Below are 54,339 nucleotides of genomic sequence, written 5' to 3'. Positions count from 1 at the left end.
CGGCCGCTGCCCGATCCATGTCGGGGGGCCGATGGAAGCTGCCCGCGGCTTTGTCCTCCATTCCCCTCAGGTCGAGGAGGAGGAGGAAGCCGGCACGATCGAGGTCGGTCCCGATTTCGCGATGACCACCACGCCGGATATCCTGCGGGAGATCGCGCGCGGCACCGGACCGGGGCGCGCCCTTCTGGCGCTGGGCTATGCGGGCTGGGGGCCCGGGCAGCTGGAGGGCGAGATTCTTCGTGATGACTGGCTGGTGTGCAACGCGCTGCCCGACCTCGTCTTCGCCGCCGACAATGGAACGAAGTGGCTGGCGGCGATCCGGTCCATGGGAGTGGATCCGATAAGCCTGTCAGCCTTCGGCGGCAGAGCCTGAACGGTCCGGTGGCCGATTATTGCCTCGCCCGCCCGCGTTGAGACCCTTCACGGAAGCGGCGCGGGCCGGGGGGCTGCGGCCCGGCGCAATCTGTCATTGATGGCGCGCCCCAGCCCCCGCTCCGGGATGGGGGAGACGGCAATGACCGTTCCCGGACCGGTGTCGATTTCCCGCATGTAGTGAAAGAGGTTGGCCGCGGCCTCCGTCAGATCCCCTGCGGGAGAGAGGTTCAGCGTCGCGCCAGTGTCCGCCGGCCCGAAGCCCAGCCATGCCTCTCCCGGCCGCGGCTGGGTGCCAAGCCGCATCTCCGCCCGCGGCGCGTAATGGGAGGAGAGCTGCCCCGGCGCAACGGGCCGTTCCAGGTCGGCGGCGGGCGAGGGGATCGCACGGCCCAACGCGGCTTCCAGATCCTCAAGCGCCAGCCCGCCGGGACGCAGCAGCAGCGGTGCGCCCAGCAGCCCGACAATGGTCGATTCCACCCCGACAGCCGCCTCTCCGCCGTCAATCACCGCTTCGATACGCCCGTCAAGGCCGTCGAGCACATGCGCCGCGCGGGTCGGGCTGACCCGGCCGGAAGGATTGGCGGAGGGCGCGGCCAGTGGCCCCCCGAACCGGCGGAGCAGCGCCTGTGCGACGGGATGCGCGGGCACCCGCACCGCAACGCTGTCATTGCCCGCCGTGACGAGCGGCGACAGCCCCGCGTCCGGCAGAAGCGGCAGGACGAGCGTCAGCGGTCCCGGCCAGAAGGCGCGGGCCAGCCTCTCCGCCTCCGGGGTCAGCCGGGCATAGCGGCCCGCGCTTGCCAGATCGGCCACGTGGATGATGAGCGGATTGAACCGGGGCCGCCCCTTCGCCTCGAAGATGCGCGCTACCGCGTGATCCTGCCGCGCGTCGGCGGCCAGCCCATAGACCGTTTCCGTCGGCAGCGCGACCAGCTCCCCCTCTGCGAGAAGGCGCGCCGCTGTCTCGATCCCCGCGCTGTCGGGGGCGAGACGGAGCGTGTTGCCAGTGACGCTGCGTTGGGGCTTGCCGGTCATCTTGCTTTGTTTAGCCTTCATGCCAATTGATGCCGAGATACGCGCCCGGGCCGTTGCCGCCAAGGTGTGAGGGAGGAATTCGATGGCTTTTCGCGCGCCGGTGAAGGATCAGACCTTCATTTTCGATCATATCGTTGGTTTTGAGGGCCTGTCTGCCACACAGCCCTATGCCGATGCGACCCGCGACGTTGCGCAGCAGATCCTTGATGAGGCGGCCAAGCTGGCGGGAGATGTTCTTGCGCCGCTGAACCGCTCGGGCGATCTGACGCCCGCCAAGCTGGAGAATGGCGTCGTGCGCACCTCTCCGGGCTTTGCCGAGGGGTATCGGGCCATCGCGGAGGGCGGCTGGGTCGGCATGTCGGCGGCACCGGAGTTCGGCGGAATGGGCCTGCCGATCACGCTGGCCACTGCGGTGAACGAGATGTTCTCCGGGGCCTGCCTGTCGCTGCATCTCAACCCGCTGCTCACCCAGGGCCAGATCGAAGCGCTGGAGCATCACGCCACGGATGAGCTGAAGCGCCTCTACCTGCCGAAACTGACCTCCGGGGAATGGAACGGCACGATGAACCTCACCGAACCGGGTGCCGGTTCGGATGTCGGGGCGCTGGTGACGAAGGCCGTGGACAACGGCGACGGAACCTTTGCGATTTCGGGGCAGAAGATCTTCATCACCTGGGGCGACGGGGATTTCCTGCCCAACGTGTGCCACCTCGTTCTGGCGCGGCTCCCCGACGGTGGTCCGGGCGTCAAGGGCATCAGCCTGTTCCTCGTGCCGAAGCTGCTGCTGGACGAAAACGGCGAACCCGGACAGCGGAACGGTGTGCGCGTCGTCTCGCTTGAGCACAAGATGGGCCTGCATGGCTCACCGACCTGCGTGATGGAATATGACAATGCGACCGGCTGGCTGATCGGCGAGCGCCACGGCGGCATCAAGGCCATGTTCACCATGATGAACAATGCCCGGCTCGGCGTGGCGACCCAGGGGGTCGGCGTGGCCGAAGCCGCCTGTCAGCAGGCGCTGGCCTATGCGCTGGACCGCAAGCAGGGCAAGACGCCCGTACCGGGCCGGGGCACGATCATCGACCATGCCGATGTGCGCCGGATGCTGGCCGGGATGAAGGCACAGACCTTCGCCGCCCGCTGCATCGTGCTGGACTGTGCGCTCGCCCTCGACATGGCCAAGGCCACGGGTGAGCCGGAGTGGGAAGCGCGCGGTGGCGTTCTGACCCCCATCGCCAAGGCCTTTGCCACCGATACCGGCAACGAGGTCACGCAGACCTCCATCCAGATCCATGGCGGCATGGGATTCATCGAGGAGACGGGCGCCGCGCAGCTTGCCCGCGACGTTCGGGTCTGCGCCATCTACGAGGGGACGAACGGCATTCAGGCCGCCGATCTCGTCGGACGCAAGATGATGGACGGGGGCGAGGCCATCAACCGCCTGATCGACGAGGTACAGTCCGGCGCTGAGGCGGCGAAACCCGACCACCCGCAACTGGCGGAAGAAGTCTGGAGCGCCGCCGAGTCGCTCCGCGAAGTAACGGACTGGCTCGTCGCCCAGCCCGTGAACGACCGGTTCGCCGGATCCGTGCCCTATCTGCGGGCCTTTGCGCTGGTGCTGGGTGGCTCCTACCACCTGCGAGCCGCCTGTTCCGACCCGGCAGAGCGCGCAGCGCTGGCCACGTTCTTCATTCGCCGGATGCTGCCCGACCATGTTTCCCTGCTGCGGCAGGCGCATGAGGGAGCGGCGGGGCTATATGCCGTCACGGCAGAGGAACTGGCGGTTTGAACGCGCTGCGTTATCCGCTGGACGCGCCGCCTGCGCCGGGTGACGTAGCGGAAATCGCTGACGGAGTGCTGTGGATCCGGGTGCCGCTGCCCCTGCGGCTCGATCATGTGAATGCCTATGCCTTCGACGATGGCGATGGCTGGACGCTGGTGGATACCGGTTTCGATACGCCGCCCACGCGCGAGATGTGGGAGGCCGTGCTGTCGGGCCCGCTGGCGGGCCGCCCCGTTCGGCGGGTGATCGGCACTCATCACCACCCGGACCATATCGGCCTTGCCGGATGGTTCGTGGAGAAGCACGGGGCGGAGCTGGTCACCACGCGAACGGCTTTCCTCTTTGCCCGGATGCTGCGGCTGGAGGCGCATGACCGCCCGCCGGAGACGCAGCTCTCCTATTGGCGGGCCTGCGGCATGGATGCCGCGATCTACGACAAGCGCGCGAACGAGCGGCCCTACAACAGTTCCGATGTCGTCCATGCCATTCCCGGAAGCTTCCGCCGCATCGCGGAGGGAGACGCCATCCGCATCGGCGGACGGGATTTCGAGGTGCATATCGGCAATGGCCATGCGCCGGAACATGCAACGCTGTGGAGCAGCGACGGCAGTCTCGTGATCGCGGGAGATCAGATTCTGTCCACCATTTCCCCCAACCTCGGCGTCTATGCGACGGAGCCGGAGGCCGATCCGGTGGGGGACTGGCTCGAGAGCTGCACGCGTCTTGGCCGTTATGCGCGTGAGGGGCAGTTGGCGCTTTCCGGGCACAAGCTGCCGTTCTCCGGGATCGGGCCGCGGCTCGCGCAGATGATCTCCGGCCATGTCGCGGCGCTTGACCGGCTGGAGGAAGCGCTCGCCACTCCCCGCCGTGCGGCGGAATGTTTCCCCTTCCTGTTCCGCCGTCCCATCGGCGAGAGCGAGTATACCCTCGCTCTGGGAGAGGCTGTCGCCCATCTCAACCACCTGACCCAGACGGGGCGCGCGCGGCGCTATCGCGAACCCGGCAACGAGGCGTGGTTCTGGAAGCGCACCTGAACCGCGGCCACAGGGCAGAACGGCAACGTTCTGTCCCCTTGGCATGGCTCGTCCCTCCGTCGGTGGTGACAGAGGCATCCCGATAAGCTATCGCTTTGGAAAGACGAACTGACAGGAAGGCGAGATGATGCAGGACCACGCCCAAGCCCCCGCCCATGAGCATGGCACGATGGATATCTCCGCTCAGGAGAAGACTTTCGAGGGCTTCATCCGCTTCATGACCTATGGGACGGTGGTTGTTCTGCTCGTCCTGATTTTTCTCGCACTGACCACTCTCTGATCATGCGGGCATTCCGCAGGGCGGGGCCTGCCGTCCGATGAACGCTGCTGGCTGGGTGCGGCTCTTGGCCGTGGTGTCGATGCCGCTCTGGCTTGCCGCCTGCGGCGCGGCGGAAAAGACATGGGCGCCGGATGCTGCCGTACAGGCCGCGACCTATCGATTCGACGGGCCGCCGTCCCTGACGCTCTATACCGCGATCAACAACAACACCGGGGCAGGCGAGCACTCCGGCCTGATGATCAACGCCGATCAGCGCGTCCTTTTTGACCCGGCGGGAAGCTGGACACATAGCAAGGTGCCCGAGCGGAACGATGTCCATTACGGTATCAGCGCGGGGGTGGAGCACTGGTATGTCAACTACCACGCCCGTCCCGCTTATCACGTGGTCCGTCAGGAAATCGTGGTCAGCCCCGCTGTCGCGGCGGAAGCCAGGCGGCTGGTGGAGGCCTATGGCGCGACGCCCAAGGCGATGTGTGCCCGGGCTGTCAGCAGTGTATTGTCCCAGCTTCCGGGGTTCGAGGATATCGGGCGGACCTACTTCCCCAAGACGCTGATGGAGGAATTCGGAGAGCGTCCGGGCGTGGTCACAACCTATTTCTACGATGACGATGAGGACAACGCGAACCCGTTGCGTCAGCAGGACCATCCCGATCCGATTCGCTGACCGATTCGCTGAGCGTCAGAAGAGATAGGGCAGGGCCAGCGCCACAGCCCCGCCCAGAATCGCGGCAAGGGTGCTGCGCGTGATCATTCCGACCACGATCGTTGCCCCTGCCGCCATGAGCCGCAGCGGATCCAGCCCGCCATCCGGCGTGTGCTGCAGGACGATGGGCATGGCGAGCCCCGGCAGCACCGCCGCCGCTGTGTAGCGCAGGTGGCGTTGCAGCCAGTGTGGGAAGGGCCGGTTTCCCATCAGCCCGAGAAAGGAGAAGCGGAGCAGGAATGTGCCCGCCCCGAGCGCAAGGATGATCGTCCAGATCTCCAGCTTGCCGTAGCTCATTCGCGCGCCCTCCGCCGCGCCAGAAGCTGCTCCACCGCCGCGCCCGCCATCATCGCGAAGACAGCCGCGACGAGCAGGCCGAGGTTGTAGGGGATGAAGGAAAACGCAAGCGTGAGGACCACTGACACGACCGCCGCCGCCAGATGGGCAGGGTTGCGCAGAAGCGGCGCGATCATGGCGAGGAAGGTGATCGGGATGGCGAGGTCCAGCGGCACGTCGGCTGGAATGAGGCTGCCCGCCGTCGCGCCGACCAGGGTGAAGACGGGCCATGGCACTGCGGTGAAAAGCACCGCGCCGAAGTAATAGGCCACCTTGTCGCGCAGCCGCATCGGAGGCCCGGTGTCGAAGCGCAACGCGCTGATCGCATAGGACTGGTCCGTCAGGCTATAGGCCGCGAGCGCCCTTTGCCACACCGGCATTCCGCCCAGATGCGGCGCGAGGGAGGCCGAATACATCGCCATCCGGATATTGACGGCCAGCCCCGTCGCGATGACGATGAGCACGGGAGCATTGTCATTCATCAGTTGCAGCGCGCTGAACTGCGAGGCGCCGGCGATTACCAGGATGGAAAACCCCATGATCTCGGCAAGGTTGAACCCTGCCGTTCGGGCCGTGATGCCGAACAACAGCCCAAAGGGCACGACGACGATGAGATAGGGCAGGCCCGCGACCACCCCCCGACGAAACCATGGATTGAGAAACATTGGCGCTGGTCGCCTCCGCCGACACCGCGTCACCATAAGGAGGCGAGGTCAGGGTTTGCAACCGCCCGCCGCGCGCCGGTGCGGCGATATTGCATCGCTGTGTCCGATGCCGCGCGGAGGGGGTGCCGATGCCGGTTGGTTGCGGCCTAGTCGAATGTGCCGGCCACGCGACCGAGCAGCATGAAGGCGCGGGCGGTGCGGGTCATGCCGACCATTGCCAGCATCTCATCCGGCACGGTGGGGGCAAAGTCGGAAAGACTGCGGTCGAACTGACGCAGGAAGTGCTGCGCCGCATCGCGGAAGACGGGATCGCTGCGCATCCGTGTTGCGGTCGCTGCGAGCACGTTCGGCTCCTCGATCGCGCCGAGACCGGCGACGGACTGGCCGCGCGCCCCCGCGCTGAACTCCCGCCAGAGCGCGCCGGGCGGCAGCTCCTCGGGCACGAGATCATCCATGTAGATCCCGTCGGCGCCCAGAAGGTTCAACACGTCCTGCGCGGACCGGATGAGCTTGGCAGCGGCCGGATCCTCCAATGCCCGGCGGAGGGTCCGGATGCCTTCCGCATCCTCGGGCGAGTCGGGGAAGTTCAGCGCGCCGATGAAATCCGCAGGCGGTAGCGCCTCCAGCTCGGCGGGTTCCGAGGCAGCCTGCTGGGCTACGGCGCGGGGAGGGGTAGGCTGCCGGCGCGCCGGTTGCGCCGCGCGCGGGGCTCCCGTAGCCGGCTGAGCGAGCGGCGCCTGCGCCCCGGCCGGTTGCAGAACAGATGGCTGCAGAACAGACGGCTGTGCAACAGACTGCTGTGCAACAGGCGGTTGGCGCAATGGCTGGGCCGTTGCGCCACGACGCAGGGCGTCGATTTCCTGCTGCAGGCGGACGGCTTCTTCCCGCAGGCCGCGAACGGTGCGCAGACTGGTCGCGATCAGCCAGATCAGCGCGACAGGCATCGCCACCGCCAGCCCGGCGACAAGTGCCGAGAGCGGTCCCCCGCCCTCGCTCTCCTCGCCGGTGAAGAAGAAGATCGCCGCCATCGCCAGCCACAGCAGCGTGAGCACCGCTGCGGCAATATCGGTCGGCTGAAGCTGGCTGAGGGCGGACCCCTCCGGCAGCAGTCCTGCCGGGCGGGGGGAAGTCTGGTCGTCTTGCGATGTATCAGGCATGCGGAATGCGCTTGCGGCGCCCTCCTCAGATATAGCGGACGGTCACGATCTCATAATTGCGCTCGCCGCCGGGTGTCTTGACCTCGACCGTGTCTCCCTCATCCTTACCGATGAGCGCGCGGGCGAGAGGGGAACGGATGTTGAGAAGGCCGTTCTCGATATCAGCCTCCGTTTCACCCACGATCTGGTAGGTCTTTTCCTCTTCGGTATCCTCATCGACGAGGGTGACCGTCGCGCCGAACTTGATCGGGCCGGAAAGGCGGGACGGCTCGATCACCTCCGCCAGCCCGAGAATGGCCTCGATTTGGCCGATCCGGCCCTCGATGAAGCTCTGCCGTTCGCGGGCGGCATGATACTCGGCATTCTCGGAGAGGTCGCCATGCTCCCGCGCCTCCGCAATCGCGCGGATCACGGCAGGACGCTCGACCGACTTCAGATTGCGCAGTTCCTCGTCCAGCGCGGACTGACCTTTGCGGGTCATAAGGATCTTTTCCATCGTCGTCTTTCCCGGTCTGGAACAAAAGCACCCGAACGCGCTCGATGAAGCGCGCGGGTGCGTGTCATTTCTGCTGCACCTGAACCGAGACGGGCAGGGATTGCAAGCCTGATCCACAGGGAGAGATCGTCCCGTCGGCGGCGCTTTGCCGCAAGGGCACTGCGCTCAGGTCGCCCGTTCCGATTGACCCGTGCGCTACGGCCCGGTAACGCTGACCCCTGACAAAAGCCAGTTCGCCTGCATCTGCGGGCAAGGGGGGACCAGCATGAGTGACGGAATCGAACGGGAGTCGATGGAATATGACGTGGTCATCGTCGGGGCCGGCCCTGCCGGGCTGTCCGCAGCGATCCGTCTGAAACAGCTCGATCCCGACCTGTCCGTCGTGGTGCTGGAGAAGGGGTCGGAGGTGGGGGCGCATATCCTGTCGGGCGCCGTGCTTGATCCGGTTGGCCTGAACAAGCTCATCCCCGACTGGAAAGACAAGGGCGCGCCCGTCACCGTGGCCGTGAACCACGACAGCTTCTACATGCTCGGCGAATCCGGTCAGATCCGGCTGCCAAACTGGCCCATGCCGAAGCTGATGTCCAACCATGGCAACTACATCATCTCGCTCGGCAATCTCTGCCGCTGGCTCGCCGGTCAGGCGGAGGAGCTGGGCGTGGAGATTTTCCCCGGCATGGCCTGCTCGCAGGTCATCTATGGGGAAGACGGCACGGTGAAGGGCGTCGTCGCGGGAGAGTTCGGGCGTGAAGCCGACGGCTCCATCGGCGACAGCTATGAGCCGGGGATGGAACTGCTCGGGAAGTACGTCTTCATCTCCGAAGGCGTGCGCGGCTCGCTGGCCAAGGAGATCATCGCCCGCTACGATCTTTCCGCCGGGCATGAGCCGCAGAAATTCGGCCTTGGCATGAAGGAAATCTGGGAGATCGACCCGGCCAAGCACCGCGAGGGGACGGTCATCCACACGATGGGCTGGCCACTCGGCAAGAATGCGGACGGCGGTTCCTTCATCTATCACGCCGAGAACAATCAGGTGTTCATCGGTTTCGTGGTCCACCTGAACTACAAGAACCCCTACGTTTTCCCCTATATGGAATTCCAGCGCTTCAAGCATCACCCGATGGTGGCGGAGCTTCTGAAGGGTGGCAAGCGCGTGGCCTATGGCGCCCGGGCGATCACCGAAGGCGGCTATCAGTCGCTGCCGAAGATGGTGTTTCCGGGCGGCGCGCTGCTGGGCTGCTCGGCGGGCATGGTGAACGTGCCCCGCATCAAGGGCAGCCACAACGCCATGCTGTCGGGCATCGCGGCGGCAGAAGCGGCGCAGCGGGCGATTGCTGCGGGCCGCACGGGCGACGAGCTTTCCGACTACGAAACCGAAGTCCGTACGGGAGAGATCGGGCGCGACCTGAAGAAGGTGCGCAACGTGAAACCCTTGTGGTCGAAGATGGGGATGCTCGGACTTGGCCTCGGCGGGTTCGACATGTGGACCAACTCGCTCTTCGGGGCGAGCCTGTTCGGCACCATGCCGCATCCCAAGACCGATGCCGCCGCCACGGCGGAGGCGTCTGGCTATGCCCCGATCACCTATCCCAGACCGGATGGCGTGCTGTCCTTCGACCGGTTGACGAATGTCTCGTTCAGCTTCACCAACCATGAGGAAAGCCAGCCCTGCCATCTGAAGCTCAAGGATCCGACGATCCCGATCAGCTACACCCTGCCGAAATTCGCCGAACCCGCGCAGCGATACTGCCCCGCCGGCGTCTATGAGGTGATTGAGGGCACGGAGGGGCCGCGCTTCCAGATCAACTTCCAGAACTGCGTCCACTGCAAGACCTGCGACATCAAGGATCCGCCGCAGAACATCACCTGGACGACGCCGCAGGGCGGCGACGGGCCGAATTATCCCAACATGTAACATTAGGGCGAGCTTCCGTCCCGCTGGTGCGGGGCGATTGCCTTGCTGCCGCCCCACGGATACGGTCACCCGGATGTTCGATCTGTGGTGCCCCTGATGTCTCAGCTTTCCCGTCTCGCCGCCTCCCTGCTCTGCGGCTCTGCCCTGCTTCTCGGGGCAACGGCCGCATGGGCGGATGGCTATGCGGGGCCCTACCTCGCCGGTCGCGCTGCCGCGGGGGAGCGGGACTACCGCGCGGCGGGTACCTATTTCCATGAGGCTCTGTCCCATGATCCGGGCAATGCCCAAGTACAGGAGTTCGCCCTCCTTTCCGATATCGGCCGGGGGGAGTTCGATGCGGCGCTGACTGTGGCGCAGTCCATGCAGCGGGAAGGCCAGGACAGCCAGCTTGCCGACCTGGTGCTGCTCGTGGACATGATCGGGCGGAAAGATTGGGAGGCGGTCAAGGCAGATGTGCAGGGCGGACCGAAGATCAGTCCGCTGATCGACGGACTTGCCGGAGCCTGGGCGGAGTTCGGGCTTGGCCGGATGTCGGATGCGCAAGCCGCCTTCGACAGGGTCGCCAGCAACGAGCCGCTGCGGGCTTTCGCCCTCTACCACAAGGCGCTGGCCCTCGCCGCCGCGGGCGATTTCGAAGGGGCTCAGACCATTCTGGGCGGTGAGACCGGGCGGGTGGTGAGCGTGACGCGCCGGGGCGTCGTCGCGCAGGTGGAGGTGCTGAGCCAGCTCGACCGCAACGCCGACGCCATCGCCCTGATCGACAACACCTTCCAGGGTGATCCGGAGATGGACGGCTTCCGCGCGCAGCTGGAAGCTGGTGAGACGCTGACCTTCGACGTGGTGCGCTCTGCGACCGACGGGATGGCGGAGGCATTTCACGGTGTCGCGGGCGTGCTGGCCAACGGCGGCGGCGAGGATGGTTTCACGCTGGTCTATGCCCGCATGGCCGAACACCTTCGCCCCGATTTTACCGAAGCGATCCTGATGGTCGCAGGGATTCTGGAAAAGCAGGGCCAATATGACCTGGCCACGGTTGCCTACAACCGCATCCCCCGCAACGATCCCGCCTTCCATGTCGCCGAAATGGGCCGCGCCTCCGCGCTTTACGACGGCAGCCGGACGGAGGCCGCGCTCGAGGCCATGGAGCAGCTGGCGAAGGCCTCTCCCGATGTGCTCTCCGTGCAGGTAGCCTATGGCGACATGCTCCGCCGGCAGGAGAAGTTCGCCGACTCCGCGCAAAGCTATGACCGCGCCATCGCCCTGCTGGGAACGCCGGGCCCGCAGCACTGGCCGCTTTTCTTTGCCCGCGGCATTGCCTTCGAACGCTCCGGGCAGTGGCCAAAGGCGGAAGCCGATTTTCGCAAGGCGTTGGAGCTGTCGCCCGATCAGCCCGCCGTGCTGAACTACCTCGGCTATTCCTATGTGGAGCGGCACGAGCATCTGGATGAGGCGCTTGCGATGATCCAGCGCGCGGTGGATGCCCGCCCCGATGACGGCGCGATCACTGACAGCCTTGGCTGGGCGCTCTTCCGGCTCGGCCGCTACGAGGAGGCCGTCGGCCATCTGGAGCGCGCGGCGGAACTGATGCCGGTGGACCCGGTGGTCAATGACCATCTGGGGGACGTTTTCTGGGCCGTCGGGCGCAAGCTGGAGGCCGATTTCCAGTGGCGCCGCGCACTCTCCTTCAACCCGGAGGAAAAGGACGCGACGCGGATTCGCAAGAAGCTCTCCATCGGGCTGGATGCCGTGCTGAAGGAGGAGGGCGCTCCCCCCATCCTGCGGACCGGCGACGCCGACTGATCCTGCCGTGACGCAGCACGCGACCATCGGGGAATTCGCCCCGGCCAAGGTGAACCTCGCTCTGCATGTGACGGGGAGGAGGGCGGATGGCTACCATCTGCTCGACAGTCTGGTGGTCTTTGCCGGGGTGGGCGACAGGGTGACGATAACGCCGGGGCCGCTCTCCCTCACCGTGACGGGGCCGCGCGCAGACGATGTGCCGCAGGGGGAGGGGAACCTCGTGCTGCGCGCCGCGCGCCTGCTGGGGGTGGAGGCGGCGATCACGCTGGAGAAGCGGCTGCCCGCCGCTGCCGGAATCGGGGGCGGTTCTTCCGACGCCGCGGCGACGCTCCGTGCTCTCGTTCGCATGACGGGGCGGGAAGTGCCGGAGGCAGGGCTGGCGCTCGGTGCGGATGTGCCGGTGTGTCTCGGCGGCCGGCCCGCGCGGATGCAGGGGATCGGGGAGGAGGTGGTGCCGTTGTCCGGCCTGCCGAATTTCTGGCTGGTGCTGGCCAATCCCGGTGTGGAAGTACCGACGGCCGCAGTCTTTGGAGCGCTCGCCCGGCGGGACAATCTGCCCTTGCCGCCGCTCCCCCGCCTTGCGGATGCCGCGGCGCTGGGTCACTGGCTGGCGGCGGAGACGCGCAACGACCTCGAGGAACCGGCCCGCGCCCGCGCGCCCGTCATCGCTGAAGTCATTGATCTGCTGGCGGCGCAGCCCGGCTGCCACCTCGCACGGATGTCCGGCTCCGGCGCGACTTGCTTCGGGCTTTTCGATGGTGAGACGGCGGCCGAAGCCGCAGCGCGAGAGGTTCAGCAGGAGGGCTGGTGGGTCGCCGCCGCCCCCGCGCTGCGGGAGCCGCCCGCGCTGTAGCGATCAGTTGATCCGGGCGACCACGAAATCCGCAAGATCGACCAGCATGGCTCTGACGGGATGATGGGGCAGGGGGGCAAGCGCTGCCTTCGCCCGTTCGGCCCAGGCGCGCGCCTCTGCCCGCGTCTCCTCCAGAACCCCGTGCTGATGAAGCAGCCGCAGGGCTTCTTCCAGATCGCCGTCCTGCTGATCGCCCTTCTCGATGACGCGGGTCCAGAAGCTACGCTCCGGCGCGCCGGCCTTCGCCACCGCCTTGATAACCGGCAGCGTCAGTTTTCTCTCCCGGAAGTCGTCGCCGATATTCTTGCCGATGTCCCGGGTGGAGCCGCCATAATCCAGGACATCGTCCACGATCTGAAAGGCGATCCCCAGTGCGTCCCCGTAGTCGCGGAGCGCCGCGACCCACGCCTCCGGCGCGCCTGCGATCACCGCGCCCGATTCCGTCGCGGCGGAGAAGAGCGCTGCGGTCTTGCCGCGCACCACCTTCAGATAGGTGGCCTCCGTCGTCGCCAGATCCTGCGCTGCGGTAAGCTGGAGCACCTCGCCTTCCGCGATCGTCGCGGAGGCATTGGAGAGGATGTCGAGCACCCGGATGGACCCGGGCTCCACCATCAACTGAAAGGCGCGCGCGAACAGGTAATCTCCCACCAGCACGGAGGACTTGTTGTCCCACAGCAGGTTTGCCGTCGGTCGGCCCCTGCGCTGCCGGCTCTCATCGACCACGTCGTCATGGAGCAGCGTCGCGGTATGGATGAACTCCACCGTCGCCGCGAGGTGGACGTGATAGGGGCCGTCGTAGCCCGCAAGCCGCGCCGCGGCGAGCGTCAGCATGGGGCGCAGACGCTTGCCCCCCGCCTCGATCAGATGCGCTGTCACCTCTGGAATTCGAGGCGCGTGCTCCGACGCCATGCGCTCGCGGATCAGGCGGTTCACCGCCGCCATGTCTTCGGCCAGATAGGCGCTCAATGCCTCGAGCGGCCGTGCGACTGCCGGTTCCACGCCCGGCCTCGACAACCGGGGGGAAGTCACGTTTACTCCGCTCATGCGAGAAGTGCTGCGAACAAGCGACCCAACCGTCATCCCCTTTGCCGTGGCCTTGCTTCAGGGCGAGGGTATAGCCGCGTTTCCACTGGACGTCCACATGAGCATTCTCGAAGGATCTCTGGGCATTCTGCCGCGGCGCCTCATGGTGCGCGACGGTGACCTGAGCCATGCGCGCCGTGTGCTCATGGACAATGGCCTGCCGGTCAGCGAGTGATCCATGCGCGCAGCCAGCCGATGACGCAGCCCTCCGACGGTGCCCCCCTGCCGCGCTTCGCCGAAGGTGACCTGACCTGCGACAAGTTTCTTGGCGGCCGGCTCCGCATCCTGCAACCGCGGGAGGGCTATCGGGCGGCTATAGATCCGGTGCTCCTCGCCGCTTCCGTTCCGGCGAAAGGGGGTGAGTCGGTTCTGGAACTCGGTTGTGGAGCAGGGGTGGCGAGCCTGTGTCTGGGGGTGCGTGTGCCGGGGCTGCGCCTGATGGGGGTGGAGCGTCAGGCGGCTTATGCGGACCTCGCCCGCAGGAATGCTGTCGTCAATGGCATCCCGCTTGTAGTGACCGAGGGGGATATCGCCGCGCTTCCCGCGCATCTGAAGGCGGAGAGCTTCGACCACGTCATTGCCAATCCCCCCTATTATCAGACCGATGGCGGCACCCGCGCCAGCGATCCGGGGCGGGAGGCCGCGCTTCGGGAGGAAACGCCGCTTGATCTCTGGGTGGAGACGGGCCTGAAGCGGCTTTCTCCGGGGGGATATCTCAGCATGATTCAGTCGGCGGATCGTCTGCCGGACCTGCTCACCTCCCTCTCCGCCCGGACGGGAGGCATCGTGGTTCTGCCGCTGGCTCCGCGTGAGGGGCGAGCGGCACGACGGATCATCTGCCGGGCCCGGAAAGGCAGCCGCGCGGCCTTCCGCCTGCTTGCACCTTTTGTGCTCCACGAGGGAGAAAAACACGAAGCTGATTGCGAAAATTTCAAGAACAACGTATCTGAAATTCTCCGTGATGGCAGGAACCTGCCGTTTTAGCAACAAATGTGCTCTTTCTGTCGCCGGCACGTCATAACTCCGTTTCATTCCGGGCGTGACACGACTCGTCTCCTGTGTTCCTATTGATCTGTGGATCACCAAAGGAGGAAGACCGTGGCCGTCAGTTCCCACCTGCAAGAGCTCCGCAAGAAGCACGCCGCGCTATCAGCGCGCGTCGAGGAGGCGCAGCGCAGTCCCGCGACAGACGCGCTCCATATTGCCGAGATGAAGCGGCAGAAGATGCGTCTCAAGGAGGAGATCAAACGCCTTTCGGCGCACTGATCTTCTGGCGTGCCTTGCCGGCGCGGGCGGCGAGAGCTGCTCCGCCGGTTATCAGCAGGGCTGCAAGGAGCAGGGTCACACTGGCTTCGGCGATACCTGCGACGATGAGAGCGACGGTAGAGAGCAATGGGGCGGCATAGCTGGCAACACCCAGAAGCTGCACATCTCCGCGCTTGACGCCTACGTCCCAGGTGTAGAAGGCGATGCCCACCGGTCCCAGTCCGAGGAGAACGACGCAGACCCAACCCGTCAGATCCTTGGGCCAGATCGTCGGCTCGAACATGACATGAGCCAAGGCGGAGAGCACTGCCGTGGCAATGCAGAATACGGCCACGCTCTCAGTAGGAACGGCACCCAGTCTGCGAGAGATGAGGGAGTAGGCCGCCCATGTAAGAGCGCAGCCGAAGGCCAACATCTGCCCCAGGCCGGATGCCTCACCGTTCGAACCCTTGCCGAGGATGATGAGCGTCGCGCCCGAAAAGGCCAGAAGCGCGCCGGCGACATGCGCGGCGCGGAGCCGCTCACCCGGAAGCAGGGCCGAGCCCAGCACGATGAGCAGCGGCCATAAATAGGCGATCAAGCCCGTTTCCGCCGTCGGGCTGAGCCGGAAGGCAGTAAAATACAGGATATGGTATCCGAAAAGCCCGGCCGTCCCAAAGGCATAGACAGCGAGCGGCACCTGCCGCAGTCGATGCGCCGTGCCGGAGACTGCCATCCAGACCACGCCGACCATGCCGCCGATCCCGAAGCACAGCGCATTCAGCAGGAGCGGTGGGACTGGCGATGAACCGATGGTGAAAAGGGCCAGCAGCGCCCAAAGAAGCACTGCCGACAAGCCGACCAGCGTGGCACGGCTGCGGGACGCGTCGCGGGGACGCGCCCCGCTTGTGTCAGACGAAGAACTGTCCGCCATTCGCCGTAATCGTGGACCCCGTGATGAAGCCCGCATCATCGGAGGCGAGGAACACCACGCAACGCGCGATCTCCTCCGGCTGTCCAAGACGCCCGGTGGGGATCTGGGCGACGATGCTCTCGCGCACCTTTTCCGGCACAGCCATCACCATCTCCGTGGCGATATAGCCCGGTGCGATGGCGTTCACAGTGATGCCCGCCCGCGCGCCCTCCTGTGCCAGCGCCTTGGTGAAGCCGAGATCTCCTGCCTTGGCGGCGGAGTAGTTTGCCTGCCCCGCCTGCCCCTTCTGCCCGTTGATGGAGGAGATGGAGATCACGCGGCCAAATTTCCGCTCCCGCATCCCCGGCCAGAGCGGGTGGGTCATGTTGAACAGTCCGCTGAGGTTGGTGTCGATCACTTCGCGCCACTGATCGGGCGTCATCTTGTGGAAGAGTGCGTCCCGCGTGATACCGGCATTGTTCACCAGCACGTCGACAGGGCCAAGCGCCGCCTCCACTTCCGCGATTCCCGCCTTGCAGGCCTCATAATCGGCGACCGACCAGCGAAACGTCGGAATGCCGGTATCGCGGCTGAACTCGTCCGCCGCGGCGCTGTTGCCGGCGTAATTCGCGGCAACCTTGTAACCCGCATCTTTGAGCGCGAGGGAGATGGCTGCGCCAATCCCCCTCGTGCCACCCGTCACCAATGCGACTCTCGACATAACTTCCCCCCTCTCCCAAGAAATCAATTGTACGGTAATGATAGTCCTGTGCCGCTCACGCGCGTTCGAGACACATCGCCACACCCATTCCGCCGCCGATGCAGAGCGTCGCGAGGCCCCTCTTCGCGTCGCGCCGCGTCATTTCATGCAGCAGGGTATTGAGAATCCGGGCGCCCGAAGCGCCGATCGGGTGGCCGATGGCGATGGCGCCGCCGTTCACGTTCACGATCTCCGGATCCCAGCCCATCTCCTTGTTCACCGCCAGCGCCTGCGCCGCGAAGGCTTCGTTCGCCTCGACCAGATCGAGGTCCGACACCTTCCAGCCCGCCTTCTCCAACGCCTTGCGCGAGGCGGGGATCGGCCCCGTGCCCATGATCGCAGGATCGACCCCGGCAGTAGCCCAGGAGGCGATGCGCGCGATCGGTTTCAGGCCGCGCCGCGCCGCTTCCTCCTCCGTCATCAGCAGCACGCCCGCCGCGCCGTCGTTGATGCCGGAGGCATTGGCGGCGGTGACGGTGCCATCCTTGGCGAAGGCGGGTTTCAGCTTGGCCATCGCGTCGATCGTCGCGCCGTGGCGGATGTATTCGTCGGCATCCACCGTCACGTCGCCCTTGCGGGTCTTCAGCACCACGGGGACGATCTCATCCTTGAAGCGGCCTGCCTTCTGCGCGGCTTCCGCCTTGTTCTGAGAGGCGACGGCGAATTCGTCCTGCGCCTCACGGGTGATCTGGAACTTGGCGGCGACATTCTCCGCCGTCTGGCCCATGTGGTAGCCGTTGAAGGCATCCCACAGACCGTCGCGGATCATCGAATCGATGAACTTGAGATCGCCCATCTTGGTGCCCGCGCGCAGATGCTGCACATGGGGGGACAGGGACATGCTCTCCTGCCCGCCGGCCGCGATCACGGTGGCATCGCCGAGCTGGATGTGCTGCGCCCCGATCGCCACGGCGCGAAGGCCGGAACCGCAGACCTGATTGATGCCCCAGGCGGCGGCCTCTATCGGCAGACCGGCGTTCACATGCGCCTGACGGGCCGGGTTCTGGCCCTGCCCTGCGGGAAGCACCTGGCCGAGAATGGTTTCCGACACATCCCCCCGCGCGATGCCCGCGCGCTCCACCAGCGCCTCCAGCACGACCTTGCCAAGCTCATGGGCAGGCGTGGACGCGAAAGAGCCGTTGAAGCTGCCGACCGCAGTACGGGCGGCGGAAACGATCACAACATTGGTCATGGCAATTCTCCCCTTGGGCCGGGTTGCGTGCAGGCACCGGCGCTTGTGCAATCTATGGCTGCTCGCCAAAGAGAGCGCAACAGCGACGGCGCTGATATGCCGCAGCTTGACCCTGACGGGAAAAAGTTCATTTTTCGTTCTCAAAAGGAGCGTTGCACATGAGCGTGGAAACATCGCCTGCCCGCTGCGGCTGGTGCGGAGCCGATCCGCTATACGTCGCCTATCACGATACGGAATGGGGCGTTCCGCTGCGGGACGGACGCGCCTTGTGGGAGCTTCTGCAGCTGGAGGGGTTTCAGGCCGGGCTGTCCTGGATCACCATCCTGCGCAAGCGGGAGGCGTTCCGCCGGGCTTTCGCAGGGTTCGATCCGGCAGTGGTCGCCGGATGGGGGGAGGCGGAGGTCGCCCGTCTGCTGGGCGATGCGGGAATCGTCCGGCACCGCGGCAAGATCGAGGCGACCATCGGCAATGCGCGCGCCTTTCTGGACCTTGGCGGAGCCGAGCCGTTCGCCGACCTCGTGTGGCGCCATGCGCCGCAGGACCACGCGCCGCCCCGGACGATGGCGCAGGTGCCGCCGAAGACAGCCGATTCCATCGCGCTGTCCAAGGCGTTGTCCCGTGCGGGGTTCCGCTTCTGCGGGCCGACGACGGCCTATGCCTTCATGCAGTCGGCGGGGCTGGTCAACGACCATGTCGCCGCCTGCTTCCGTCAGCGGATCATTGCGGAGACCGGATCAGCGCCTCGATGACCGCGACCGCTTCCGGTGTGTCCCAGTCGGCATCGCCGATCAGGCGGGCGACCTCTCTGCCGTCGGCATCGACCAGGACGGAGACGGGAAGCCCCAGCACGCCCATGTCCCGCGCCATCTGCATCTTCGGATCGCGTAAGCGCGGAAGCTCCGTCACGCCGATCTCATCAAGAAACTTGTCCACCCCCCGCGCGTCGGAACGGCCGGTCGCCACGGTAACCACTTCGAAAGGCGTATCGGCCATCTTCTTCTGAAGCCGTTCAAGGGAGGGCATCTCCTCCCGGCAGGGGGCGCACCACGTCGCCCAGAAGTTGATAAGCACCGGCTTTCCCTGCCATTCGGCGATGGAGCGGGGGTTGCCCGCCTCATCCTCCAGCGCGGCGGAGGAGACGTCGGGCGGGTTCGCGGAAAGGGTGAGCTTGCGCATATCCCCCGCTCGGGCCGCCTCCATCGCCGCCAGATCGGCCGCGAAGACATGAGGCGTGTTTACGCCAAGCCCGAGGGCCGCGTATAGGACAAGGGATCGAATGCGCATGTTTCCTCCAGAGGCCACGATGACCAGTATGACCGACAAAGGCACTTCCGACACGGGCGCGAACTCCATGTGGGGTGGCCGCTTCGCCGCGGGGCCGGACGCGATCATGGAGGCGATCAACGCCTCCATCGGGTTCGACCAACGGCTAGCGGCGCAGGACATCCGCGGCTCGCGTGCCCATGCCGCAATGCTGGCGGTGACGGGTATCATCTCCGATACCGATGCGCAGGCCATCGGGGAAGGGCTTCTCACGGTCTTGTCAGAGATCGAGGGCGGCGCCTTCAAGTTCCGCACTGATCTGGAAGACATCCACATGAATGTGGAGGCGCGGCTCAAGGAGATCATCGGGGAGCCGGCGGGCCGGCTGCACACCGCGCGGAGCCGGAACGATCAGGTCGCGCTCGACTTCCGCCTCTGGGTGCGGGACCAGACAGATGCGGTGATCGCCGGGCTGGACCTGCTGATCCGCGCCTTCCTCGCCCAGGCGGAGAAGGGGGCGGACTGGGTGATGCCGGGCTTCACCCATCTCCAGACCGCGCAACCCGTGACATGGGGGCACCACATGATGGCCTATGTGGAGATGCTGGGCCGGGACATGGGGCGCTTCCAGGACGCCCGCATCCGCATGAATGAAAGCCCGCTCGGTGCCGCCGCGCTGGCGGGCACATCCTTCCCCATCGACCGGGAGATGACCGCGCAGGAGCTGGGCTTCGACCGGCCGATGGCCAATTCGCTGGACGCGGTGGCGGATCGGGATTTCGCGCTGGAGTTCCTCTCCGCCGCCTCCATCTGCGCCATGCACCTGTCGCGCTTTGCCGAGGAGCTGGTGATCTGGTCCTCCGCCCAGTTCCGGTTCGCGCGGCTGTCGGACCGGTTCTCCACCGGCTCCTCCATCATGCCGCAGAAGCGCAACCCGGATGCGGCAGAGCTTCTGCGCGCCAAGCTGGGCCGGATCCTCGGCGCGACGGTCGCGCTCTTCACCATCATGAAGGGCCTGCCGCTCACCTATTCCAAGGACATGCAGGAGGACAAGGAACAGGTCTTCGACGCCGCCGACAACCTCATCCTGTCGCTCGCCGCGATGGAAGGCATGGTGCGGGATCTGACGGCGAATGTCCCGGTGCTGGAGGCCGCGGCGGCCTCCGGCTTCTCGACGGCGACCGACCTTGCCGACTGGCTGGTGCGGGAACTGGGCCTGCCGTTCCGGGATGCCCACCATGTCACCGGAACGCTGGTCGCCATGGCGGAGAAGAAGGGCGTCGACCTGCCAGAACTCACGCTGGCGGAGATGCAGTCAGTGCATCCGGGCATCCGTGATGACGTGTTCGCGGTGCTGGGCGTTCACAATTCCGTCCGCAGTCGCCAGAGCTATGGCGGCACGGCGCCTGATCAGGTGCGCAGCCAGATCGCCCGCTGGAAGGAGAAGCTGGCGTGAGGCTTCTGCCGCTTCTGGCACTTCTGGCGCTTTCGGCCTGCGGGGCCGATGGCGTGCCGCTCTATCCGGATGGCACGCCCGCCACCTATATCGACACGCGGGAGGAAGATGTCACGATCTCTCCCTCCGCCAACTGGGTGGAGCCGCCCCGGCAGCCGCGTTCCTGACAATATGGAGACCGGCATGATATCGCTGCAGCTGCCGCTGCCGATGATCAGCCGGGCGCGGACCGGCTGGAGCACGACGGCCGTGATGCTCGACAGCAATGGCCGTCTGTAGCCGAGAGGGGCTTCGCCTGCGTGCGGTTTCCCGGCTGCCAGGTCCATATGGCCCCGAGGAACCCCTGTAGCGCGCCCGGTAAAGGCGGCGAAGCGCCGCCGGCAGGCGCCGCGACGCTCCGATGCGCATCCGGCAGCGGGCCTTCCCCCGTTAGCCGGCACCGATCGCCTCCGGTTTGAAAGTGTCCGCCGCGGGAGGGGTCTGCACTGGCGATGCATTCGCGATCCCGAGGCGCCCTGCACCTGTCAACAAATGTCGGAGCCGGAACAAACTGCGGATCGGGTCCGTTCGCTTCGGACAGCACAGGAGATGCAGATGGCGATGATCGAGACGCGCGACGGAACCAGGCTCTATGTGAAGGATTGGGGGCAGGGGCGGCCTGTCGTCCTGCTGCATGGCTGGCCGCTGTCTTCGGATACATGGGATGATACCGGCATGGCTTTGGCCGCCGCCGGGCATCGGGTGATCGCCTATGACCGGCGCGGCTTCAGCCGATCGGAGCAGCCGTGGTCGGGCTATGACTACGATACGCTGGCCGACGATCTGGCGGATGTTCTGGCGGCCACCGGCGCCGAGGATGCGGCGCTCATCGGCTTCTCCATGGGTGGGGGAGAAGTCGCGCGCTACCTGTCCCGCCACGGCTCCACGCGGATCTGGGCGGCGGGGCTGGTCGCTTCCGTGGTCCCTTACATGCTGAAGACGACGGACAATCCCGATGGCACGCCGCAGGAGGTGTTCGACGACATGGCGAAGGGCATGAAGGAGGACCGTGCCCATTTCTTCGCCGACTTCTTCAAGACCTTCTACGGCAAGACACTGCTGCAGGGCGGTGGACTTCTGAGCGGCGGTGTCAGCGACGAGGTGGTTCAATGGTCGTGCAATCTGGCGATGCAGGCGAGCCTCAAGGCGACGCTGGCCTGTGCGGAGTCTTTCGCAACCACTGATTTCCGCCCCGACCTGACGGCTTTCACCATGCCGACGCTCATCATCCACGGAACGGCGGACAAGACGGTGCCGATCGACGCCTCCGCCCGCGCCGCGGCGCGCGGCATCGCGAACAGCCAGCTTGTAGAATACGAGGGCGGTCCGCACGGGCTGCAGGCCTCTCACAAGGAGCGGCTGACCGCTGATCTGCTGGCCTTTCTGCGGTAACTGTGGCCCGGGCAGCAACCCCGCGGGAGCATCCCGGCAATTGGCTCTCGCAGGGCGGTGACAAATTGCTATAACGGCAGGCAAAGCAAGGAGCCTGCCATGTCCCTCTCCCCCATCGACCGGGCCAAGGTCGTTGCCGCCCGCCGCGCCGTCGACTTCATAGAGGACGGCATGAAGGTTGGCCTGGGCACGGGCTCCACCGCGGCTTTCATGGTGCGGCGGCTGGGCGAGGTGGTGCGGGAGGAGGGTCTCCGCGTCACGGCTGTCCCGACGTCGACGCGCACGGCGGAGCTCGCGGCGGAGCTTGGCATCCCGCTCACCACGCTGGACGAGGCGGGCTGGCTGGACGTGACCATCGACGGGGCGGATGAGTTCGACGGGGCGCTCAACCTTGTCAAGGGCGGCGGCGGGGCGCTGCTTCGGGAGAAGATCGTGGCGACGGCCTCCGACCGGATGATCGTCATCGCGGATGCGGCCAAGGAGGTCGGCATGCTCGGTGCCTTCGACCTGCCGGTGGAGGTGATCCCCTTCGGCATGCAGGCCACCCGCACCCTGATTGAGGAGGTTCTTGCCGGGCAGGATGTGATGGGCCGCGCCATCACCCTGCGCATGGCGGGGGAGCGGCCTTTCGTCACGGACGAGGGCAACCATATCTTCGATCTCTCGCTCGCGCGGATCGGCAATCCCGGCTCTCTGGCGCTGATGCTGAACCAGATCCCCGGCGTGGTGGAGAACGGGCTTTTCATCGACATCTGCGATACGGTGGTCATCGGCCATGCCGACGGGCGGGTGGAACTGCGCGACCTCGACGCCGGGACCGTTTCCATCGAGCGGAGCGATCTGGGCGAGGGCGACAACATCTTCGCGGATCTCTAGGAGCAGTCGCATGGCCTTCGACCTCGACCTGTTCGTGATCGGCGCGGGTTCCGGCGGTGTGCGCGCGGCCCGCGTGGCTGCACAGTCCGGCGCAAAGGTTGCTGTCGCGGAGGAATACCGCGTCGGCGGCACCTGTGTCATTCGCGGCTGCGTGCCCAAGAAGCTCATGGTCTTTGCCTCCTCCTTTCCGGCGGTGGTGGAAGACGCGCGCGCCTATGGCTGGGATGCCAGCATCGGCAGCTTCGACTGGGGCCGCTTCCGCAGGGCGCTGCATAACGAGCTCGACCGGCTCGAGGCGATCTATCGCGCCAATCTGGAGCGGGCGGGCGTCACCCTCCATGCCGCCCGCGCGGTGCTGGAGGACGCCCATACCGTGCGGCTCGACAGCGGCGAGAGCTTCACCGCGAAGCATATCCTCATCGCTACGGGCGGCGCGCCTTTCATCCCGGACATTCCGGGGCGGGAGCTTGCCTCCACCTCCAACGACATGTTCCTGATGGAGGAACTGCCGCGCTCCATCCTCGTGGTGGGCGGCGGCTATATCGCCTGCGAATTCGCCTGTATCCTCAACAGTCTGGGCGTCGATGTGACGCTGGCCTATCGCGGGCCGCAGATCCTGCGCGCCTTCGATGAGGAGATCCGCGGCCATGTCTCCGCCGCGATGCGGGGCGCGGGTATCGACATCCGGACGGAGACGGATGTGGCGGCGCTGCATCCCGCGGCGGACGGTGTGCGGGTCGTCTTCGCCGATGGCGGCCAGGAGGATTACGGGCGGGTGCTCTATGCCACGGGCAGGGCGCCCTCGACCGGTGGCCTGGGGCTGGAGGCCCTGGGGGTGCGGTTGCGGAAATCCGGGGCCATCGCGGTGGATGAGTGGTCGCAGACCTCCGTCCCGTCCATCTATGCGGTGGGCGACGTGACCGACAGGGTGAACCTTACCCCCGTCGCGATCCGCGAGGGGCAGGCTTTCGCGGAAACCGTATTCCACGGCAATCCCACGAAGGCGGATCATGACCTCGTTCCCTCCGCCGTCTTCACCCAGCCGGAAATGGCCGGGATCGGCATGACCGAGCAGGAGGGGCGGGAGCGGGGCGGGGTGCAGATCTACTCCACCGCATTCCGTCCGATGCGGACGCTCTTTGCGGGCCGGGATGACCGGGTGCTGATGAAACTGGTGGTGGACAACGAAAGCCGCCGTGTGCTCGGGTGTCACATCGTCGCACCGGAGGCGGGGGAGATGATCCAGCTCGCCGCGATTGCGGTGAAGATGGGCGCGACCAAGGAAGACTTCGACAGAACCGTAGCCGTTCACCCGACGATGGCGGAGGAACTGGTCACCATGAAGGCACCCTCCCGGTCATGGTGACGCACCCCCCGGCGCTTGACATGAGCGGCGATAGTCCACAGTTGGCACCTCGCACCAGTGCGGAATCGAGGCGGAGAGGAAGGAAACCGGATTAATGGCAGGACATTCCGGCGGCCCCTGGGGGGGCGGAGGATCAGGCGGCGGCGGTGACAACCGGGGGGACGATCCCCGCGGGGGCAACCGGCGTCCCGGTGAAGGTCCCCAGATCCCCGAACTCGACCAGATCATGAAAAAGGGGCAGGAGCAGCTCCGCGTGCTGATGGGCGGTCGCGGGACCGGCTCCGGCGGCCCGCGTCAGTCCGGCCCCGGTCTGGGCATCACGCGCAAGGGCGTGTTCCTGGCGATCGGCGCGCTGTTCATCGGCTGGCTCGCGCTTTCCTTCTATACGGTGCGGCAGGAGGAGCGGTCGGTCGAGCTGCTGTTCGGGCGCTACTACAAGACCGGGGAACCGGGTCTGAACTTCGCGCCCTGGCCGGTCGTGACGCGGGAGATCTTCTCCGTCACCGGTGAACGGACGCTCGACATCGGCTCCAACGCCAATTCCCGCCGCTCCGACGGGCTGATGCTCACTCAGGACGAGAACCTTGTGGATACGGAGTTTCAGGTCGTCTGGAACATCAACGATCCGTCGAAATACCTGTTCAACCTCGCCGATCCGATGGACACGATCCGTGCCGTTTCGGAAAGCGCCATGCGCGACATCATCGCGCGCTCGCAGATGGCGCCGATCCTGAACCGGGACCGGGGCATCATCGCCTCCGACCTGCAACAGGCGGTGCAATCGACGCTCGATACCTATGACAGCGGCATCAACATCATCCGCGTGAACTTCGACCGCGCCGACCCGCCGTCCGAGGTGATCGACAGCTTCCGTCAGGTGCAGGCGGCGCGTCAGGAACGCGACCGGCTCCAGAATCAGGCGGATGCCTATGCCAACCGCGTGCTCGCCGGGGCGCGGGGGGAAAGCGCCCGGGTGCTGGAGGAGGCCGAAGGTTACCGTGCCCAGGCCGTCAATGCGGCACAGGGTGAGGCGAGCCGCTTCGTCTCCGTCTATGACGAATATCGCAACGCCCCCGACGTGACCCGTCGCCGGATGTATCTCGAAACCATGGAGCGCGTCTTCGGCCGCGTCGATAAGGTGATCGTCGATGGCGTGAACGGAGAGAACGGGCAGGGTGTGCTGCCGCTCCTGCCGCTGGGCAACCGGGCCATGCCGCAGGCGCCCGTCGCCGGCGCTGCCGGGACCACGACGACCAACGGGGGGAACAACTGATGAAACGCTCCACGATTGGTATTGTCGTCGTTGTTCTTCTGGCGGTTCTGGGCCTGTCCTCCATCTTCATCGTGGACGAGCGGGAGAAAGTTCTGGTCCTCCAGTTCGGGGAGGTGAAGGCCGTTCGCGAGGATCCGGGGATGTATCTCAAGATCCCCTTCATTCAGGAGGTCGTGCGCTATGACGGGCGGATCCTGAGCCTTCCCACGCAACCGGCGGAAATCACCCCGCTCGATGACCGTCGCCTGGTCGTCGATGCCTTTGCCCGCTGGCGGATCTCCGATGTGGTGCGCTTCCGCGAGGCCGTGGGCGTCGAGGGTGAGCGCGCAGCGCAGGCCCGGCTGGAGCGGATCCTGAACGCGGAAATCCGCGAGGTTCTGGGCTCCGTGCCCTCCGGTGCGGTGCTCTCGGAAGACCGGACCCCGCTGATGAACCGTATCCGCGATCAGGCCCGCGTGCAGGCGCAGGCACTGGGGATCGAGGTCATCGACGTGCGCCTGACCCGCACGGACCTGCCGGAGCAGAACCTTGCCGCGACCTTTGCCCGGATGCGGGCGGAGCGGGAGCGGGAGGCCGCCGACGAGATCGCGCGCGGTAACGAGGCCGCCCAGCGTATTCAGGCCCTGGCAGACCGGACAGTGACGGAGCTTGTCTCAGACGCCCGCCGCCAGAGCGAGGTCATCCGCGGTGAAGCCGATGCGGAGCGGAACCGCATCTATGCGGAGGCCTTCGGGCGGGACCCGGAGTTCTTCGCCTTCACCCGGTCGCTCACCGCCTATGAAAACGCGCTCCAGCAGAACAACACCTCCGTGGTGATGAGCCCCGGAAGCGAGTTCTTCGAGTTCTTCAAGAGCGATAGCGGCACCCGACCCGCGAATTGATGCAGAAAGGCCGGTCCCAGCGACCGGCCTTCTCGTTTCCGGCGTTCAGGAAGCGCTTGCTCTCTCCCGTCAGCCATGGAACCCTCCATGTTACGAAGTGTCACACCGAATTGAGACACCGCGACGGTCATTGATTTGCGGCGAAAGCGCACAGATCCCAAATAGGAGGAGACGGTTCGGGAGCGTGCTGCCTCGCCGGACCCCTGAAGAGGAAGGAGCTTGGAGTGTCGTCCTTGGTCGTCAAATCACAATCGCTGCGCAGTGCCCCGGCGCGCGCTCTGCTGGCCCTCGGGCTGGTCGCCGGGTTGGGCCTGAGCACCGCGCTGGTGCCGGTCCTCGCGCCCGCCGCCTCCGCTCAGACTGCTCCGAATGGCATGCCCCTGAGCTTTGCCGACCTTGCGGAGCGGGTCAGCCCGGCGGTGGTCAATATCACCACCACATCCACGGTTGCCACGTCCATGCAGGGCGGGATTCCGGGCGTTCCCCCGGGGTCGCCGTTCGAGGATTTCTTCCGCGACTTCATGCCCCCGGGCCAGGGCGGCGGCGATGGTGCCCGCCCGGTTCCGCGGCGAAGCCAGGCGCTCGGCTCGGGATTCATCATCTCCGCTGACGGGTTCATCGTCACCAACAACCACGTCATCGAGGGTGCGGATCAGATCCAGATCGAAACCTATGCGGGCGAGAAACTGGATGCCAAGGTAGTGGGCACGGACCCCAATACCGACATCGCGCTGCTGAAGGTCGAGGATGCCAAGCAACTCCCCTTCGTGAAGTTCGGTGATTCCAACCGGGTTCGTGTGGGGGAGCCGGTGATGGCGGTCGGCAACCCGCTGGGTCAGGGCTTCTCCGTGTCCTCCGGCATCGTCTCTGCCCGCGGGCGGGCGTTGCAGGGCACCTATGACGACTACATCCAGACTGATGCGGCGATCAACCGGGGGAACTCCGGCGGGCCGCTCTTCGACATGGATGGCGAGGTGATCGGGGTGAACACCGCGATCCTCAGCCCCAATGGCGGGTCCATCGGCATCGGTTTCGCCATGTCCTCGGCGGTCGTGTCGCGTGTGGTGGATCAGCTCAAGGAGTTCGGCGAGACCCGGCGCGGCTGGCTCGGGGTGCGCATTCAGGACGTGACGCCCGATATCGCCGAATCCATGGGTCTGGCGGGTGCAGGAGGCGCGCTGGTGACCGATGTGCCGGAAGGGCCTGCGGAGGTCGCCGGGATCAAGTCTGGCGATGTGATCACCGAATTCGACGGGGTGAAAGTGAACGACACCCGCGAGCTTGTCCGTCAGGTCGGCGCGACAGAGGTCGGCAAGAAGGTCGCCGTTGCCCTGATGCGCGACGGCAAGCCCGTGACGGTTGATCTGACGCTCGGCCGTCGCGAGGAAGCGGAGGGAGCGCAGGTGGTTCCCGCTGCGGCGGCGCCGGAGGCACAGAAGCAGCAGACGCTTCTCGGCATGACCGTCACCGCCCTGACGCCCGAGATGCGCAAACAGCTTGAAGTGCCGAACGGCACCGATGGTCTGGTGATAACCGGCATCGACGACGGCAGCGAAGCCTTCGAGAAGGGTCTGCGCAACGGCGATCTCATCACCGAGGCGGGGCAGCAGAAGGTCGCCACGCCGAAGGATCTGGAAACGCGGATTTCGGAAGCCAAGGAGGCGGGGCGCAAATCGCTCCTCCTGCTCATCCGCCGCGAGGGGGAGCCGCGCTTCGTGGCGCTCTCCGTCGACAAGGTGTGATGTCGTCTGGATGATGTTTCTGGGGCCGGGTCCGTGTTTCGGGTCCGGCCTTTATCCATGAGAGACCTTCGCATGTTCAGCCACGAACTGTTCGGATGAGGGCGGCGCAGGCGCTTCGCATCGCACGGCCCAGCGACGATCTGGAGGCTGTGGTCGCGTTTTACCGTGATGGTCTGGGATTGGAGGTCATCGCCAGCTTCGAGGCGCATGACGGCTTCGATGGTGTCATGCTGGGCAAGCCGGGGATAGCCTGTCACCTTGAGTTCACGCGGAAGTCTGGTCATCCAGCGGGGCGTGCGCCGACACAGGACAATCTGCTGGTCTTCTATATCCCGGACCCCGAGGAATGGCAGGCGGCAGGCGGCAGGCGGCAGGCGGCAGGCGGCAGGCGGCAGGCGGCGGTCGGGCGACTGCGGCGCGCGGGCTACGATCCTGTGCCCTCCTTCAACCCCTATTGGGACAGAAGCGGCAGGACATTCGAGGATCCTGACGGCTATCGCATCGTGCTCCAGAACGCGGCCTGGCCCGCGCCGCCCTGAGGTCGCATTGACCCATCCTGCGGGTTCCGGCCGCCAGGGCAGCCACTTTTGCTATTCCCCGCGTTCGATCCGGTAGTCGCGCTCGATATGGGCCGTCTGGCGCCCCCAGTCGGAGGTCTTCACCCGCTCCTGATGCGCGATGAAGGCGGCACGATCGACGAAGGCTTCCCTCACGGCAAAGCGCATGGGATCGGACATGGAGCGCACGACCTCAAAGGATAGACACCCTGGCTCGGCGCGGCTGAGCCGGGTGTGCTCCTCCAGCAACGCTGCGGCGAGATCGGCATCCGCCATCGTGGCGCACAGCAGCCATCCCGTCAGCACCACCGTGCGGTCTTCCTCCATCCCGCTCCCTCCCCACCAAGACGTATTAAAAAACCCCCGGAGGACTCGCCTCCGGGGGTTTCTGGTTCACTGTCCGTCCTGCCTCAGCAGGAATAGTACATCTGGTATTCGATCGGGTGGGGGGTGTGTTCGTAGTTATACACTTCTTCCCACTTGAGGGCCATGTAGCCTTCCAGCTGGTCCTTGGTGAACACGTCGCCCGCGAGCAGGAACTCGTGATCCGCTTCCAGCTCGGTCAGCGCCTCGCGCAGCGAGCCGCAGACGGTCGGGATGGTCGCCAGTTCTTCCGGCGGCAGATCGTAGAGATCCTTGTCGGAAGCCGGGCCCGGATCGATCTTGTTCTTGATCCCGTCGATGCCGGCCATGAGCAGCGCGGCGAAGCACAGGTAGGGGTTCGACGAGGGATCGGGGAAGCGGGCTTCCACACGCTTGGCCTTGGGCGATTCCGACCACGGAATACGCACGCAGCCCGACCGGTTGCGCGCGGAGTAGGCGCGCAGAACCGGGGCTTCGAAGCCGGGGGTCAGGCGCTTGTAGGAGTTGGTGGACGGGTTGGTGATCGCGTTCAGCGCCTTGGCATGCTTCAGGATGCCGCCGATGAACCACAGCGCTTCCTGGCTGAGATCCGCGTATTTGTCTCCGGCGAAGAGCGGCTTGCCGTCCTTCCAGATCGACATGTTCACGTGCATCCCGGTGCCGTTGTCGCCGCGCATGGGCTTCGGCATGAAGGTCACCGATTTGCCATAGGCGGCGGCGACGTTGTGGATGACGTATTTGTATTTCAGCAGCTCGTCCGCCTGCTTGGTCAGCGAACCGAAGATCAGGCCGAGTTCGTGCTGGTTGGACGCCACTTCGTGGTGGTGCTTGTCCACCTTCATGCCCATCCGCTTCATGGTGGAGAGCATTTCGGACCGCAGATCCTGCGCCGGGTCGATCGGGTTGACCGGGAAGTAGCCGCCCTTGATGCCGGGGCGGTGACCCATGTTGCCCATTTCATAGGCGGTGTCGGTGTTCCAGGCGCCATCGACGGCGTCGACCTCGAAGGCCACCTTGTTCATCGACACGGCATAGCGCACGTCGTCGAAGACGAAGAATTCGGCTTCCGGTCCCCAGTAGGACGTGTCGCCGATGCCCGTGGACTTCAGGTAGGCTTCCGCCTTCAGCGCCGTGGAGCGCGGATCGCGGGAGTAGGGTTCCATCGTGTCGGGTTCGACGACGTTGCAGTGAATGCAGAGCGTCTTTTCCGCATAGAACGGATCAATATAGCCCGATTCGGTGTCCGGCAGCAGCTTCATGTCGGACTGGTCGATGGATTTCCAGCCGGCGATGGAGGAGCCGTCGAACATGAAGCCTTCCGTCAGGAAGTCCTCATCGACCTGGTCCGCCATGACCGTCACGTGCTGGAGCTTGCCCCGCGGGTCCGTGAAGCGGATATCGACATATTCGACATCCTCGTCCTTCAGGATCTGGAGAACCTTCTCGTTGCTCATCTGGCGTCGTTTCCTTCTGTTGAGCAGTCCTTGGCCGGAGACACGCCACGCGTGCTCCCGGCGCATTCTTCGGTCGGATCAGACGGCGTCGTCGCCGATCTCACCCGTGCGGATGCGGATGGCCTGTTCGACCGGCGAGATGAAAATCTTTCCATCGCCGATCTTGTCGGTCCGTGCAGCGGAGATGATCGCCTCGACGGCGGCATCGACCTGGTCGTCGGTCAGAACCACCTCGATCTTCACCTTCGGCAGGAAATCCACCACATATTCGGCACCGCGATAGAGTTCGGTATGGCCCTTCTGGCGCCCGAACCCTTTGACTTCGATCACGGAGAGCCCCTGAACACCGACTTCCTGAAGCGCTTCCTTCACCTCATCGAGCTTGAAGGGTTTTATGATCGCTTCGACTTTCTTCATGGTGTGGCGACTCCCTCGGACTATACCGTTGCTGTCAGACCATTTTCGCAGCGGGCGGACAATGCGCTGCCGGGCTGCTTCCTGAGGATAGCGGAAAATCGGCAAATAATCGCACATAAAATATGCAATAAGATCGCTAAGCGGGCAAAATGAAAACAGATTGGCCTGAATTATGACAGAAGTTCTGACATCTGCCCAAATGCGCGCCATAGAGGATACCGCTTTCCGCGCCGGTGTCGTGACCCCGCTGGAGCTGATGGAGCGGGCGGGGCAGGCGGTCGTTGCTGCCATTCTGGCCGAAGGGCTGCGGCGAGGCGGCCTGCCACGGCGCGCGCTCGTGACTTGCGGTCCGGGCAATAACGGCGGGGACGGCTATGTCGTCGCGCGGCTGTTGCACGGTTTGGGCTGGCAGGTGGATGTGGCGCATTTCGGCGCGCTTGACCGCATGTCCCCCGCGGCGGCGGAAAACTTCCGGCGCTGGCGGCAGGTCTCGGAAACCTCGCGCTGGGATGCGGACAGCCTGGCAGAGCAGCTGCCGGGCGTGGTGGTAGATGCAGTCTATGGCATCGGGTTTCGGGGCGGGTGGGACCGTCCGCCGGTGCTGGAACTGCTCGACCGGCGCTCACGGGAGAAGGGCTGGCTGCGGGTCGCCGTGGATATCGCGTCTGGCGTGGATGCGGATACCGGCCGACAGGGGGCGGAGCTTGCGCCGATGGACCTGACGGTGACGTTTCATGCGCCGAAACTGGGTCACCTGCTGCTGCCGGGGGCGGAGATCGCCGGACGGCTTGTCGTCGCGGATATCGGGCTCCATCCGGAGAACGATCTGTGGCGTGGCGACCTGCCCCCGGTCCGGCGGGTCGAGCAGCCCGAGGCCGGCACGCTGGACAAGGCGACTGAAGGTCACAAGTTCCGTCACGGTCATGCCCTCATCCTCTGCGGTCCGGCGGGCGCGGGAGGCGCGGCGCGGCTGGCGGCACGGAGCGCGCTTCGGGTGGGTGCAGGTCTGGTGACGCTGGTCTGCCCGCCGGAGGCAGTGGCGGAGAACGCGGCGCGTCTTGACGCGGTGATGATCCGGGCGGCGGCGGAGCTTCCTGTCTTGCTGGCAGATCGCCGTGTCACCGCCTTTTGCCTCGGCCTCGGCCCCGGGTTCGGCGTCGCGCGGGCGGCGAGCGTGCTGGCGCAGGTCCTCACCGCCCCCGCCGTGGTTCTGGATGCGGATGGGCTGACCGCTCTGGCGGAGCAGCGGGATCTGATGCCGCTTGCGACGCCCGCCGTCCTGACGCCGCATGAGGGAGAGTTCGCCCGGCTGTTCCCCGACCTTGGCGAGCGGCTGGCCGATGGGGAAAGCCGCGTCGAGCTGATGCGCGAAGCGGCCGCGCGGGCCGGGGCGACGGTTCTGCTCAAAGGGGCCGTCACGGTGATCGCAGAGCCTTCCGGCGCTGTATGGCTCCACGCTGCGGTGGGGGAAGAGGGCGCGCCATGGCTTGCCACGGCGGGGTCGGGGGACGTGCTCGCCGGGCTGATCGCCGGGCTGCTGGCGCGCGGTTTCGCTCCCGCTCGCGCCGCGCGGGTCGCGGTCTGGCTGCATGCCGAGGCAGCGCGTCGTTTCGGTCCCGGACTTATCGCGGAAGACCTGCCCGATATGGTGCCGGGCTGCCTGCGCGCGCTGGGTGTGGGCGCCGGAAGGAGGAGCGGCGCAGCCTCGCTGTGAAACTGCTTTTCCTCTCGTCACCCCTTCTGAAGCTTGATAGAAGGGCGCGGATTTCGACAGGTGGCCAGGGGGCCGCCTTTCGGCAGAATACGCGGGTGTGGCGAAACTGGTAGACGCACCAGATTTAGGTTCTGGCGCCGCAAGGCGTGGGGGTTCAAGTCCCTTCACCCGCACCAGAGAGGAAAAGGACGGATATATGCAGGTCACCGAGACCCTGAACGAAGGCCTTAAGCGCGGTTACCAGATCACGGTGACAGCAGCCGAGCTGGAAGCCAAGGTGCAGGAAAAGCTCGTCGAAGCGCAGCCCGAGGTTGAGCTGAAAGGCTTCCGCAAGGGCAAGGTGCCGATGGCGATGCTGAAGAAGCAGTTCGGCCCGCGTCTGCTGGGCGACGCCATGCAGGACACCATCGACGGTGCGATGAAAGAGCATTTCGAGCAGTCCGGCGACCGTCCGGCCCTGCAGCCCGAAGTGAAGATGCAGGACGGCGAGACCTGGAAGGAAGGCGACGACGTGGTCGTCAACTTCACCTACGAGGCGCTCCCCGAGATCCCGGGCTTCGACCGTGGGCAGATCGAGCTTGAGCGGCTGGTCGTGAAGGCCGATGACGCCTCTGTCGATGAAGCGCTGCAGAACCTTGCAGAGACCGCCAAGTCCTATGAGGACAAGGACGGTGCTGCCGAGGACGGCGATCAGGTCGTGATCGACTTCGTCGGCAAGGTGGATGGCGAGGCATTCGAGGGCGGTTCTGCGGAGGATTATCCGCTGGTGCTGGGCTCTGGCTCCTTCATTCCGGGCTTCGAGGAGCAGCTTGTCGGCGTGAAGACCGGCGAGGAGAAGGACGTGGACGTCACCTTCCCCGAGCAATACGGCGCTGCGCATCTGGCCGGCAAGGCTGCCGTCTTCTCGGTCACGGTGAAGGCCGTGAAGGCGCCGAAGACCGCAGAGATCGACGACGAACTGGCGAAGAAATTCGGCGCCGAGGATCTGGCGCAGCTCAAGTCGCAGATCAAGGAACGTCTGGAAGCCGAATACAGCGGCGCCGCACGCCAGGTGCTGAAGCGCGCTCTGCTCGACCAGCTTGACGGCAAGGTCGCCTTCGACCTTCCGCCGACGCTGGTGGAAGCCGAGGCGAACCAGATCGCCCACCAGCTCTGGCATGAGGAGCACCCGGAGGTGCACACCCACGACCACGGCAATATCGAAGTGAGCGATGAGCACCGCAAGCTCGCCGAGCGCCGGGTGCGTCTCGGTCTGCTGCTTGCCGAGCTGGGCCGCAAGGAAAGCATCGACGTCACCGACGCGGAGATGACGCAAGCCGTGCTCGCACAGGCCCGTCAGTACCCGGGGCAGGAGCGCGCGTTCTTCGAGTTCGTGCAGAAGAACCCGCAGATGCAGCAGCAGCTGCGCGCGCCGATCTTCGAGGACAAGGTTGTCGACTACATCGTCGAGGGCGCCAAGGTGACGGACAAGGAGATCACGAAAGACGATCTCCAGAAGGCCATCGAGGCGCTGGACGAGGTCTGATCCTCGCATCCGACGGATGAACCGAGAGGCCGCGTCGAAAGGCGCGGCCTTTTTCTTTGTCGCAACTGTCCGTCGCACGGCCACTTCAGGAGTATGGAGGCGCTTACACGACGGCGTTTAATCTAGGTGGGGAGCAGACGGTTGATGCTCAACGACCTCAGGGTCGGAGCGGGCGGTCACCTTCGGGTCTGCGTGGAAGAAGGGCCGATCCCTTGGCGATAAGGATGCGGGCGCATGCTCAGCAGCAAAGCAAAAGGCCGCGTCCGGAAACGCGGCCTTTCCACAGGTCGGCTCTGAAGGATCACTCCTCGTCGGAGGCCGCCCCGCCGATGTCGTCGAACAGTTCCGCGATCTCGAAATCGGCCGCGGCTTCTGCTTCAGCAGCAAGTTCCTGGATCGACTTGCCGGAAGCCTGAAGTTCCGCTTCTTCGGCGGAACGTGCAACGTTCACGGCGATGGAGACGGAAACTTCCGGGTGCAGCACGACCGTCACCGGGTGGACGCCGAGATCCTTGATCGGGCGATCCAGCGAAACCTGTGCCCGGTTCAGGGTGAAGCCATCGGCGGTCGCCGCGTCCGCCACGTCGCGGGTGGTGACGGAGCCGTAGAGCGCCCCGGCATCGGAAGCCGAGCGGATCAGCACGAAGGTCTGACCGTTGAGCTTCTCGCCCATCGCCTCGGCTTCTTTCTTCGTCTCGAGGTTGTTGGCCTCGAGCTGCGCCTTCTGGCTTTCGAACTTCGCGATGTTGCCTTCGGTGGCGCGGAGCGCCTTGCCCTGCGGCAGCAGGAAGTTGCGGGCGTACCCGTCCTTGACGTTCACGACTTCGCCCATCTGGCCGAGTTTCTGAACGCGTTGCAGGAGAATGACTTGCATCTTTCTCTCCTTACTTCACAGCGTAGGGGAGGAGCGCAAGGAAGCGCGCCCGCTTGATCGCCTGGGCGAGCTTGCGCTGGTTCTTCGCGGAAACGGCAGTGATGCGCGAAGGCACGATCTTGCCGCGTTCGGAGATGTAGCGCTGCAGCAGACGGGTGTCCTTGTAGTCGATCTTGGGCGCGTTATCGCCCCCGAACGGATCGACCTTGCGGCGGCGGAAGAAGGGTTTGTTGGCCATGGATCAATATCCTTTCGAGATCAGAAACGACGCGGACGGTCGCCGCGATCACCGCGGTCGCCACGCTCACGGTCGTCGCGCTTCTGCATCTGCACCGACGGGCCATCCTCGTGCTTTTCGACCTTCACGGTCAGCACGCGCATCACATCGTCATGCAGACGGGCGAGACGCTCCATCTCCTGCACCGCCGCGGCGGGCGCGTCGGACTTCAGGAAGGCGTAATGCCCCTTGCGGTTCTTGTTGATCTTGTAGGCCATCGTCTTGACGCCCCAGTACTCGTTTTCAACGACCTTGCCGCCGTTATCCGCGAGAACCGTGGAGAAATGTTCGATAAGGCCTTCGGCCTGCGCGTTGGACAGATCCTGACGCGCGATGAGGACATGCTCGTAAAGCGGCATGTAGGCTCCATTGTCAGGCGCATTTCATAGGGCGGGACTGAACCTTCCGCATCCGCCCACGAGAGTCTGCGCCGGTTTCGTGACCAGCGGAAGGAAGGTCGCCTTATACACGGCAGACGTGGCAGAACAAGGCCAAAGCGCAGGCCGAAGGCGTTGCAGGACCGGTCCGGACCGGCTATCCGCGAGGCGAAAGAGGGAGAAAGACATGCGCGCATTCGTGTTTCCGGGGCAAGGGGCCCAGACCATCGGCATGGGGCGGGCGCTGGCGGAGAGCTATCCGGCGGCGCGAGCGGTCTTCGCGGAGGTGGATGAGGCTCTCGGTGAACCGCTGTCCCGCCTGATCTGGGAGGGGGAGCAGGAAGTGCTCACCCTTACCGAGAATGCCCAACCCGCGCTGATGGCCACCTCGATCGCCGCCATGCGCGCGCTGGAGGCAGAGGGCGTGTCGATCACCGCTGCGGCCTATGTCGCCGGGCACTCGCTCGGTGAGTATTCGGCGCTTTGCGCGGCAGGCGCGATCGGGCTTGCGGATACGGCGCGGCTCCTGAAACTGCGGGGCCGGGCGATGCAGGCCGCTGTGCCGGTGGGCGAGGGGGCGATGGCCGCCCTTCTGGGGCTTGATTTCGCGGCGGCGACCGAGGTTGCCGCAGAAGCTGCGGCGGAAGGCGGGGTCGTGCAGGCCGCCAATGACAATGATCCGGCGCAGGTCGTCGTCTCCGGCACGCGGGCGGCGGTCGAGCGGGCCGTCGAGATCGCCAAGGGGCGAGGCGCCAAGCGGGCGATCCTTCTGCCGGTCAGCGCGCCGTTCCATTCGTCTCTGATGCAGCCCGCCGCCGATGCGATGGCAGAAGCGCTGTCCCGCGTGACGGTCGCGGCGCCGGCCGTGCCTGTCGTCTCCAACGTGCGGGCAGAAGCGGTAAGCGACCCGGAGGCGATTCGGCAGCTGCTGGTGCAGCAGGTCACCGGATCCGTCCGCTGGCGGGAATCGGTGCAGTGGATGGCAGGTCAGGGTGTGACCGAATTCTGGGAGATCGGCGCGGGCAAGGCGCTTTCGGGCATGATTCGCCGGATCGCCAAGGAAAGCGTTACGCGAACCGTGGGCACACCCGAGGAAGTCGCCGCAGCCGCGGCCTCCCTCGGATAGGGGAGCGGGCCGTCAGAGGGTCAGGCGGCGGAGCTGAGTCGTGTCGGCCCCGCCGTGCCGGCCACTTTCTGCGCGATGAAACTGCAGATCGCCAGTTCGTCCCGGACCTCGTTCAGGTCGAGATAGGGGATACCCGCACTCTGCAGGGCCTCCCGCCGGATCGAATCGCGGATCGGGCTGCAATGTGAACCCGCGCAACCCAGGGCTGCGACAAGCTGTCCCTCGTCGTTGACCACGGCGATGTCGAGCCGCTTGGACTTGATGGACATGTCGGCACGAAGCGAGGCGCTGGTGGAGGTCGTGGTGACCGGCTGGATAGCTTCCTGCAGAGCGACCTGCGCCATGACCCGGTGTTCGGGGGCATACTCCGCCAATGCCGCTTCAACGAGCGGCAGGACATGCGCGGTGCTCGGTGGAAGAAGCGGTTTTACCGTGAATTCGACATTCCGTACCGCTTCCAGCTGTTTCAGCGGGTCAGCCATGGGGGATGGCGTCTTGCGGCGGGATCGTCCAAGAAAGTAGGCGGCGGCTGCGCAGGAGAGAGCCCAGAGCAACGTGAGACCGATTCCCACTGCGATGGCGATCGCTGGCAGAGCCGGTGTCAGCCTTGCGCCATCGAGCGAGATGCTGATTTCCTCCATCGCGATTCTCTCCCTCGCAGGATAGGGGTTGCCGTTGGGGCAACTCTCTGGTCCGTCTGCGGTACCCTATGCACGTAAAGATAAACAAGAGGCTAAGATGTTCAACCTTGAAGGGAAAAATGCGCTCATAACAGGCGCCTCGGGTGGCATTGGCGCCGAAATCGCCCATGTTTTATACAATGCAGGGGCGAAAGTTGCGCTTTCCGGGACACGGGTGGAGCCGCTGGAAGTGCTTTCGGCGAAGCTCGGGAATGCCCCGGTGCTTCCCTGCAACCTCGCTGATCGGGCGCAGGTGGAGGAACTGCCCAAGCGCGCGGTGGAAGCTCTGGGCCGCGTGGATATCCTCGTGAACAACGCCGGCATCACGCGGGACAACCTGTTCATGCGCATGTCGGATGAGGAGTGGCAGTCGGTGATCGACGTCAACCTGACCTCTACATTCCTGCTTTGCCGTGGCGTTCTGCGCGGCATGATGAAGGCGCGCTGGGGCCGGATCGTAAACATCTCCTCCGTCGTCGGGGCGACGGGCAATGCGGGGCAGGGTAACTATGCCGCTTCCAAGGCCGGCGTGGTGGGCATGTCCAAGGCGCTGGCGGCTGAAGTGGCGTCTCGCGGTATCACGGTGAACGCGGTGGCGCCGGGCTTCATCGAAACGGCGATGACCGACAAGCTCAACGAGTCGCAGAAAACGGCACTGCTCGCCCAGATCCCTGCCGGCCGGATGGGACATCCGGCGGAAATCGCTTCCGCCGTCCTCTATCTCTCCAGCGCGGAAGCCGCTTACGTCACTGGAACCACATTGCATGTGAACGGCGGAATGGCGATGATCTGAGCAGCAGGGCCGCGAACCGGAAAGCAGTTGCCTCCGTCCGCTCCTGTGATATTAGGCCGCTGACCTGACCGGGAACTCCCGTACGTGCAGGGGTCCGGCATGACCGGAACGTGACAAAGACGGGAACCTTCCCGACACCATATGAGGACTTGAAATGAGCGACATCGCAGATCGCGTTCGTAAGATCGTCGTCGAGCATCTCGGCGTCGAAGAAGACAAGGTCACCGAGAACGCTTCCTTCATCGACGACCTCGGGGCGGACAGCCTCGACACTGTCGAGCTCGTCATGGCTTTCGAAGAAGAGTTCGGGATCGAAATCCCGGATGACGCGGCCGAGACGATCCAGACCTTCGGCGACGCGGTGAAGTTCATCACCGAAGCCTCCTGACCCCAGGGGTTCGGACGAGACAGGAAAGGGCGCCCTGACAGGCGCCCTTTTCCATTTGGCGGATGCCGTCTGCGCGGAGGCGGCTACCTGTGCTGCTGCGGATAGATGAAGCCGGTGACCGGATAGACGCGCCCGAAATTTTCGGGCCTGCTCTCCACCCGCACGGCGGACCAGTCGTTCCTGGCGGAGACATCAATTACAGCCATGCGGAGCGAGACTTCGTTACGGCTCCAGTTCGCGTGATCCACCTTGATCTCCCGCGGCGATACCAGCTCGGAAACCATCGCGACATGGCCCAGCGGCATCCCCCGGGTCGCGCGGAAGGCCATGACCGAACCGACGGCCGGCGTGTTGCCGCGGTCGTACTGGCCTGCGGCCTTGTTCCACCAGGTCTTCGCATCGCCTCGCAGGTTGATGCCGCTCGCCGTGCGCGCGAAGGGCACGCACCAGACGCGCTGGCCCTTCGCCTGTTTCTGCTTCACCTCAAGCAGGGCGAGTTGTTCCCGGCCTGGCTCCATCGCCTGACGGCTCGCAACGTCCCGAGCGGGCGCGGCGCAGGCGCCCAGGAGCACGGCTGTCAGGAGAACAAAAGCCGCCCGGCCGGTTTTACCGACTCGTTTTCCGTTCATGATGTCCCTCGAACGCCGCTGGCGTGTTTTGTCGCGATCTCGCAATTCGGGGAGGATCCAATATCCTGTGCACCGCGCAAGATCGGCGAAAAACCACTAGCAAACTCCTGCTGACAGGGGTGGACAGGGCGGCAAATCTCCGCCGATGTCGCTCAATATGGGCAACCGAACCGGCAGCCGGTGCCAAGGGTCAGGGCGGAAAGATGCTGACGGAGAGCTGCCCGCGCCCGGCCTGTTTGGAGGCATAAAGCGCCCGGTCTGCCGCATCGAGGATCTCGGTGCCGGTCGCAGCGGTCCGGGCCGGGACGATCACGGCGCCCAGGCTTGCCCCCAACCGGAGCGGAGTCGCCCCATCCACGGTCCGGCGCGAGAAGCGGTTGCGCAAGCGGGCGGCGATATCCTCCAACGGCCCCACGGATGTGACGCCCGGAAGCACAACAACGAATTCGTCGCCGCCTATCCGGGCCGCGTGATCCTTCTGACGCAGCCGCGTGGACAGGATACGACCCGTCTCCCGCAACACATCGTCGCCTGCGGCATGGCCCAGGGTATCATTGACCTGCTTGAAAAAATCGAGATCCGCGTGCACGAGCGCGAAGGGCGTCCCGGTGCGGATGACATCCTCCAACGCCCGCTCCATCGCGCGCCGGTTGCCGAGGCCGGTGAGCGGGTCTGTCAGCGCCTCTGTCTCTGCGCGGGTCTTGGCGGTGCGGAGGCGGTCGTTCCGGCCGCGCAGCTCCCCCATCACGGCGTTCTTCGCCTCGATCAGATAGAGCATTTCGACTGCGAGGTCGGTCGGCGCGAAATCCGCCTGCGTCAGCCCGTGCATGCGCACGGCCTCGGCCACGCCGACGCCGAAGGAGAGGTTCAGGAACACTTCCCCCCCGCCCAGAGGCACGGCGATGCCCCTCAGCTCGCGGCCCCCGCGTCCGGGGAGCTGAAGGTAGAGGCGCGGATCGTCGGACTGGGCGATGTCCTCCAGCCGGATGCCGCGGGAGCCATTGCGGAGGCTGAACACCTCCCCGAACGGTCGTCCGACAAGCGGCTCCGGCCCGGTGACGCGGGCAATCGTCGGTCCGGCGGCGCGTATCGTCATGTCAGCGTCGATCCACAGGAACATCGGCATGAGCCGAGCGAGGGCCTCGCGGCTGAAGCGCATGTCGCAAAGGGCACGGTCCAAAACTCACCCCGCCAGATCGAAATGCCGGCCGGGCGTGTGCGACCAGTGGGGCACGTCTATCTCTATCCGCTCTGCGCCATGGGGAAGATCCTGCACCTCCTCCATCAGAACGAGGGCGCCGTATTCATCCGCCATGGCGCGCAATACGCCGCTCGCCAGATGGCCTGCACCGGGCAGTCGGAACCGACAGGTGAGCCGGAAGCGCCCGGCGCCAAGCTCCTCCATCTCCAGCCTCGGCAGATCGAGTTCCGGCAGCGCGAGGCGCCCCCAACCGGGCAGATGGTCGACGGAGCGCAGAAACTCGAGAAAGCTGACACCCGAAAATCGCAGCAGGCGGCGAAACGCGCCGCCGTCCTGCCCGGAGACGATATGGGTACCCAGATCCTCCAACAGATCGCAGCGCCGCCGATTGAGGCGTTCGGCAGCGATATCCAGCATGCGGCAGGTAATGTCGTCGTCGTAGACCACGGTCGGTTCGAAACCTTCCGCGTCGATTCGCGCCTCCGCCGCGAGGGAGCCCCAGAAGTCGCGACCGAAGGTGTTGCGCAGGTAGGATTGCAGAGATCGGTTGAAGAGTCCGTGCATGGAAGACCTCCCATTGGGCGGCACCATTTCATAGCCGGGTTAAGAAAGTATCACGGAAGGAGGCCTGCGGTTCCGCGCCTGCTGGTTTCGGGATGCCAGGGGGCGCGCGCAACGAGTCCGGTCCAGAACGCGCTCCTCAGCGGAAACGGGTGCGAGAGGTATGCTCAGTCGGAGCATTCGAGGCTGCGCCTCGCCACGAACTCAGTCATCGCCTCCGCCCGGGCCGGATCGAGGGCGGGCGGTTCATAGGCGTCGAGGATGCGACGCGCGCGCTTCGCCGCCCGTTCACTGGCCCACAGAGCGCCGTCCTCCTCCCACACCGGGTAGGGTCGCCAGTCGGAGGTGATGGGCTCAGGGAAGGCAGCCCCCGTACCCCCCGCGCCCGGAAGCCCTGACAGCAGGTTTTCATCCTGCGTCCCGCCGGGAAAGGACTGCCAGTAGCGCTGGACAAGCTGGAGCTGCTCACAGTCGAGAACGAACTTTTCCGCGCTGGCGGCGGTCCCGCGCGACAGCCAGCCCGCGGCATGTTGAAGCATATTCGCGCCGGATCGCACGCCGCTCCACAGGCTGTTGGCCGTTTCCGCCATGGCTTGCGCGTCGGCGATATTCGCCGTGGACGCCGCGGTCGCCCGGAACGGCAGGCGAAGGCTCCGCGCGATCTGCGCCAGAGCCTCTGTCATCCGAAGGCTCTCTGCGGTGCCGAAGACCGGCGCCCGGAAGGTCGGGCCGAGACAGGCGGAGAGGGCGCCCAGAATGACCGGCGTTCCCGGCCGGACCTGCTGCACCAGTGCCACCACCGCCAGCGCTTCCGCGAGCGCAAGCGTGGCCATCCCGGCAACCGTAACCCCTGAGCCGGCCTCCGCCATGACGAGAGGGGTCACCATTACCGCCTGCCCGGAGCGCGCGGCACAGAGAGTGGCGGCCAGAACGCTCGCATCGAAGGTCAGCGGGCCTGCGGAGTTGATATTGACGTAAAGCCGCGGCTTCGCGGCGAATTCCGCCTCGTCCAGACCTGCGGCGAGCCGCGCCAGCGTCATCACGTCCCGTACCGCATCGGGGCCGAGGGGATAGGCATGGATGACCTTGTCCGTCAGGCGGAGGGCCGCCTCTGCGCAGACAAGGTGGCGCATGGGCGGGGGAATGTCCTGCGGCTCCACGGGATAGCCGCCAAGGAAATGGATGCAGTTGAAGCTCTGGGCAAGGCGCAGCAGATCCTCGCAGGCCGCGAGGTCCCCACTCCTGCGCCCGCGTTGCAGATCCCAGATCTCGGTCGCGGATGCTACAGCGCCGAAGAGCATGTAGCGGCCGCCCACGGTGATCGTGCGCGCAGGATTTCGGGGCTCTATGCGGAAGGCGGCAGGGGCCAGGGCGATCATTTCGGAGACGAAGTCGGGGTCGAACCGCGCGACATTGCCCTCGAGCCTCAGCTGGGCTGCGTCCAGAGCGCGGCGCAGACCGGCCTCTCCCTCCAGCCCCTGTAGCTCCACACCCCGCTCCGCCAGAAGGCGAAGCGCGGCACGACGGATGCGCATGACATCCTCCGGCGAAAGAGGAGCGGGCGGCGGATCGGGGTTTTCCGGCATGGACCACGGCATCTGTCCGGGCACGGCATCGCTCGCCATTGGCACATTTCCCATCTGCAAATTGCTCGCCAGAGACATGCTCCTCCTTCAGTTGAAAGGGTGGCCTGTTCGCGACATGGAGACGTCGGTTTGGCGGAAGGTCAGGTTCAGGAGACCGATTCCCTGCCGGTTTCCAGCGGAGTTTGGGGGGCCTCGCCTTCCAGCCAGGCGGGGAGGCCGCCGATATCCTGCAGCACCACATCGGCCAGGGGGGCCAGGTCCGCTCTCCGCGCCGGCCCTGTCAGCACGCCGACCGTCCGCATTCCGGCAGCCCGTCCGGCGGAAAGGTCGTGAAGGCTGTCGCCCACCATCACGACCCGCCCGGGGTCCAGATCGAAGGTGCGGGCGAAGGCCAGCAGCATTCCCGGCTCCGGCTTGCCGCCATGCCCGCTGTCGGAACCTGCGACGAAGTCGAACAGATCGAGCACCTCGGCCTCGGTCAGATGAGCGCGGGCCGGAGCCTCCGCATCGTTGGTCGCCAGTCCGAGGATCAGTCCGCGACGCTTCAGTTGCCGCAGCAACGGGCCGAGCGGCACGGCGGCCTTCAGCGGGGCCTGCGCCGCCAGCACGTTCATGCGCGCGACCAGCCTCGCCATGTCGAAACCCGGCAGCAGAGGCAGCAACTTCGTTGCGATCTCCCTGGGGGTGCCTGCGATGACGATGCTGTCGGGGGCGAAGCGGCGCTGCGACAGATCGTAGCCGATGGCCGTTCCAAGGGATGATGCAAGGGCCGTGTCTCCTCCGGCCAGATCCTCAAGCAATCGCGAAGACCACGCGGACCAGCTCTCGTTGAAGTCGAAAAGCGTCCCATCCTTGTCGAACACGATCGCGGCAATACCGGGCGCGGCACTATCGGGGATGGTGGGGGGCATCGTCATTTCTCCGCGAGCAACGCGGAAACCCTGCCTGCTACGGCGGGGCGTGGCAAGGCGATTGCCTTCACGCTCCCGTGCCGGGTCGAAGGGGAGCGTCCGTCATGCCCAGTCATGCCCAGTCAAGCGTTTCGCCACCCGGAAGCAGTCGGCGGGCACGCAGGATCGCCTCCGGCCGGACGTCTGCCTCCGCGGCGAAGCCAAGCACCAGCTGATCTTCCGTCAGCAGGAAATCCATGACTGATGCGAGAAGCTCCGGCTCGCGCGCAGACTGTGCAACGCTTTCCGCCGAAGCCCCGGTTGCCACGAGATAGCGCTGCCAGCGCTCTTCGTCGGCGGCCAGCCAGCCGAGCGCGGCGATGGCCAGCGTCTCGGCGGATTCACGCTCGTTCTGCATAACTGCCTCCTGACACGGAAAGGAAATTTTAACCAATTTCGTAAAAGGTCGGTAAGCAGTCGGCAAGCAGCGGGCGGATATTGGAATGGTCGGAAAAATCCTGATCGTGGATGGGGTGGCGACGAACCGTATCGTCCTCAAGGTCCGCCTTGCCTCCGCCTGCTATGAAACGATACAGGCCGAGACGGCGGCTCAGGGGCTGACGCTCGCGCGGAGCCACAGGCCGGACGCCATACTGCTCGATGTCGGACTTGCCGCGCCCTCCTGCGTCGAGATGTGCCGTACGCTCCGCCGCGATCCCCGCACCCGCCGGCTGCCGGTCATCGTCCTTGGCGCGTCGGGGGGGGATCAGCGGCTGGCCGCATTGCGGGCCGGAGCGGATGATGCGATGCCGCGACCGGTGGACGACATGATACTGCTCGCGCGGCTTCGGAGCCTGCTCCGGGCCAGCGATCGTGCCGGTGATTTTGAGGAGGATGTGCCAGGCCTGGGCCTGTCGGAAGCTGCGGAGACCTTCGAGGCGGCCGCCCATATCGCCGTCGTTACGCTTGGCACACCCTCTGGCGATGTCTGCAAGCGGCTGGGAGCGGCGCTGGGCGGCGGCAGGACACAGTACCTTGGCCGCGCTGATGCACTGGGAAGCAAGGATGCGGCTGACCTCTATCTCCTGACTGCCGAAGAAGGACGGGAGGAGGAGGCGTTGCAGCTTATGTCAGACCTTCGTTCACGGCCGAGCAGCAGGGACGCGGCAATCTGCATTCAGTTCCCGGAAACGTCGCGGGCCGCGCGCGCCATGGCGTTCGATCTCGGCGCTTCGGACGTGGTAGATGCCGAGGCGTCGGAGGCCGAATTGGCCTTCCGCATTCAGGCCCAGCTCCGCCAGAAGCGGCTGGCCGATCGGCGCCGCGCCTCTCTCCGTGCCGGGCTTCGGCTGGCGGTGACAGATCCGCTCACCGGCCTGCCGAACCGTCGCCACATCCTGCCGGAGATCGCGCGGACCTCTGCCGCGGGACGGAATTTTGCGATTCTGGCGCTGGATATCGACCGCTTCAAGGTCGTGAACGACACCTGGGGGCATGCTGCGGGGGATGCGGTGCTGGTGGAGCTCGCCCGCCGCATCGGTACCACGATCGGCAATTCAGGGGTTCTCGCGCGTATCGGCGGAGAAGAGTTTCTCGTGCTGATGCCGGATGCCGCTCTGCCGCAGGCACAACAAATGGCAGAGGATATCCGCCTTGTGACGGCCGCCGTGCCGGTATCGTTGCCTGACGGGGCCGAAGACGTGTTCGTGACGCTCTCCGTCGGCGTCGCGACCGGGGCCGGGCGTGAGGGCGCGGCGGAGATCATCCGCCGCGCGGATCAGGCCCTGCTCTGCGCGAAGGCGGAGGGGCGTGACACGGTGAGCGTGAGCCTTTCGGCGGCCTGAGCCTTAGTGGCCTGAGCTTTGGTCGCCCGGGCTTGGCGGCGCAGGGCTGGCAAAGACGTGCCGGCCTGCATGACCCTCGGCGATCCGATCACCCGTTTTATGGTGCCACTGGTCCCGTGCTGGCGACCGGGATGGAAGATCAGTCGATCTTCTGGATGTCGCTATCCCAAGCCTCTGACACCACGTGCAGAACGCTTCCCAAAGGCCCGCCTCCGGCCCGCCTGAAGGGTTGACGCCGATGCCATCGGCCCAGACGCCGCCGGGATGTCCGCCTGCAGCGCAGATGGCGAGATGCGGTCTGCCGGCAATCCCGTCCGTATGGGCTACGATGTCCGGACCACGGTCCCCGATGTCTGTCAGGTCAAACCGAGCCAAACCTTCCCGCAGGAGTGAATCGCAGTACCCGCAGGCTGGAACACCCTAGAAGACCTAGAGCGAAAAGCTCGTCCCGCAGCCGCAGGAGGAGGACGCGTTCGGGTTCTCGATGGTGAACCGTGCCCCGATCAGCGCTTCGGAGAAGTCGATCACCGCAGAGGACAGGAAGGGGAGGGACACACTGTCGACCAGCACACGCGACCCGCCTTTCTCGATCACCAGATCGTCGGCCGTCGCCTCGTCCAGCCGGATGTCGTACTGAAAGCCGGAGCAGCCACCGCCCTCCACCGCCACGCGGAGCGCCTTTTCCTCTCCAGTTGCGGCGTTGATCTCTGCAATGCGGGCAAAGGCCCGGTCGGTCACTTTGGGGGGAAGGGTCAGACTCATGGGAAAACCCGTATCATTCCGGTCATCCCTGCAATATAGGTTTGGGCAAAAGACGGCACAAGAACAGGCAGACCCATGCTCGCGCCCTATGCCTGCCTCCCCGATCAAAGCCGGGGGCGGCTCCATCCCGAACGGATGTCCACTTTCCGTTCGCCCTTTCAGCGGGACCGGGACCGGATCATACATTCCTCCGCCTTCCGCAGGCTGAAGCACAAGACACAGGTCTTTGTCGAACACGAAGGCGATTACTACCGCACCCGGCTGACCCACAGCCTTGAGGTGGCGCAGGTGGCGCGGACCATCGCCGGCGTGCTCGACCTGAACACCGAGCTGGCGGAGGCCGTGGCACTGGCCCATGACCTCGGCCATCCGCCCTTCGGCCATACGGGGGAGGATGCGCTGGCGGAGCTGATGGCACCTTATGGCGGGTTCGATCACAACGCGCAGGCGCTCAGGATCGTCACCTCCCTCGAACGACACTATGCCGATTTCGACGGGTTGAACCTGACATGGGAGACGCTTGAGGGCATCGCCAAGCACAACGGCCCGGTGGAGCCGCCCTATTCCTATGCTCTGGCCGAGGTGAATGCGGGCTACGACCTCGACCTGTCCACCCATGCCAGCGCGGAGGCGCAGGTGGCGGCGGTGGCCGATGACGTGGCCTACAATCACCATGACCTGCACGACGGGCTGCGCTCGGGCCTCTTCGACGAGAACGACCTGATGGGGCTGCCGCTGACCGGCCCCGCCTTTGCCGAGGTGGACCGTATCTATCCCGGCCTCGACCCCTCAAGACGGCGGCACGAGGCGCTGCGCCGTGTGTTCGGTGTCATGGTGGAGGACGTGATCGCCGTGGCGAGGAACCGGCTCACCGCGGCGCGGCCCCAGTCGGTGGAGGAGATACGCGCGATGGACGGGCCGATCATCCGCTTCTCCAAGCCGCTCTTTCAGGAGCTGAAGGCGATCAAGTCCTTCCTGTTCCAACGCATGTATCGCGCCCCCTCCGTCATGCAGGAGCGGGCGCGGGTGACGCAGGTGGTGCGTGACCTGTTTCCGCTTTTCATGAATGAGCCGGCGCTTCTGCCCGTGGAATGGCAGGTGGATGTGGCGCGCGCGACCGATGAGACGCAGCTTGCCCGTGTGGTGCTTGATTATGTCGCGGGCATGACCGACCGTTTCGCGCTTCAGGAACATGCGCGATTGTTTGGGGAGACGGCCTGACCGTTGTGTCAGCGCGGATCGCCGTAGACAGGGATCGCTACGGTCGGCTCCGCTCGGAAGAGGCGCCCCCGTCAGGCGCCGAACAGGTGCTGCCGGCCGCCATTCTTCACCTTCGGCGTCGGGCGCCCCCCGTCAGGCGCCGAACAGGTCGTCCAGGGTGGCTGGGCGATCCTCATCCTCCGGCTCCGGCTGCTCCTCCGCCCTGTCGGGGGCATCCGCACGGTCGAGGGGGACGCGGTTGTCGAGCAGCCCCGCCGCCCGCAGTTCCGCCAGACCGGGCAGGTCACGGGCGGAGGCGAGGGAGAAGTGGTCCAGAAACGTCTCCGTCACCATGAAGGTCACGGGACGGCCCGGGGTCAGCCTGCGACGCCCGAAGCGGATCCACGCCAGCTCGAACAACTGGTCCAGCGTGCCGCGCGACAGGGCGACGCCACGGATTTCCTCGATCTCCGTGCGGGTGACGGGTTGGTGATAGGCGATGATCGCCAGCGTCTCCACCGCGGCGCGGGACAGGCGGCGCGTTTCCACCACCTCGTCCCGGAACAGGCCGGAGAGGTCCGGCGCGGTGCGGAAGGCCCAGCCCTCGCCCGCACGGCGGAGTTCCACACCCCGGCCTTCGTATCGGCGGGCGAGACGCATGACGGCTTCCGCCGGATCGCAGCCTTCCGGCATCCGCTCCGCCAGCGCGCGGGTGGTAAGCGGGTCGGCAGAGGCAAAGAGCATGGCCTCCACCATCCGCTCCTGCTCCTCCATCGCGGGCGGCGGGAACAGCCCGGTCATGCGCGCCCCTCGCCGAGCGCGCGGATCTGGATGGGTGCGAAGGTGCTGCCCTGCCGGATTTCCAGCCGCCCCTGCCGCGCGAGTTCCAGCGTCGCGGCAAAGGTCGCCGCGGTGGCGGAGCGGCGGCGGCCCGGATCGTCCAGCCAGCCGTCGGGGAGGTAGCGGCTGAGATCCATCCAGCTTCCGCCAAAACCGATCATGTCGCGGAGACGGGCGAGCGCCTGTTCCATGGTAAACAGGTTCTCCCGGTCGAAGGCATAGGGACGGAACTCCTCCTTGGTGCGGAGCCGCGCATAGGCCTGCATGATATCCGCCAGCGTCGCCGTGTAGCGCGTCGTGCGCGCAGCGACGACGGGTTCGGACCGCCCGCGCGGGAACATGTCCATGCCGACGCGGGGCCGGGCCATCAGGCGTTCCGCCGCCTCCCGCATCGCCTGAAGCCGCTCGAGCTGAAAGGCCAGATGCGCCGCCATATCCTCCCCCGAGGGGCCCTCCGCCTCCGGATCGGGCGGCAGCAGCAGGCGGGACTTCAGGTAGGCGAGCCACGCGGCCATCACCAGATAATCTGCGGCGAGTTCGATGCGAAGCGCGCGCGCCTCCTCTACGAAGGCGAGATACTGCTCCGCCAGTTGCAGCACGGAGATGCGGCGCAGGTCCACCTTCTGGCTGCGGGAGAGGGAGAGGAGCAAGTCGAGCGGGCCTTCGAACCCTTCCACATCGACGATCAGCGCCTCTGCCGCGCGCCGTTCCGCAACCGAACCGGCCGTGTCGGAGGCGGCCGATGCAGCGGCGGTGGCCAGCTGAACGCGGGAGTTGCCCGCGAGAAGGATCGCGGCGCGTGCGGAGGGGTGTTTCGGGGCGGCTGTGGAAAGTGCGCCGGGTGCCTCTGCCGGATCAGGTGCCGGAAGCGAGGGGGCGGATGCCGCGTCGCCTGCTTGGCTGATCCCTGCCTCGGGCGTGGCGGTGTCGGGGGCTTCCTCCGCCCGCCCTGTCCCGGATGTCTCAGCCACTCACCGGCTCCGCGAGCAGCCGGTCAAGCTCCGCACGGAGCGCGGGGCGATCGGCCGCATCGGGCGCGTGGCGGGCGGCAAGCGCCCGCTCCCCGCGCTCCACCGTAATGCCCTCCATCCGGCCGGAGGCGGTGACAACCTCCACCATCTCAGCGCGCTTGCCGTTGCAGTGCAGGATCACGTCGCATCCCGCCGCGATGGCCAGACGGCTCCGTTCCTCCAGGCTGCCCGCCAGCGCCTGCATGGAGATGTCGTCCGACATGATGAGATTGCAGAACCCCATGTCCTGCCGGATCGTCTGCATCACGATGGGCGAGCAGGTCGCCGGGCGCTCCCCGTCCAGCGCGGGGAAGACGATATGCGCGGTCATCGCCATCGGCAGATCCTTGAGCGCGCGGAAGACGGCGAAATCGGTTGTCTCAAGCTCCTCCAGCGGCGCGGTGACGGTGGGAAGCGACAGGTGGCTGTCAACCGTTGCGCGGCCATGGCCGGGGATGTGCTTCAGCACGGGCAGGACGCCGCCCTCCAGCAGCCCGTCGGCCACGGCGCGGGAGGCGGCGGTGACGGTCGTCACATCCTCGCCATAGCAGCGATTGCGGAGGAACGGATGCGTGGCCGGTCCCGCGATATCGGCAAGCGGGGCACAGTTCGCGTCGATCCCCACGTCGCGCAGTTCCGCGGCGATCAGGCGGTACCGGAGCCACATGGAGCGCACGGCATCCGTGCCCGCGCGGGACATCTGCTCCAGCGGGGGCAGCCACTCGGCCCAGTGCGGCGCGCGGAGGCGCTGCACGCGACCGCCCTCCTGGTCGATGAGCACCGGTGCCTCCCGGCCCACGGCATCGCGCAGATCGTCGGTCAGGCGGCGGATCTGCTCCGGCGTTTCGATATTGCGGGCGAAAAGGATGAAGCCCCAGGGATCGGCCTCGCGAAAGAACTGGCGTTCGTCGGGCAGGAGGGCGAATCCCTCGCACCCCAGAATGGTGGCTCCGGGCATCAGCGTACCGTTACGGGAATACAGGCGGCCTGTTCGGCCAGAAGGGCGGTGCAGAAGCGTCTGGCATCGGCATCGTCGGCGAAACCTGCGGCGCGCAGGCGATAGAAGGTGCGTCCGCCGCTTTCCGCAGGCTGGATGACGCGTGACCGCGCGCGCAGCAGCGCGCCGAACTTGGATTGCAGCCGCGCCCATTCCCGCTCCGCCGTCGCGGCGTCGTCAAAGGCGCCGAGCTGTACAAGCTGATCGCCGGTCTTGAGGCTCGACGCCTCCACCGGCTGGGCGACGGGCTGCACCACCGGCGCCACCGTCGTGCGGCGCGGCGGACGCGGCAGGGGGCGCAGATCGGCGGAGAGGCGGGCATTCGAGGCGGGCTGAGGCGGCTCCTCCGCCGGTTCTTCGGGGGCGAAGATATCGGCAGGAAGGGCAGCCACGGCCTGCGCCACGGCATTGTCGACTGCGGTGTTGTCCACGGCAGCGGCGACCTTCTCCTGCACGGCTTCGGCCTGCAGGGCGGCGGCGGGCCGATCCTCCTCCTCCAGCGTCACGGGACGGGGCGCGAGGACGAGACGATCAGGCGGGGGGGCAGCCGTCCCCTCCGCTGCGACGGCATTCACGGCAAGACCCTGATAGGAGGTGGTCAGTCCGCCCGGCTCCTCGGGCGCGATACGCATCGGCCCTTCGAGCGCACGGATGACCGGTACAGCCGTCACATCCCGCATGGTAAGCTGATAACCCCAGACGCCCAAGCCGATCAGCAGCGATACGGAAACGACTGTTCCCGCCAGATTGACGATCCCCTGTAGCCGTGCCGCTCGCCCTTCCCGCGGGGGGTCTTCCGTCGTCTGGTACTCGTAATCTGCCATGGCTCCGCCTCTCATACCGACGGAGCCGCTCCTCCCCGCAACGGGGAAGGAGGCGTCCTGCTGCCCGCCGCGCCGGCGGCGCGCTTGTTCTCAGCGCATTTCCTCGACCGGCGTGACGCCAAGGATACCAAGGCCCGCGGAAATGACAACGGATACGGCCCGCGCAAGGGCGATTTTCGCCTGCGTCGCGTTGACGTCATCCTCCTGCACGAAGCGGAGCGTCGGCTCATCATTGCCCTTGTTCCAGAAGGCATGCAGTTCGGAAGCCAGCTCGTAGAGATAGAAGGCGATCCGGTGCGGCTCGTTGTTGCGGGCCGCAATCTCCACCAGACGCGGCCATTCGGCGATCTTCCGCGCCAGCTCCGTCTCCGCCGGATGGCGGTTCGGGGCGAGATCGGTATCGGCGAGCGTCACATCATCCACATTGATGCCCATCTCTCCCGCCTTGCGCAGCACGGAATTCACCCGTGCATTGGCGTATTGGACGTAGAAGACCGGGTTGTCCTTGGATTGCTCCAGCACCTTGTCGAAGTCGAAATCCAGCGGCGCATCGTTCTTGCGCGTGAGCATCACGAAGCGCGTCACGTCAGGGCCGACCTGATCCACCACATCGCGCAGGGTCACGAAGGTGCCGGCGCGCTTGGACATCTTGAACGGCTCGCCGTTCTTGAACAGCTTCACGAGCTGGGTGAGCTTGATGTCGAATTCCACCTTGTTGGCGGAAAGCGCGGCGACAGCGGCCTTCATCCGCTTCACATAACCGCCGTGATCCGCGCCGAACACGTCGATCAGCATGTCGAAGCCGCGGGAGATCTTGTCCCAATGATAGGCGATATCGGGGGCAAAATAGGTCCAGGCGCCGTCGGACTTGCGGATCGGCCGGTCCACATCGTCGCCATAGGCAGTGGAGCGGAACAGCGTCTGCTCCCGCGGTTCCCAGTCGTCGGGCGTCTTGCCCTTCGGCGGCTCCAGCACGCCCTTGTAGATCAGGCCCTCCGACTGCAGCCGCTCCAGCGCGCTTTCGATCCGTCCCGTGCCATAGAGCGACTTTTCGGAGAAGAACACGTCCATCTCGATGCCAAGAAGCGCCAGATCCTCCCGGATCATCTTCATCATCTCATCGGTGGCGAAGTCGCGCACTTCGTCCAGCCATTCGGCTTCGGGCTTGTCCAGCAGCGAGGTGCCGTACTTCGCCTTCAACGCCTCTCCCACCGGGATCAGGTAATCGCCGGGATAGAGCCCCTCGCGGATCTCCGGGTCAAGGCCATTGGCCTCCCGGTAACGCTCATAGGCGGAGCGCGCCAGCACATCGACCTGCGCGCCCCCGTCGTTGATGTAGTATTCGCGCGTGACATCGTAGCCCGCGAAATCCAGCAGACGCGAAAGCGCATCCCCGAACACTGCGCCCCGCGTATGTCCGACGTGGAGCGGCCCCGTCGGGTTGGCGGAGACGAACTCCACGTTGACCTTCTTGCCGTTGCCGAGTGTGGAGCGGCCGAAATCCGCGCCGTCCGTCACCGCGCCGCGGACCACCGTGTCCCAGACCCAAGGGTGCACCCGCAGGTTCAGAAAGCCCGGACCAGCGACTTCGGCAGCGGCGATGCGGGGGTCGACCGTAAGCTTCGCCGCCAGCGCCTCGGCGATCTCGCGGGGTTTCATATTGGCGGGCTTGGCCAGTACCATGCCGGCATTCGTCGCCAGATCGCCGTGGGCGGGGTCGCGCGGGGGCTCCACCGTAACGGCGGAGGTGTCCAGCCCGGCGGGCAGAACGCCTTCTGCGGCCAGATCTCCGAGACTGTCGACGACAAGGGCGCGAATGGTGTTGAATATGTTCATCGGGCAATCCTTTGCTTGGTCGGGACATATCACGGCAAGGCGCAAGGTCAACTGACCCGCACCGCCGCTCCCAGACCGCTCCGGTTCGTTTCTGCCTCCGACATATTGGCGGAAATGGACGGCGCAACCCGGCGAGAAGCGTTCCGCTGCGTAAAACGTCAGCGGAAATGCTTGGCGAGTTTCAGCCCCTGTCCCTGATAGTTGGAGGCGATGCCCGCGCCATAGAGCCTGTCCGGCCTTGCCGCCATCCGCTCATAGACCAGCCGCCCGACGATCTGACCGTGTTCCAGAACGAAAGGCGCCTCGTGGCAGCGCACCTCCAGCACACCGCGGGAACCGGCACCGCCCGCCTCCGCATGGCCGAAGCCCGGATCGAAGAAGCCAGCGTAATGCACGCGGAACTCCCCTACCATCGCAAGGTAGGGGGCCATCTCGGCGGCGCAATCGGGCGGGATATGCACGGCCTCCCGGCTGACGAGGATGTAGAACGCGCCCGGATCAAGGATCAGCCGCCCGTCCGTGCTGTGCAGTTCCTCCCAGAAATCGGCGGGGTCATAGCCGCCGATCCGGTCGAGGTCGATCAACCCGGCATGGGGTTTGGCGCGGTAGCCGACCAGCGTGCCGCTGGCGGGCTTCAGATCCACGGAGAAGCCGAGGCCCTGGTCGATCACCGGATCGCCCTCCGCGACAAGAGCGCTTTTCGCATGGAGCGCGGCAAGTTCCGCATCGGTCAGCACGGCATTGCCGCGTTTGAATCGGATCTGGTTCAGACGCATGCCGGGCCGCACGAGAACGGAGAAGGAGCGGGGACAGATTTCCGCGTAAAGCGGCCCGTTATAGCCCGGGGCAACCCGGTCGAATTCCGTCCCGCCATCGGTGATCGTGCGGGTAAGCAGGTCAAGCCGGCCAGTGGAGCTTTTGGCGTTCGCGACGGCGGCGATCCCGTCGGGAAGGGCGAGGCGCTCCCCCAGGGGCACCAGATAGACGCAGCCCTTCTCCAGCACCGCACCGGGGCGGAGGTCGATTTCATGCATGCCGAATTCGGCGATCCGGTCCTTCACCGTCCGCCCCCGCCCCGCAAGGAACGAGGCGCGCACGCGATAGGCCGTGCCGGACAGGCGCAGATCAAGGCTCGCAGGTTGTATCTGAGCGGATAGGATGGGTGTCCCGGAAGAGATCACGCCATCGGCAATCATCCGGGAGATCGTGTGGTCGGGGAGAACTCCGGTGGGCAATGTCACGTCATGCACCCCGGTCATCCCCAATCTTCTGCGGAATTCAATGGTCGGGCCGGCGAGATTCGAACTCGCGACCTTCCGCCCCCCAGACGGACGCGCTAACCAGACTGCGCCACGGCCCGACGGGCGCATACATACCGACTTTGCCGGCAGGGGCAAGCGGCAAAGCGCAGGTTTGGCATGCAAAAGTCACAGGGCTTGCAGGATGAGAGGCGCGGCCCGCGGAGGCGATTACCCCGCCTCCCGCATCCTGTCGCGAAGCGCGAGGAGGCGCGACTGCAGCGGCGCCGCCTGGGGCAGGGCCGCTGCTGGCAGCCTGCGCAACCGGGTCAGCAGCGCATGCGTGTCCAGCCAGAGACCCGTTGCCGCCTGCGGCGCGTCAATGACGCGACCGGCTTTGCCGGCGGCGACCGGCAGGTCCGGCCCGGGGGCGGGATCGGGCTCAGGTTCCGGCTCGGGGGCT

59 protein-coding genes and 2 tRNA genes (2 of these 61 only partly in view) are annotated in these 54,339 nt (G+C 65.9%); 29 read left to right on the top strand and 32 right to left on the bottom strand.

The window, feature by feature from the left end; translation table 11 throughout:
- Positions 1–373, top strand: the 3' portion of a protein-coding gene (locus tag CN97_RS06510) for a YqgE/AlgH family protein (RefSeq protein ID WP_035709496.1). Its footprint begins 206 nt before the window's first position; only the last 373 of its 579 coding nucleotides appear in the window; its start codon lies beyond the left edge, outside the window; the stop codon is at positions 371–373.
- A gap of 47 nt (positions 374–420) precedes the next feature.
- Here CN97_RS06510 and CN97_RS06505 read toward each other — a convergent pair whose 3' ends face one another.
- Positions 421–1,410 (bottom strand): L-threonylcarbamoyladenylate synthase, encoded by a 990-nt coding sequence (locus CN97_RS06505; protein WP_035708832.1) that lies wholly within the window; start codon positions 1,408–1,410, stop codon positions 421–423.
- A gap of 82 nt (positions 1,411–1,492) precedes the next feature.
- On the opposite strand from CN97_RS06505, the gene CN97_RS06500 reads away from it, so the two are divergent.
- The 4 genes from CN97_RS06500 to CN97_RS06490 all read left to right on the top strand — a co-directional run bounded on the left by CN97_RS06500 (position 1,493) and on the right by CN97_RS06490 (position 5,171).
- Complete coding sequence (locus tag CN97_RS06500) at positions 1,493–3,199, top strand: acyl-CoA dehydrogenase (protein ID WP_035708829.1); 1,707 nt, start codon at positions 1,493–1,495, stop codon at positions 3,197–3,199.
- Entirely contained in the window at positions 3,196–4,227 is a 1,032-nt protein-coding gene (locus tag CN97_RS06495) for an MBL fold metallo-hydrolase (RefSeq protein WP_035708827.1), read from the top strand. The genes CN97_RS06500 and CN97_RS06495 overlap by 4 nt, the downstream gene beginning before the upstream one ends.
- A 124-nt stretch (positions 4,228–4,351) precedes the next feature.
- Positions 4,352–4,507, top strand: a complete 156-nt coding sequence (locus CN97_RS20165) for an aa3-type cytochrome c oxidase subunit IV (protein ID WP_338085389.1) — start codon at positions 4,352–4,354, stop codon at positions 4,505–4,507.
- 37 nt (positions 4,508–4,544) lie between these two features.
- Entirely contained in the window at positions 4,545–5,171 is a 627-nt protein-coding gene (locus CN97_RS06490; RefSeq protein ID WP_035708824.1) for a hypothetical protein, read from the top strand.
- A gap of 15 nt (positions 5,172–5,186) precedes the next feature.
- Here the strand turns inward: CN97_RS06490 and CN97_RS06485 are convergent, their stop codons facing one another.
- From CN97_RS06485 to greA, 4 genes are all read right to left on the bottom strand, one after another.
- Positions 5,187–5,507: an AzlD domain-containing protein gene (locus CN97_RS06485; protein ID WP_035708817.1), complete on the bottom strand. Its 321-nt coding sequence runs from the start codon at positions 5,505–5,507 to the stop codon at positions 5,187–5,189.
- Positions 5,504–6,211, bottom strand: coding sequence for an AzlC family ABC transporter permease (locus CN97_RS06480; RefSeq protein WP_035708815.1), 708 nt, complete (start codon positions 6,209–6,211; stop codon positions 5,504–5,506). Before CN97_RS06480 ends, CN97_RS06485 begins: the two co-directional genes overlap by 4 nt.
- 146 nt (positions 6,212–6,357) lie before the next feature.
- Positions 6,358–7,368 (bottom strand): hypothetical protein, encoded by a 1,011-nt coding sequence (locus CN97_RS06475; RefSeq protein WP_035708812.1) that lies wholly within the window; start codon positions 7,366–7,368, stop codon positions 6,358–6,360.
- 25 nt (positions 7,369–7,393) lie between these two features.
- Positions 7,394–7,864 (bottom strand): transcription elongation factor GreA, encoded by a 471-nt coding sequence (gene greA / locus CN97_RS06470; RefSeq protein ID WP_035708809.1) that lies wholly within the window; start codon positions 7,862–7,864, stop codon positions 7,394–7,396.
- A 265-nt stretch (positions 7,865–8,129) separates the two neighbouring features.
- On the opposite strand from greA, the gene CN97_RS06465 reads away from it, so the two are divergent.
- From CN97_RS06465 to CN97_RS06455, 3 genes are all read left to right on the top strand, one after another.
- The gene (locus tag CN97_RS06465; protein WP_035708806.1) at positions 8,130–9,779 is read left to right on the top strand and encodes an electron transfer flavoprotein-ubiquinone oxidoreductase; all 1,650 of its coding nucleotides are present in this window, start codon (positions 8,130–8,132) and stop codon (positions 9,777–9,779) included.
- A gap of 96 nt (positions 9,780–9,875) precedes the next feature.
- Positions 9,876–11,579 carry a tetratricopeptide repeat protein gene (locus CN97_RS06460; RefSeq protein ID WP_035708804.1) on the top strand — a complete coding sequence of 568 codons (1,704 nt, stop codon included), beginning with the start codon at positions 9,876–9,878 and terminating at the stop codon, positions 11,577–11,579.
- A gap of 7 nt (positions 11,580–11,586) precedes the next feature.
- On the top strand, positions 11,587–12,432 hold the full coding sequence (locus CN97_RS06455; protein WP_084684017.1) for a 4-(cytidine 5'-diphospho)-2-C-methyl-D-erythritol kinase: 846 nt from the start codon (positions 11,587–11,589) through the stop codon (positions 12,430–12,432).
- Positions 12,433–12,435: 3 nt separating this feature from the next.
- On the opposite strand, the gene CN97_RS06450 is transcribed toward CN97_RS06455, so the two are convergent.
- Positions 12,436–13,374 carry a polyprenyl synthetase family protein gene (locus tag CN97_RS06450; protein ID WP_242685244.1) on the bottom strand — a complete coding sequence of 313 codons (939 nt, stop codon included), beginning with the start codon at positions 13,372–13,374 and terminating at the stop codon, positions 12,436–12,438.
- A 100-nt stretch (positions 13,375–13,474) separates the two neighbouring features.
- Between CN97_RS06450 and CN97_RS06445 the strand changes: the two genes are divergently transcribed.
- The 3 genes from CN97_RS06445 to CN97_RS20160 all read left to right on the top strand — a co-directional run bounded on the left by CN97_RS06445 (position 13,475) and on the right by CN97_RS20160 (position 14,781).
- A complete protein-coding gene (locus CN97_RS06445) occupies positions 13,475–13,690 on the top strand; it encodes a putative signal transducing protein (protein WP_035708800.1) in 216 nt (71 codons plus the stop codon).
- Between the two features lie 20 nt (positions 13,691–13,710).
- Positions 13,711–14,499, top strand: coding sequence for a tRNA1(Val) (adenine(37)-N6)-methyltransferase (locus CN97_RS06440; RefSeq protein ID WP_051911011.1), 789 nt, complete (start codon positions 13,711–13,713; stop codon positions 14,497–14,499).
- A 114-nt stretch (positions 14,500–14,613) separates the two neighbouring features.
- Positions 14,614–14,781: a YdcH family protein gene (locus CN97_RS20160; RefSeq protein WP_084684016.1), complete on the top strand. Its 168-nt coding sequence runs from the start codon at positions 14,614–14,616 to the stop codon at positions 14,779–14,781.
- Here CN97_RS20160 and yddG read toward each other — a convergent pair.
- The 3 genes from yddG to CN97_RS06425 are packed head-to-tail and all read right to left on the bottom strand — an operon-like array spanning position 14,759 to position 17,625.
- The gene (gene yddG / locus CN97_RS06435; RefSeq protein WP_051911010.1) at positions 14,759–15,694 is read right to left on the bottom strand and encodes an aromatic amino acid exporter YddG; all 936 of its coding nucleotides are present in this window, start codon (positions 15,692–15,694) and stop codon (positions 14,759–14,761) included. The genes CN97_RS20160 and yddG overlap by 23 nt on opposite strands.
- A complete protein-coding gene (gene phbB, locus CN97_RS06430; RefSeq protein WP_035708797.1) occupies positions 15,672–16,394 on the bottom strand; it encodes a beta-ketoacyl-ACP reductase in 723 nt (240 codons plus the stop codon). The genes yddG and phbB overlap by 23 nt, the downstream gene beginning before the upstream one ends.
- Positions 16,395–16,449: 55 nt before the next feature.
- Positions 16,450–17,625, bottom strand: coding sequence for an acetyl-CoA C-acetyltransferase (locus CN97_RS06425; RefSeq protein ID WP_035708794.1), 1,176 nt, complete (start codon positions 17,623–17,625; stop codon positions 16,450–16,452).
- A gap of 158 nt (positions 17,626–17,783) precedes the next feature.
- Between CN97_RS06425 and CN97_RS06420 the strand changes: the two genes are divergently transcribed.
- Positions 17,784–18,374 carry a DNA-3-methyladenine glycosylase I gene (locus tag CN97_RS06420; RefSeq protein ID WP_035708791.1) on the top strand — a complete coding sequence of 197 codons (591 nt, stop codon included), beginning with the start codon at positions 17,784–17,786 and terminating at the stop codon, positions 18,372–18,374.
- Here the strand turns inward: CN97_RS06420 and CN97_RS06415 are convergent.
- Positions 18,343–18,909: a TlpA disulfide reductase family protein gene (locus CN97_RS06415; protein WP_035708783.1), complete on the bottom strand. Its 567-nt coding sequence runs from the start codon at positions 18,907–18,909 to the stop codon at positions 18,343–18,345. The genes CN97_RS06420 and CN97_RS06415 overlap by 32 nt on opposite strands.
- 28 nt (positions 18,910–18,937) lie before the next feature.
- Between CN97_RS06415 and argH the strand changes: the two genes are divergently transcribed.
- The 9 genes from argH to CN97_RS06375 all read left to right on the top strand — a co-directional run bounded on the left by argH (position 18,938) and on the right by CN97_RS06375 (position 28,452).
- Entirely contained in the window at positions 18,938–20,344 is a 1,407-nt protein-coding gene (argH, locus tag CN97_RS06410) for an argininosuccinate lyase (protein ID WP_035709488.1), read from the top strand.
- Positions 20,341–20,511, top strand: coding sequence for a hypothetical protein (locus tag CN97_RS20570; protein ID WP_156969577.1), 171 nt, complete (start codon positions 20,341–20,343; stop codon positions 20,509–20,511). The genes argH and CN97_RS20570 overlap by 4 nt, the downstream gene beginning before the upstream one ends.
- Positions 20,512–20,938: 427 nt before the next feature.
- Positions 20,939–21,775 carry an alpha/beta fold hydrolase gene (locus CN97_RS06405; RefSeq protein WP_035708777.1) on the top strand — a complete coding sequence of 279 codons (837 nt, stop codon included), beginning with the start codon at positions 20,939–20,941 and terminating at the stop codon, positions 21,773–21,775.
- Between the two features lie 99 nt (positions 21,776–21,874).
- On the top strand, positions 21,875–22,651 hold the full coding sequence (gene rpiA / locus CN97_RS06400) for a ribose-5-phosphate isomerase RpiA (RefSeq protein WP_035708774.1): 777 nt from the start codon (positions 21,875–21,877) through the stop codon (positions 22,649–22,651).
- Between the two features lie 10 nt (positions 22,652–22,661).
- On the top strand, positions 22,662–24,017 hold the full coding sequence (gene gor / locus CN97_RS06395) for a glutathione-disulfide reductase (protein ID WP_035708771.1): 1,356 nt from the start codon (positions 22,662–22,664) through the stop codon (positions 24,015–24,017).
- A gap of 94 nt (positions 24,018–24,111) precedes the next feature.
- Positions 24,112–25,290 (top strand): FtsH protease activity modulator HflK, encoded by a 1,179-nt coding sequence (gene hflK, locus CN97_RS06390; RefSeq protein WP_035708769.1) that lies wholly within the window; start codon positions 24,112–24,114, stop codon positions 25,288–25,290.
- The gene (gene hflC / locus CN97_RS06385) at positions 25,290–26,171 is read left to right on the top strand and encodes a protease modulator HflC (protein WP_035708765.1); all 882 of its coding nucleotides are present in this window, start codon (positions 25,290–25,292) and stop codon (positions 26,169–26,171) included. The genes hflK and hflC overlap by 1 nt, the downstream gene beginning before the upstream one ends.
- Before the next feature lie 224 nt (positions 26,172–26,395).
- On the top strand, positions 26,396–27,913 hold the full coding sequence (locus CN97_RS06380) for a DegQ family serine endoprotease (RefSeq protein WP_035708764.1): 1,518 nt from the start codon (positions 26,396–26,398) through the stop codon (positions 27,911–27,913).
- Positions 27,914–28,008: 95 nt separating this feature from the next.
- A complete protein-coding gene (locus CN97_RS06375) occupies positions 28,009–28,452 on the top strand; it encodes a VOC family protein (RefSeq protein WP_035708759.1) in 444 nt (147 codons plus the stop codon).
- 51 nt (positions 28,453–28,503) lie between these two features.
- Here the strand turns inward: CN97_RS06375 and CN97_RS06370 are convergent, their stop codons facing one another.
- From CN97_RS06370 to CN97_RS06360, 3 genes are all read right to left on the bottom strand, one after another.
- Positions 28,504–28,797 carry a putative quinol monooxygenase gene (locus CN97_RS06370; RefSeq protein ID WP_035708757.1) on the bottom strand — a complete coding sequence of 98 codons (294 nt, stop codon included), beginning with the start codon at positions 28,795–28,797 and terminating at the stop codon, positions 28,504–28,506.
- A gap of 83 nt (positions 28,798–28,880) precedes the next feature.
- Complete coding sequence (gene glnA / locus CN97_RS06365; protein WP_035708754.1) at positions 28,881–30,287, bottom strand: type I glutamate--ammonia ligase; 1,407 nt, start codon at positions 30,285–30,287, stop codon at positions 28,881–28,883.
- A 78-nt stretch (positions 30,288–30,365) separates the two neighbouring features.
- On the bottom strand, positions 30,366–30,704 hold the full coding sequence (locus tag CN97_RS06360; RefSeq protein WP_035708751.1) for a P-II family nitrogen regulator: 339 nt from the start codon (positions 30,702–30,704) through the stop codon (positions 30,366–30,368).
- 172 nt (positions 30,705–30,876) lie between these two features.
- Between CN97_RS06360 and CN97_RS06355 the strand changes: the two genes are divergently transcribed.
- The 3 genes from CN97_RS06355 (at position 30,877) to tig (ending at position 33,943) form a co-directional block, all read left to right on the top strand.
- Positions 30,877–32,418: a bifunctional ADP-dependent NAD(P)H-hydrate dehydratase/NAD(P)H-hydrate epimerase gene (locus CN97_RS06355; protein WP_035708748.1), complete on the top strand. Its 1,542-nt coding sequence runs from the start codon at positions 30,877–30,879 to the stop codon at positions 32,416–32,418.
- Between the two features lie 91 nt (positions 32,419–32,509).
- Positions 32,510–32,594: transfer RNA gene (locus CN97_RS06350), tRNA-Leu, on the top strand.
- Positions 32,595–32,614: 20 nt separating this feature from the next.
- Positions 32,615–33,943 carry a trigger factor gene (tig, locus tag CN97_RS06345; protein ID WP_035708746.1) on the top strand — a complete coding sequence of 443 codons (1,329 nt, stop codon included), beginning with the start codon at positions 32,615–32,617 and terminating at the stop codon, positions 33,941–33,943.
- 301 nt (positions 33,944–34,244) lie between these two features.
- On the opposite strand, the gene rplI is transcribed toward tig, so the two are convergent.
- The 3 genes from rplI to rpsF are packed head-to-tail and all read right to left on the bottom strand — an operon-like array spanning position 34,245 to position 35,453.
- On the bottom strand, positions 34,245–34,817 hold the full coding sequence (gene rplI / locus CN97_RS06340; RefSeq protein ID WP_035708744.1) for a 50S ribosomal protein L9: 573 nt from the start codon (positions 34,815–34,817) through the stop codon (positions 34,245–34,247).
- 10 nt (positions 34,818–34,827) lie between these two features.
- Positions 34,828–35,055 carry a 30S ribosomal protein S18 gene (gene rpsR, locus CN97_RS06335; RefSeq protein WP_035708741.1) on the bottom strand — a complete coding sequence of 76 codons (228 nt, stop codon included), beginning with the start codon at positions 35,053–35,055 and terminating at the stop codon, positions 34,828–34,830.
- Between the two features lie 20 nt (positions 35,056–35,075).
- Entirely contained in the window at positions 35,076–35,453 is a 378-nt protein-coding gene (gene rpsF / locus CN97_RS06330; protein WP_035708738.1) for a 30S ribosomal protein S6, read from the bottom strand.
- A 205-nt stretch (positions 35,454–35,658) separates the two neighbouring features.
- Between rpsF and fabD the strand changes: the two genes are divergently transcribed.
- Complete coding sequence (fabD, locus tag CN97_RS06325) at positions 35,659–36,597, top strand: ACP S-malonyltransferase (RefSeq protein WP_035708735.1); 939 nt, start codon at positions 35,659–35,661, stop codon at positions 36,595–36,597.
- Positions 36,598–36,617: 20 nt separating this feature from the next.
- Here fabD and CN97_RS06320 read toward each other — a convergent pair whose 3' ends face one another.
- A complete protein-coding gene (locus CN97_RS06320) occupies positions 36,618–37,238 on the bottom strand; it encodes a DUF2726 domain-containing protein (protein ID WP_035708733.1) in 621 nt (206 codons plus the stop codon).
- 97 nt (positions 37,239–37,335) lie between these two features.
- Here CN97_RS06320 and fabG point away from each other — a divergent pair, with 97 nt between their 5' ends.
- Together fabG and CN97_RS06310 are read left to right on the top strand one after the other, a co-directional pair.
- Entirely contained in the window at positions 37,336–38,070 is a 735-nt protein-coding gene (fabG, locus tag CN97_RS06315) for a 3-oxoacyl-[acyl-carrier-protein] reductase (RefSeq protein ID WP_035708731.1), read from the top strand.
- Between the two features lie 154 nt (positions 38,071–38,224).
- Positions 38,225–38,458, top strand: a complete 234-nt coding sequence (locus tag CN97_RS06310; protein ID WP_035708729.1) for an acyl carrier protein — start codon at positions 38,225–38,227, stop codon at positions 38,456–38,458.
- Between the two features lie 83 nt (positions 38,459–38,541).
- On the opposite strand, the gene CN97_RS06305 is transcribed toward CN97_RS06310, so the two are convergent.
- From CN97_RS06305 to CN97_RS06280, 6 genes are all read right to left on the bottom strand, one after another.
- Positions 38,542–39,087 (bottom strand): CHAP domain-containing protein, encoded by a 546-nt coding sequence (locus CN97_RS06305; protein WP_035708726.1) that lies wholly within the window; start codon positions 39,085–39,087, stop codon positions 38,542–38,544.
- Positions 39,088–39,277: 190 nt separating this feature from the next.
- A complete protein-coding gene (locus CN97_RS06300) occupies positions 39,278–40,267 on the bottom strand; it encodes a GGDEF domain-containing protein (RefSeq protein WP_140418535.1) in 990 nt (329 codons plus the stop codon).
- A gap of 3 nt (positions 40,268–40,270) precedes the next feature.
- Positions 40,271–40,852, bottom strand: coding sequence for a heme NO-binding domain-containing protein (locus CN97_RS06295; RefSeq protein WP_035708720.1), 582 nt, complete (start codon positions 40,850–40,852; stop codon positions 40,271–40,273).
- Positions 40,853–41,016: 164 nt separating this feature from the next.
- Positions 41,017–42,474 (bottom strand): trimethylamine methyltransferase family protein, encoded by a 1,458-nt coding sequence (locus tag CN97_RS06290; RefSeq protein WP_051911009.1) that lies wholly within the window; start codon positions 42,472–42,474, stop codon positions 41,017–41,019.
- Positions 42,475–42,581: 107 nt separating this feature from the next.
- Positions 42,582–43,346, bottom strand: coding sequence for an HAD family hydrolase (locus CN97_RS06285; protein ID WP_088217316.1), 765 nt, complete (start codon positions 43,344–43,346; stop codon positions 42,582–42,584).
- A gap of 112 nt (positions 43,347–43,458) precedes the next feature.
- Entirely contained in the window at positions 43,459–43,743 is a 285-nt protein-coding gene (locus CN97_RS06280) for a DUF3572 domain-containing protein (protein ID WP_035708713.1), read from the bottom strand.
- An 85-nt stretch (positions 43,744–43,828) separates the two neighbouring features.
- On the opposite strand from CN97_RS06280, the gene CN97_RS06275 reads away from it, so the two are divergent.
- Complete coding sequence (locus CN97_RS06275) at positions 43,829–45,169, top strand: diguanylate cyclase domain-containing protein (protein WP_035708710.1); 1,341 nt, start codon at positions 43,829–43,831, stop codon at positions 45,167–45,169.
- A gap of 429 nt (positions 45,170–45,598) precedes the next feature.
- Here the strand turns inward: CN97_RS06275 and CN97_RS06270 are convergent, their stop codons facing one another.
- On the bottom strand, positions 45,599–45,925 hold the full coding sequence (locus CN97_RS06270) for a HesB/IscA family protein (RefSeq protein WP_035709485.1): 327 nt from the start codon (positions 45,923–45,925) through the stop codon (positions 45,599–45,601).
- An 81-nt stretch (positions 45,926–46,006) separates the two neighbouring features.
- Between CN97_RS06270 and CN97_RS06265 the strand changes: the two genes are divergently transcribed.
- Positions 46,007–47,152 (top strand): deoxyguanosinetriphosphate triphosphohydrolase, encoded by a 1,146-nt coding sequence (locus CN97_RS06265; RefSeq protein WP_035708707.1) that lies wholly within the window; start codon positions 46,007–46,009, stop codon positions 47,150–47,152.
- A 132-nt stretch (positions 47,153–47,284) separates the two neighbouring features.
- Here CN97_RS06265 and scpB read toward each other — a convergent pair whose 3' ends face one another.
- The 8 genes from scpB to CN97_RS20155 all read right to left on the bottom strand — a co-directional run.
- Positions 47,285–47,932: an SMC-Scp complex subunit ScpB gene (gene scpB / locus CN97_RS06260; RefSeq protein ID WP_035708703.1), complete on the bottom strand. Its 648-nt coding sequence runs from the start codon at positions 47,930–47,932 to the stop codon at positions 47,285–47,287.
- Positions 47,929–48,732 carry a segregation and condensation protein A gene (locus CN97_RS06255; RefSeq protein WP_035709483.1) on the bottom strand — a complete coding sequence of 268 codons (804 nt, stop codon included), beginning with the start codon at positions 48,730–48,732 and terminating at the stop codon, positions 47,929–47,931. The genes scpB and CN97_RS06255 overlap by 4 nt, the downstream gene beginning before the upstream one ends.
- 202 nt (positions 48,733–48,934) lie before the next feature.
- Positions 48,935–49,939: a beta-N-acetylhexosaminidase gene (gene nagZ / locus CN97_RS06250; protein WP_035708701.1), complete on the bottom strand. Its 1,005-nt coding sequence runs from the start codon at positions 49,937–49,939 to the stop codon at positions 48,935–48,937.
- Positions 49,939–50,802: an SPOR domain-containing protein gene (locus tag CN97_RS06245; RefSeq protein WP_035708698.1), complete on the bottom strand. Its 864-nt coding sequence runs from the start codon at positions 50,800–50,802 to the stop codon at positions 49,939–49,941. The genes nagZ and CN97_RS06245 overlap by 1 nt, the downstream gene beginning before the upstream one ends.
- 90 nt (positions 50,803–50,892) lie before the next feature.
- On the bottom strand, positions 50,893–52,638 hold the full coding sequence (gene argS, locus CN97_RS06240) for an arginine--tRNA ligase (RefSeq protein ID WP_035708695.1): 1,746 nt from the start codon (positions 52,636–52,638) through the stop codon (positions 50,893–50,895).
- A 158-nt stretch (positions 52,639–52,796) separates the two neighbouring features.
- Positions 52,797–53,897, bottom strand: coding sequence for a 2'-deoxycytidine 5'-triphosphate deaminase (locus CN97_RS06235; RefSeq protein ID WP_035708693.1), 1,101 nt, complete (start codon positions 53,895–53,897; stop codon positions 52,797–52,799).
- Between the two features lie 23 nt (positions 53,898–53,920).
- Positions 53,921–53,998: transfer RNA gene (locus tag CN97_RS06230), tRNA-Pro, on the bottom strand.
- Positions 53,999–54,107: 109 nt separating this feature from the next.
- Positions 54,108–54,339, bottom strand: the 3' portion of a protein-coding gene (locus tag CN97_RS20155; protein WP_407059729.1) for a MerR family transcriptional regulator. The gene runs 401 nt beyond the window's last position; the window shows 232 of its 633 coding nt (coding positions 402–633); its start codon lies beyond the right edge, outside the window — the gene reads right to left on this strand; the stop codon is at positions 54,108–54,110.

The organism is Haematobacter massiliensis (assembly GCF_000740795.1).
GTDB classification, from domain to species: domain Bacteria; phylum Pseudomonadota; class Alphaproteobacteria; order Rhodobacterales; family Rhodobacteraceae; genus Haematobacter; species Haematobacter massiliensis.
The sequence above is the reverse complement of the archived record's forward strand: the minus strand, read 5'-3'. Positions and strand labels throughout refer to the sequence as shown.

Excerpts from the sequence above, each read along its gene's own strand:
- CN97_RS06505 (WP_035708832.1), bottom strand. The coding sequence starts at position 1,410 with ATGACCGGCAAGCCCCAACGCAGCGTCACTGGCAACACGCTCCGTCTC.
- CN97_RS06500 (WP_035708829.1), top strand. The coding sequence starts at position 1,493 with ATGGCTTTTCGCGCGCCGGTGAAGGATCAGACCTTCATTTTCGATCAT.
- CN97_RS20165 (WP_338085389.1), top strand. The coding sequence starts at position 4,352 with ATGATGCAGGACCACGCCCAAGCCCCCGCCCATGAGCATGGCACGATG.
- CN97_RS06490 (WP_035708824.1), top strand. The coding sequence starts at position 4,545 with ATGAACGCTGCTGGCTGGGTGCGGCTCTTGGCCGTGGTGTCGATGCCG.
- CN97_RS06485 (WP_035708817.1), bottom strand. The coding sequence starts at position 5,507 with ATGAGCTACGGCAAGCTGGAGATCTGGACGATCATCCTTGCGCTCGGG.
- CN97_RS06480 (WP_035708815.1), bottom strand. The coding sequence starts at position 6,211 with ATGTTTCTCAATCCATGGTTTCGTCGGGGGGTGGTCGCGGGCCTGCCC.
- CN97_RS06475 (WP_035708812.1), bottom strand. The coding sequence starts at position 7,368 with ATGCCTGATACATCGCAAGACGACCAGACTTCCCCCCGCCCGGCAGGA.
- greA (WP_035708809.1), bottom strand. The coding sequence starts at position 7,864 with ATGGAAAAGATCCTTATGACCCGCAAAGGTCAGTCCGCGCTGGACGAG.
- CN97_RS06465 (WP_035708806.1), top strand. The coding sequence starts at position 8,130 with ATGAGTGACGGAATCGAACGGGAGTCGATGGAATATGACGTGGTCATC.
- CN97_RS06460 (WP_035708804.1), top strand. The coding sequence starts at position 9,876 with ATGTCTCAGCTTTCCCGTCTCGCCGCCTCCCTGCTCTGCGGCTCTGCC.
- CN97_RS06450 (WP_242685244.1), bottom strand. The coding sequence starts at position 13,374 with ATGGCGGCGGTGAACCGCCTGATCCGCGAGCGCATGGCGTCGGAGCAC.
- CN97_RS06445 (WP_035708800.1), top strand. The coding sequence starts at position 13,475 with ATGCGAGAAGTGCTGCGAACAAGCGACCCAACCGTCATCCCCTTTGCC.
- CN97_RS06440 (WP_051911011.1), top strand. The coding sequence starts at position 13,711 with ATGACGCAGCCCTCCGACGGTGCCCCCCTGCCGCGCTTCGCCGAAGGT.
- yddG (WP_051911010.1), bottom strand. The coding sequence starts at position 15,694 with ATGGCGGACAGTTCTTCGTCTGACACAAGCGGGGCGCGTCCCCGCGAC.
- phbB (WP_035708797.1), bottom strand. The coding sequence starts at position 16,394 with ATGTCGAGAGTCGCATTGGTGACGGGTGGCACGAGGGGGATTGGCGCA.
- CN97_RS06425 (WP_035708794.1), bottom strand. The coding sequence starts at position 17,625 with ATGACCAATGTTGTGATCGTTTCCGCCGCCCGTACTGCGGTCGGCAGC.
- CN97_RS06420 (WP_035708791.1), top strand. The coding sequence starts at position 17,784 with ATGAGCGTGGAAACATCGCCTGCCCGCTGCGGCTGGTGCGGAGCCGAT.
- CN97_RS06415 (WP_035708783.1), bottom strand. The coding sequence starts at position 18,909 with ATGCGCATTCGATCCCTTGTCCTATACGCGGCCCTCGGGCTTGGCGTA.
- argH (WP_035709488.1), top strand. The coding sequence starts at position 18,938 with ATGACCGACAAAGGCACTTCCGACACGGGCGCGAACTCCATGTGGGGT.
- CN97_RS06405 (WP_035708777.1), top strand. The coding sequence starts at position 20,939 with ATGGCGATGATCGAGACGCGCGACGGAACCAGGCTCTATGTGAAGGAT.
- rpiA (WP_035708774.1), top strand. The coding sequence starts at position 21,875 with ATGTCCCTCTCCCCCATCGACCGGGCCAAGGTCGTTGCCGCCCGCCGC.
- gor (WP_035708771.1), top strand. The coding sequence starts at position 22,662 with ATGGCCTTCGACCTCGACCTGTTCGTGATCGGCGCGGGTTCCGGCGGT.
- hflK (WP_035708769.1), top strand. The coding sequence starts at position 24,112 with ATGGCAGGACATTCCGGCGGCCCCTGGGGGGGCGGAGGATCAGGCGGC.
- hflC (WP_035708765.1), top strand. The coding sequence starts at position 25,290 with ATGAAACGCTCCACGATTGGTATTGTCGTCGTTGTTCTTCTGGCGGTT.
- CN97_RS06375 (WP_035708759.1), top strand. The coding sequence starts at position 28,009 with ATGAGGGCGGCGCAGGCGCTTCGCATCGCACGGCCCAGCGACGATCTG.
- CN97_RS06370 (WP_035708757.1), bottom strand. The coding sequence starts at position 28,797 with ATGGAGGAAGACCGCACGGTGGTGCTGACGGGATGGCTGCTGTGCGCC.
- glnA (WP_035708754.1), bottom strand. The coding sequence starts at position 30,287 with ATGAGCAACGAGAAGGTTCTCCAGATCCTGAAGGACGAGGATGTCGAA.
- CN97_RS06360 (WP_035708751.1), bottom strand. The coding sequence starts at position 30,704 with ATGAAGAAAGTCGAAGCGATCATAAAACCCTTCAAGCTCGATGAGGTG.
- CN97_RS06355 (WP_035708748.1), top strand. The coding sequence starts at position 30,877 with ATGACAGAAGTTCTGACATCTGCCCAAATGCGCGCCATAGAGGATACC.
- tig (WP_035708746.1), top strand. The coding sequence starts at position 32,615 with ATGCAGGTCACCGAGACCCTGAACGAAGGCCTTAAGCGCGGTTACCAG.
- rplI (WP_035708744.1), bottom strand. The coding sequence starts at position 34,817 with ATGCAAGTCATTCTCCTGCAACGCGTTCAGAAACTCGGCCAGATGGGC.
- rpsR (WP_035708741.1), bottom strand. The coding sequence starts at position 35,055 with ATGGCCAACAAACCCTTCTTCCGCCGCCGCAAGGTCGATCCGTTCGGG.
- rpsF (WP_035708738.1), bottom strand. The coding sequence starts at position 35,453 with ATGCCGCTTTACGAGCATGTCCTCATCGCGCGTCAGGATCTGTCCAAC.
- fabD (WP_035708735.1), top strand. The coding sequence starts at position 35,659 with ATGCGCGCATTCGTGTTTCCGGGGCAAGGGGCCCAGACCATCGGCATG.
- CN97_RS06320 (WP_035708733.1), bottom strand. The coding sequence starts at position 37,238 with ATGGAGGAAATCAGCATCTCGCTCGATGGCGCAAGGCTGACACCGGCT.
- fabG (WP_035708731.1), top strand. The coding sequence starts at position 37,336 with ATGTTCAACCTTGAAGGGAAAAATGCGCTCATAACAGGCGCCTCGGGT.
- CN97_RS06310 (WP_035708729.1), top strand. The coding sequence starts at position 38,225 with ATGAGCGACATCGCAGATCGCGTTCGTAAGATCGTCGTCGAGCATCTC.
- CN97_RS06305 (WP_035708726.1), bottom strand. The coding sequence starts at position 39,087 with ATGAACGGAAAACGAGTCGGTAAAACCGGCCGGGCGGCTTTTGTTCTC.
- CN97_RS06295 (WP_035708720.1), bottom strand. The coding sequence starts at position 40,852 with ATGCACGGACTCTTCAACCGATCTCTGCAATCCTACCTGCGCAACACC.
- CN97_RS06290 (WP_051911009.1), bottom strand. The coding sequence starts at position 42,474 with ATGGCGAGCGATGCCGTGCCCGGACAGATGCCGTGGTCCATGCCGGAA.
- CN97_RS06285 (WP_088217316.1), bottom strand. The coding sequence starts at position 43,346 with ATGCCCCCCACCATCCCCGATAGTGCCGCGCCCGGTATTGCCGCGATC.
- CN97_RS06280 (WP_035708713.1), bottom strand. The coding sequence starts at position 43,743 with ATGCAGAACGAGCGTGAATCCGCCGAGACGCTGGCCATCGCCGCGCTC.
- CN97_RS06275 (WP_035708710.1), top strand. The coding sequence starts at position 43,829 with ATGGTCGGAAAAATCCTGATCGTGGATGGGGTGGCGACGAACCGTATC.
- CN97_RS06265 (WP_035708707.1), top strand. The coding sequence starts at position 46,007 with ATGCTCGCGCCCTATGCCTGCCTCCCCGATCAAAGCCGGGGGCGGCTC.
- scpB (WP_035708703.1), bottom strand. The coding sequence starts at position 47,932 with ATGACCGGGCTGTTCCCGCCGCCCGCGATGGAGGAGCAGGAGCGGATG.
- nagZ (WP_035708701.1), bottom strand. The coding sequence starts at position 49,939 with ATGCCCGGAGCCACCATTCTGGGGTGCGAGGGATTCGCCCTCCTGCCC.
- CN97_RS06245 (WP_035708698.1), bottom strand. The coding sequence starts at position 50,802 with ATGGCAGATTACGAGTACCAGACGACGGAAGACCCCCCGCGGGAAGGG.
- argS (WP_035708695.1), bottom strand. The coding sequence starts at position 52,638 with ATGAACATATTCAACACCATTCGCGCCCTTGTCGTCGACAGTCTCGGA.
- CN97_RS06235 (WP_035708693.1), bottom strand. The coding sequence starts at position 53,897 with ATGACCGGGGTGCATGACGTGACATTGCCCACCGGAGTTCTCCCCGAC.